This window comes from Lewinella cohaerens DSM 23179 (assembly GCF_000379805.1).
GTDB lineage: Bacteria > Bacteroidota > Bacteroidia > Chitinophagales > Saprospiraceae > Lewinella > Lewinella cohaerens.
Map to the genome: position 1 here is coordinate 249,997 of NZ_KB903554.1, position 57,671 is coordinate 307,667.

The following is a 57,671-nucleotide window of genomic DNA, read 5'->3' on the forward strand; positions in this document are numbered from 1 at the left end:
AACGGCCAGCTAAACATTGGGCTTAGCTAGGTTGGGTAATGGTGTAGAAATATATAGAGGGGAGACTAGTGGATCAACCGGGAAGGAAGATACAAAAAGGGCGCGATACTTAACTGGTTTTGCCTGCTGTAATCGTACAAATACGTAATCGCGCTGGTACGATTAGCGCCTCCAAAGCTGTTGCCATCAAAAAGAAAGAAATTCCTCTGGCATCATCCCATGATAATTATCAACAAACTTCAGGATGTTAGGGAAGTGCGCAAACTCTTCTTCATCATGGGTAGTCGTAACAATAATTGCCTTGGCTCCCGCACGGAAAGCTGCTTCCGCGCCGGTGACACTGTCTTCAAACACCAAGCAATCTTTGGCCTCTAAGCCAATAGACGCCGCTGCTTTATCAAAAATTTCGGGATCAGGCTTGCCTTTGCTTACACTACCTGCGTGGAAAATGCCCTGAAAATAGGGGGCTAAGCCTAAATTGTCTACCAAAAACTGGGCGTTTTCCTCTGGTGCGGCTGTCCCAATAGCCATTGGGATATTCGCTGATTTAGATTGATCAAGAAATGCTTGCAAACCATCAATCAATTTCAGTTGTGGCAAAAATATCTCTCGGTACGCGGCTTCTTTTTCTTTTGAAATACGTTGGCGGTCCGCTTGAGTGAAACGGTCACCAAAAAGGCGTTCCAAGATTTCGTTGTTTACCCCGTGGATTTTTTCTTTGACTTCTTCAATGGTCATTTCCATACCCAACTCTGACAACTTGCGCTGCCAAGCTCGGTGGTGAATCATCATATTGTCGACCATTGTGCCGTCCATATCGAAGAGGAAACCTTTCATTCTTTGTTAGTTTGATGGTTGGATTGTTAGTTGGTTTGATGGTCGCAAAATAATAGAAAAAACAAACACGGGCCTATCTTATGCGCTTAAAACTAAGCTGATTCTCCTTTCTTCGCCGTACCTTTTGGGCTTCAAATTTAGCAAATATGGACGCCCTGAAAATACCAGCTACCGCTCTCGCAGCACTTTCTGAGCAGCTTACCGGCCAACTTCATTTCGACCAACTGCAAAGAGTGCTTTACGCGACAGATGCTTCGGTTTACCGGGCCTTACCCCAAGCGATTGCCCTACCAGTTACGGTAGAAGACCTAGCACTTTTGATCCAATTTGCTAACATCCATAACACTTCCTTGATTCCGCGTGCAGCCGGTACTTCTTTGGCCGGGCAGTGTGTAGGAGAAGGCATTGTGGTAGACATTTCCAAGCACTTTACTAAAATCATAGAACTCAATGTAGAAGAACGCTGGGTACGCGTTCAGCCAGGGGTAGTACGTGATGAACTCAATGCCTTTTTGCAGCCCCACGGCTTGTTTTTCTCGCCCATAACATCTACTGCTAACCGCGCCATGATTGGAGGAATGGTGGGCAATAATTCATCAGGCACCACCTCCATCGAATACGGAACGACCAGGGACAAGGTGATCGAAATGGAGGTACTGCTTGCTGATGGGACAAAAGCTAGTTTCGGGGCACTCTCACCCGATGGGCTGGCCCAAAAGTGTGCGCTCCCTGGTCTTGAAGGTGAGCTCTACCGCCAAGTCACCAAGGCACTGAAAGACAAGGAACAACAAGCCGAAATCAGAGAACAATTCCCCAAGCCAAGTATTCATCGTAGGAACACTGGATATGCCCTCGATGCACTACTGGAAACCTCTGCTTTTACAAATAGTGATACCCCTTTCAACTTTTGCAAACTACTCTGTGGTTCGGAAGGAACCTTGGCTTTTACTACGGAAATCAAGCTACAACTTGATCCTTTGCCTTTGCCCGATCATGTGGTTGTCGCTGCTCATTTTTCGGAACTGGACCAAAGTATGCGTGCTACCCAAATTGCGATGCGCCACCAACCCAGCGCTTGTGAGTTGATGGACAAAATCATCCTCGATTGTACCAAAGAAAACATCGAATACCGTAAGCATCGTTTTTTTATTGAAGGAGACCCTGTAACGGTACTTATGGTAGAATTACGCGCTAGCAGTGCCGAAGCAGCACAGGCCGAAGCTAACCTACTCATTGAGGAATTTAAAGCACAGAGATTGGGCTATGCTTACCCTATCATTCCTGCTGCGCAAACCAAGGCAGTATGGTCATTACGCAGCGCAGGACTGGGATTGTTGGCCAATATACCCGGTGATGCCAAAGCCGTTGCTTGTATTGAAGATACAGCCGTAGACCTGGATGACTTGCCAGCATACATCCGCGAGTTTTCAGAACTCATGGAAGGCTTTGACCAACAGCCCGTTTACTATGCGCATGCAGGAGCGGGAGAATTACATCTCCGGCCCATCCTGGATTTGAAAAAGGAAGTGGATGTCAACAGGTTTTATGATATCAGTCTAGCAACCGCCAAGTTGGTCAAAAAATACCGTGGATCGCTAAGTGGCGAGCATGGCGATGGTAGGGTACGCGCCGCTTTTATTCCGCTGATGGTCGGAGAAAAAAACTACGCCCTCTTTCGGGAGATAAAACAAACCTGGGACCCCAAAGGCATCTTTAATCCAGGAAAAATTGTGGATGCGCCGCCCATGAATAGCTCTCTTCGCTATGCCCCTGAACAAAAGGATCGCTCCTACCCTACTGTTCTGGACTTCTCAGACGTAGGAGGTATCCTTCGCGCTGCTGAAAAATGTAATGGTTCTGGTGATTGCCGAAAGCTGCCGCTTTCAGGAGGGACCATGTGCCCTAGCTACCAAGCTACCCGAAACGAAAAAGATACGACCAGAGCCAGGGCCAATACCTTGCGCGAATTCCTGACAAAAAGCGAGCAAAAAAACGCCTTTGACCATCAGGAAATCAAGGAAGTGATGGACCTGTGCTTGTCTTGTAAAGGCTGCACCTCCGAATGTCCCTCGAATGTTGATATGGCTGGGCTAAAAGCGGAATTCCTGCATCAATATTATCAAAGCAATGGCATTCCACTACGTGCGCGGGCTTTTGCCTATATCAATACTTTTAACCGAATTGGAAGTCTGTGGCCAGGTTTATACAACCTTCTGCTGACTAGTCCGCTTACCGCTGGGTTGAGTAAAAAAGTATTGCAAGTTGCTCCTCAACGGACTTTGCCAGGCATTCACTCCCAATCTTTACGCACCTGGTTTAAAAAGACGTTTCAACCACAAGCAAAGAACTACCACCAAAAGGTCTACTTCTTTTGTGATGAATTCACCAACTACAATGATACGCCCATAGGCCAAAAGGCTATTCTCTTACTGGACCAGCTGGGCTACGAGGTGCTGTTGGTCGATCATCCTGAGAGCGGGCGGGCGGCTATCTCCAAGGGCTTGCTGCCCCGCGCGAAGGGCTTGGCCGAGGCCAATGTGCGCTTGTTTAGCGACCTTATTAGCGAAGATACCCCGCTATTGGGCTTGGAGCCATCGGCCATTCTCAGTTTCCGGGATGAGTACCCACGAATGGTTGGAGAACCGTTGCGCAAAAGCGCAAAATTACTGGCTCCTCATTGCCTATTGATTGATGAGTTTCTGGCCAGTGAAATCCGAGCGGGGCACATCACTTCTGAGGCTTTTGTGCGCGAGGAGAAACATATTCTTTTACATGGTCATTGTCACCAAAAATCACTCAGCAAAGTGGAAGATTCCGTTTGGTTACTTTCCTTACCGGAAAACTACAATGTGGAAGTTATTCCTTCCGGTTGCTGTGGTATGGCCGGAAGCTTTGGCTACGAGGCCGAGCATTACGAGGTGAGTCAGCAGGTGGGGGAGCTGGTGCTTTTTCCTGCTGTGCGAAAAGCTTCTATCGCCACGATCATTGCGGCCACAGGAACCAGTTGCCGCCACCAGATTGCAGATGGTACCCAGCGACAAGCAATGCATCCGGTGGAGGTATTGTATGAGGGGCTGTTATGATTTCAATAGGGCGTTATGCAAAAAAGAATCTAAAAGGAGCTATTAATGCGAAATGCGGAGCATGTAGCTCGGCGGATCCCGATCCATCAGGAGAGCAGGCCCAAGGGATGGGCAGTCGCTCTGCTCCATAGGGTCGGGTTTAAAACCCGACCCTATGGAGCAGAGCGGCAGACAGTAGGTACGAAGGCATGGCCCCAAAACAATACTGCCCATTGGATTAAACATGAAGTACTACCGCTTGACCACTCGCAATTGCTGCAGCTGATTTCCCCATTGAAGCTCCAATACATACCAACCCGAAGGCAAAAATGTAGTGTTGATCAAGGCAGAGGAGCTTTGCAAGTTTTTCCAAGCCAGCACCTCTTGCCCCGCAAGGTTTAGTAATCGGCAACTGGCATTGCTGGCTTCATTAGGAAGCTGAACCGTAAATTGGTTGCTGTGTGGATTAGGGAAGACCTGCACATTTGTTGTCAAGGCACCCTCTGTGCCTGTAAGCGCTGGTTCAACTTCCCATATCCTGGAGCAATTGGTCGCATCAGTGACGGTCAGAGAATAGGTCGTACCTGGTATAAGGTTAAAAACCTCGGGGTTGCTGACGCCATTGCTCCACAGGTATTGGTAAGGAGGAGTGCCGCCCTGCACTTGCGTAAAAGCACTCAGTAGATTGTCCGTCTGCAGATCGAAATAGAAACTAGCGCTGAGCGGTTGCGGCTCATTGATAATAACTGAACGTGCCTGCCCACAACCGGAGGCAGAAAGAACATAGGTATACTCTCCACCTGCAAGGTTATCGACAGCCATTCCATCTGCGCCATTGCTCCACGACAAGGCAAATGGTGGCTGGCCGCCATTGACCTGCAAGCTTACGGCACCATCTTGCGCACCGAAACAACTTACATCAGCTATTGAAGCCGAAATGCTCAAAGGTGGAACGTAATTGATTGTAAAATCTTTGATCGCTTCACAGCCGTCGCTATCGGTGAGGGTAAGTGAATGCATCCCTGCTGACATCCCCAACAAGTAGGGGCTAGCCGTGCCTGTGGACCATTCATAATCAAAAGGCGCCGTGCCATTAATGGGCTGTGTCGCTACCAATACCTGGCCATCGCCACAGCCATAACCGATCTGTAAGTTAGCTAACATGTCAGGGCCATCCGGCAATGTGACGACAGTATCCAACAGACAGTTGTTTTCATCTGAAATGGTAACAGGATAATTACCGGCAGTCGCATTTACCTGAGAGGCCCCGTTGCCTCCTGCAGCCCATTCGTATTGATATTCGCCCACTCCGCCTTCAATTTCGAGTAGGATACTCCCATTGGCAGCGCCGCTGCAAGAGGGAAGTACGGTATTGGTCTGTAAGGCCAATGATGGTGGACCTTCAATTCCCACAACCCCTTTTTGGCTACAGCCTTGTTCGTCTTCTAAAAAAAAGAGGTAATCGCCAGTACAGAGTTCAGAGCGATTCGGGCTCGTGATCGGGCTATCGGCCCAGCTGACCGTCAATTCACCAGTGCCTCCGCCCACTTCCATAAAAATTTGACCATCACAAACTGTCGCACAAGTGAGGTATTCTACTGAAATATCGGTCACCAAAATCGGCGGGGGTGCTATAATGCTCGCCATTTCCGTCACCATTACACCAGCGGCATCTGTTATTTTAAGGACATAATTATTGGCCTCTAGTCCACCTGTGACGGGTCCGAAAGGGCCTTCTTCCAACTGTGACCCTGCTGCAAAAACGAAAGGATTAGAAACCCGCGACCATTCATAACTGTAAGGAGCCTCTCCGCCTGAAACGGTCCAATTTAACTCACCATTGGTTTCACCATAACAATTCAAAAGGAAATCCTCTGTCTGAACAGCAAGGGGCATATCCTGGGCATTGACGATATTCCCAGACAGCATGGCCCAAATGATGCCAATGATGGTAAAAAACGGTATAGTGTTCATGGTCGCTTTCGTTCTTCGACAAAAATAAGGCTTCGCGTCAAATAATTGAGTAAAGACTGATAATTCCCATTTTAGTTGGTGACAAAAATCACCATCACAGGAGATGTTGCGGCTTATTTTTGAAACAAAGAGAAGGTTCAATTTATTTTTGTGCTATCCTCTACTCAATCCTTGTTTATGAAAATCTTGTGCCCTACCGATTTCTCTAATGTTGCGAATTATGCTTTTGATGCCGCTTGCCTATTGGCCAAAGCATTGAAGGCTGAGCTACACTTGTTTCACAACAGTGGTACTACAGCATTTATTCCCAACGAGTTTGATCATGAAACCTACGCCCCTTATCAACATGCCATTTCCTCTGCCGCAGAGGAGCAGCTAGAGACCTTGAAAAAAAATGGCCGCGCCCGCAAAGTAGCTATCGAAACACACCTCAGTTATGGAGACTTTCTGGAAAATATTCAAAATTTAATGGCACAAACCAAGTTTGACTTTGTGGTGATGGGCTCACATGGTGCATCAGGAAAACGGGAATGGCTGATAGGCTCCAATGCCCAAAAGGTCATCCGAAAAATTCATACCAATGTTTTGATCATCAAAGAGCCATTGCCTGAACTGCGTTTGGAAAAAGCGGTCTTTGCTACAGGCTTACTCCCAGAAGACCAAGTAGCATTTCGTCATTTTTTAGACCTCACGTCTATACTCAATATCAAAGAGGTTCATTTATTGAGTATTCACACTTCCGGTATCTTCAATCCGCCGCAGATTGTCATGCAGGAAGCACTCCAGGATTTTGCGGACATCGCCGAAGGTTATGCCTGCCATACGCACTACTATGATGACATTTCGGTGGAAGCAGGTATACGTCACTTTACCCAAGAGCAGCGTATGGACCTTATCGCTATTGCCAACCACCCACGGGGGCCACTGAAACGCATTTTCAGAGGCAACACCGTAGAGATGGTTGTTAATCACGCAGACGTACCCGTTTTGAGTATTGATTTTCCCTAGGAGGAGTACATCTAGGCTAGCTTATTCGTTAATAAGTCCAATGGTGAATTGCTTGACGCGATCTACCTTGTTCAAGTAATCATCAATACCCTGTGTAACATAATGGTCTGGTAAAATTCCGGTTTCATCAGGAAGCGAGGTCGCTGTCGTTACATGCGTGTTGTTGGCTACATAGTATTGCAATTTTGTATTTGAAAGCCTACAGACCGTTTGTCCGGCAGAACAAAATTGATTAGAGCCCAATTCTTCGCCTACGATAACCCCCAGGTTCAAGACCTTGACCATAGACATGAAGTGGCCAGTGGTAGAATTTCCGTTTCCATCGATCAAAAAGTAGCATTGCCCCTTAAAAGCATTTTCAAAGGGAGCCTTCGGTTTTTGTGTCTCACTTAGCTCTTTTTTTCCTTCATATCCAGCAATAGAAGAATAGGTAAAAGGTTGATCGACTAGATATCTGAGCAAATAGATACTAGACTCTTGCGAACCTCCTCCATTAAATCGAACATCGACAATGAGGTTTTCTACTCCTTTTTCCTCGATTTCGATGAAACTATTGTCCATATATTCTTCAAATACGTTGAGGTTGTTCCAAGGGTAAAAATTGAACGACGAAACCGTCAGGATAGCTGTTTTATTGTCCTCCAAAAACTCCAAACATAAAGGTTCCCCACAAGATGCGATAGATGGATCGCGGTATAGGTTTTGGTAGCTTTCTGCTTTATTCAAGACGATAGGAGCTACTTTTCCATTCACGCCGACTTCGTAGGTTTCAGGAAAACCAAGTGCGAAAGGAATCATCCCTGTGGCCCAGGTATTAAACGCATGTTTTTTTGTTGTTTCCACGTACCCCTGAGACGAGATATGTTTATAAATATCACTGATGATTTCGGCGACGGGCAATCCGTTTATACTCAATATTTCATCTTTAACAGCTACATTTTCTTCATTATTTAGAGGATCAATAACAAACAGTTGATCATTGACCCATCGTACTTGAATCGGAAACCTCAGCGAGAGGGGTAGCATTTCATTTTCCTGATTAAAACGCCCCATGGAGGTATGTGAGCAATTGAGGTTGGCAATTATTTCAGTGCAATGCCAGTTGAATTCGGCATAGGTTGTTTGATCTGTAACCAGTGATTTTTTCTCTTCAACAACCTTCCAGAAGTCTTCTTTCGTAATAAACTTCAGTGCGTTTGGATGTACTTCAAGTAGTTTGTTCCCCAGTTGATCCAAATCTTCTCGGTACTTCTTAGCGGTAAAAACCTTGGCAAATTTGTCTGTAGGTTTTTCGAGTGCTTTTTCCGGGTGCTTCATCAGCTCGATCTGATCCTCCGCATTGAAGTTATCAGGGTTGAGCTCCAATGATTTTTCATAATTGGCAATGGCTTGTTCCGTATTTCCTAATACCATATACGCCTCGCCCAAGCTGTCATAAGGATTTGAAGAATCGGGAAATTGCGATACGATTAGTTTAAAAATGGCAAGTGCTTCTTCGTTTTCTCCACTCCAAAGCAAGGAGTAGCCATACATCGTCATTTCATCCTCGTTTTCGAAATTATAAGCATCGGGGCTTTCTTTTCTCAAGCGGAGATAGAGCGCGACTCTTTCTTCCACAGGCAGGTCACCATTTTCCCGAAGCACCTTTGAGATAGACAACTTGGCTGCTTCATTAATGATTTCATTTGAATCATCCCCTTTTTCGCCAACCAAAGCTGGCGATTTCTCCATACGGCAAGCGGTGAAACCAAGTATTAGGGGAGCAAAAAAAGCAAGGAGTATTTTTAACTTCAGCATTGTAAATATTTATAGTCTGGATGAAAGAGATCAAGTACTTTACAAGCATGAAGCTATAGAAAATACGACTACAGGATGCCCCATTGAATCCGTTTAACAGCTATATAACAACTACATTTTACAGCATATCTCCGGCCTAGTAGACCACCCCGTAAATTCTGTTACACCCAAGTCTTGCTTTTTTGCACGTGTGCTTCGTCCCTGAAATCCTCATGTAGCTATGGCTACACTCCGGTTTTAGCTCCTCGCCCAAGCACGAAAAATCGGCGACTTAGCATAACGAAACTTACAGGGTGATCCACTAGCGATGTGCAGTAGTGGCCCTGCAAGGGCCAGCCCCCAGGTTCTACTGGGGGCCGAGCGAACAGCGAGCTACGCAACGTAGCGCCCACGCGAAAGCGTGGGAGGCCCCTCCCGCTTTTGTTCAATCTACCAATTCTCCAAGGTATCCTCTACCCTATTTATCATTTCTTCCGTCACATCCAAATGAAAAGTGAGTCGAATGGTTTGAGGGCCGAAAGCAACACCCAATATTCCTTTTTCTTCCAGCTTTTCCAGAAAATCAGCAGCTGTAGTCTCTCCGGCAAGGTCAAAAATGACAATGTTAGATTGAACGGGTCTGACGGTTTCCACATAGTCTTTGGTTGCCAAAATTGCTCCAATCTTACGAGCGCGCTCATTGTCGATGGCCAGTCGATCCACATTGTTTTTCAGTGCGTAAAGGCCAGCAGCAGCGAGGTAACCCGCCTGGCGCATTCCTCCGCCCATAACTTTGCGCAGACGGCGGGCTTTCTTGATGAAAGCTGCCTCCCCCAATAGCAACGAACCGACGGGAGCGCCCAGGCCCTTGCTTAGGCAAATAGAAACACTATCAAAGGCCGCGCCCCAATCAGAGGGAGACTCCCCAGTTTCTACCAACGCATTAAAAAGGCGGGCGCCATCAAGATGCAGTGCCAATCCCTTTTCAGAACAAAGCGCCCTAATGGGTTGAATTTCTGGCAATTGGTAAATACTGCCGCCGCCCTTGTTGCAAGTGTTTTCGATTACGACTAAGCGAGATACCGGCAACCAATCGTAATCGGGTTTTATGGCAGCAGCTATTTGGTCGGCAGTAATCTTCCCGTTGGTGCCTTGGAGTAGGTTCATGCTTACGCCTGAATGAAAGGCGTAGCCGCCTGTTTCATATTGGTACACGTGGCTGGTATAGTCGCAAATCACCTCGTCCAAGGGTTGGGTATGTGTCTTGATCGCGATCTGGTTGGTCATTGTCCCTGAAGGGCAAAAAAGGGCCTTTTCTTTACCAAAAAGCGCAGCAGTATAGGCTTCCAATTCATTGACAGTGGGGTCTTGACCAAATACATCATCCCCTACTTCGGCCGCCATCATTGCGGCCAGCATGGCCTGGGAGGGCTTGGTGACGGTATCGCTTATTAGGTTTATCATGTTGGATTGTTTTTTTTCTAAAAGCTAAATAAGTTAATATTTACAACATATTGCCACCGCACCCAGAAAGATATTAGGAACGTGTGGTTCATTTTGTGCCTTTTGTTGGGGGAGCTTCATTTAGCCACAAGCTAATCGTACCAATGCAATCATACATTTGATAAAAATCATGCCCTACCCTACAGAAACATCAGCTAACAAACACTCCGAATAGCTGATCTTAATAATCTAACCAAGGTTATCCCGATCATGACTTACCAGAAACATCAGCGATATGTATTTCGCTTTCTCCTTCTTGGGTTAATAGCCCTAACTTTCTCCACTTGTAGTGCCCCCGAGGTTGGAGAATTCCCCATTGATACCAGTGCAACAGCAGTTATTCCTCCTATTGAGAAAAAGCACTATGTGCTGGAACAAAACGTACACCTCAAAGACTATTTCAACTTTTTGGACAAGACCATTCCTGTTCTGGATACCATGGTCCCTTTTCCTTTGGACGAATACCTTTTAGTTCAACATAATTCATGGATCATTGATACGCTTGAGAATACTGACTACTACCGACAAAAAGAAGCTGGAAATGTTGTCCTCGATGCTGGATCAATGACAATTTTAGCGCTTGGAGACACCTTGTTTTTGCCCAATGAAGCCGATTATCAAAAAGCCCTTCCGTTGCGGTCACAAACGATAATTGATGTGAACATTCCTGAGTTTCGGTTACGAATCATGGTGGAAGATAGTATCTACTATACTTTTCCGGTAAGGGTGGGCCAAAATCGAAGTAAGTATTTGGCCATGGCTGGCCGCAAAGTAGATTTACGCACACATGCTGGCGAGGGTACCATTGTGCGTGTTAATCGAAAACCATCCTTTATTAATCCATCCAACAATCACCCTTACACCAGCACTCAGCGGGATGATGGCATTCGAACTGCCCTACCATTGGTGCCCTGGATTGAACCGGCTATTAATGGGCAGCGTTATGGGCAGCTCATCCACCCCACTACTAACCCCGTCACTCTTGGCAAGGCTTATTCAAACGGGTGTATAGGCATGGCAGAAGGACCTATGTGGCGAGTCTATTATTATGCGCCATTAGGTACAAAAGTTCGGTTTCGCTATGACCTAGAAGTTCCCGGCACTGATGGGAATACTATTCAGCTTCCTGATATTTATCCTGGTTATCGCACTAAGCGACCGCTTGCCAAGGCAGACTTATTCCCTTCAAAACAACTGGATGCCCTCTCTATTTGTGATTGTCGGTAAAGGTATTGCCAAAAGAAAGTTTACGGGGCTGAAACGGCCAATTAACAGGTTTATCACGGTAATAATAGCAATGGACTCCCCTCACGAACCAACCCAATTACACAATTGTTATTCTTTAAACCTAAACGCGCTACGACATGAAATCATTTTCTACCCTATTCCTGCTCTCTTTTCTTCTTCTGAAGCTAACCAGCTGTAGCATTGCACAAAAATCTCAACTCAATACGGATAAAGAAAAGCTAAGTATTGCCATTGTCCCCTGTGAAGTTGTAGGGCTAAAGCATCTACCCTTTGACTATTCCTTGTCACAGCAACTTGCAATTCAGACCTCCATTAGTAGTAACTTGCAATCAACAGTTTACCACGAACTAGCTGATCAGCTAGACGCCCACTATCCCACTTCTTTAACATTACAGTCGCTTTCTGAAACAAATGCATTGTTGGATATAAAGGGAATATCTTTGAAAGAAAGCTGGGAACTACCTACTGCTACACTCGCTAACTTACTGAATGTAGATGCCGTTTTGAGAATATCCATACGAGATTCCCCTGCCAACGTTACCAGAACATCAGGAACCAATGACAACCCCGGCGCACCACAAGATGATAACAACATTTGGCAAGACACTGGTGAAACATTTGTTTCCGCTGGCTTATTTGATGGTGATTCAGGTATACCTTTATGGAGTACTGGATCACCTAAACAGCTGGGGCGAAAGCACGAGGTTATTGCGCGTAGGATAGCGCGTAGAATCAATCGTTTCTTCCCTTAGCACCTGACATTAATCATTCCTTCTACTAACAGGGGTCATTTCTCCTTCACAAGGCTATGCTTAATTTTGGTTTGACACCTCTTAGAGAGGTATAAAACCAAAATAAATGAATATCCTTTGTCCTATCGATTTTTCCAATACCTCCGTCAAAGCATGTGGATGGGCTGCACGATTTATGCAACAAACGGGAGGAGGGACGCTACAACTTCTGCATTGTGTGAATGTCGTTAGCCGTTCAGCGATGTTCATCAGAATGGATGACATCTTTAAAGAACAAGCAGAAAACGATTTCAAGGAGCTCTTACCCAAAGTCAGGGCACTCGCTCCGGATGTGGAAGTATCCGCAAAAATTGTTTTCCGTGAACCGAAGACCTTCATCCCTGACTATGCCGGCCACCATAAATTTGACCTCATTGTTAATGGTACCAAAGGCCTGACGGCGCTCAAGGACATCACCATTGGTAGTGTTACCGCCTACCTGATGGACCGTAGCCCGGTGCCTTTACTTACCATACCAGAAGAGGCCGAGTTTCGCCCTGTTCAGAAGATCATTCTGGGGGTTGATTCTGAAGTCACTGAAGCGGCTGCCTTTCAGACGATCATAAACTTGGCTCGTAAAGCAAAAGCTGAATTGATTTTTGTAAATACGAACGAAAAAATCACTTCTGTAGAAGAGACAGAAGCTTTCACATTGCAAATAGAAGGCATCAGTAGCAAAGGCTTCGTCATTCCGCAAGGTGTCTCCATTCCTCAAGCACTGACCGATTTTAGTGTACAACAAGAGGCCGACATCCTGGTGCTGGTCCACCGCAAACGGCAGTGGTACGAAAGACTCTTTAAAACCAGTGTTGCCAAAGAAGAGCTTTTCAAAATCAAAACCCCTTTGTTGATTCTACCGATGGATGCTGAATAACCTTTCCTTCACTTCAACCTTGTTCAGATGACTCGCTTCCTTATCATTGTATTGATCAGTCTGTTTTTCCTCAATCAGGAAGAACATTCCACTATTCCTCCGTTTATTTTTCCCGAACTCGACCAAGCTGCTTCCCTACTTTGGCTAGCCGCAGAAGAGCAATCACCTGAGGCGGTAAAAATAGCCCGTGAAAACTTAGCCCAAGAGTGGCAGCAAAGCAGGGATGAAGTTTTGGATTTCCCTATTACTGCTTACAATCCGTATCTACTTACGGGTACTCTGGATGGCATGATTCAAGAAATGAGCAAGGCGGAAGCCAGGAAAGATTATTCCGAGTTGCTGGAATTAAGCGACCGGTTCCTGTGGGAATTTCAAACCATTCGCGAGTTTCATCGGCAGAATTTTTATCCTCTAGACTTGTGGTGGGAGGTGCAAGCTATTTTCCAAGAAGTACATGCAGCAACCGACGATCCTCAATTAGGATTACTAGAATGGCAAGAGTTAGAATGCCTCTTCGACGAGATGGTCTGCCATCTTGCTGATTATGAAAATCGAGCAGAGAATTACCTGACACAGTTTGCGCCCGAAGTAGATGAAGATGCCCACAAGGCTGCAATGAACCAGGTTTATCAATGTATTGGCGACTACCAAACTGCCTTGGCTAGTGGATACCAAGAACGTCTAACATGGCCTTGTGATCAATTGAACGACGGGTTAAAAGCAGTTTTACGATGCTACCTGCCAACCGATTCTTTACAACTTTAAGATAAAGAAAGCCGTAGTACCTGGGTACTACGGCTTCAAAATTATTCATCATTATAAACTTAATCTTTAGCGCGCTTTTATCGCATTCGTCAGTTAGCAATTGCAGCACCCTGGAAAGCGTAAGTCAGTAAATCATAAGTGGTGACGATTCCTAAAATACGCTGATTCTCATCGACAATTGGAATAGCATGGAAAAGGTTTTCTCGGAAATATCCGGCAGCCATCAACACACTATCGTCAGGATTCAGTACTGCAACTTGCTTGCTCATTACTTCGCTAGCCAATAATGAACGAAACACAGCTTGGTTGATTCGTTCTGCGGCAGCTCGCTTAAAGAGTGTAAACGAATCCTGTAGTTGGTAATAATCCGACTTGCTAATCATTCCAACCACCGTACCGTCTTTTTCAACAACTGGCAAGTGGTGGATATTTTTTTTCTCGAAGATATCACTCACTACATCCATCGTCGTGGTCAGGTGCACAGTGATGACATTGGTAGTCATAATATCTCCTAAACGGCGGTTAGTGTCCATGATTCCTTATTTGGTTAGTATAAAATTATTGGTTTGCCTGCTCCAAAAACCTAATAATCATCACCTAAAGCCATGATTTTGCTCATTCGTCTTTTACACTCCCTGACAAAAATCAATATCAACCCTGACACTCATCAAACCATAACTCATTGTTTTTAAAGAACTTACTCTATAATTTACTTACTAAAAAACAGCTATCATGAAAATCCATGATCTTCTTGCTCTTCTGCTACTTTTGTTAGGCGTTTTCAGCTGTGAACCTCCTGTCGTTTTTACGGAAGCTCAGCCTGATGTTGTCCCTTCCAGCACACATTTTCAGAAAACGTACCAAGGCATTTACCTGTGTACCGGTGATTCCGCAACCGTTAGAATTGGAGAAAAGACCATCATTAAGGAGCGTCACATTCAGTTTGAATCCACGCTAGATGAAATTAAAGAAACAAAGGGCATTTATATTGATGGTGAATACCTTTATATTGAAGAATTGGATCTCCCTGTTCCCATTGAATACCTGGATGGTGAAATCGTTACGGGTTCTTTTTTTATTGCCGACACGCTCTTTCAAATTGGCCCTGAACAGGTACTCAAATATTATAAAGGCCACCAAGTGCTCAATCGAAAACTCGAAAACAAGCACTGGGAAACGAGCATACTCAGTAAAGATAAAGAAGGAAATTTGACCCTCTGGACCACCCAGCTTCCAGAGGATTTGGAGCAACTAAAAGCCATCACCCCTGTCGAGGATGTCTCAACACCAGAACATACCCGCTACCTCATTTCACCCAATATTGCGGAGTTTCGTAAACTCCTGGATAGCAAGCTCATCTTTGAGGTTTGTGATTACTTTGAACGCATGGACCCCTCGATATAGCACTACCTATTCCCTCAACAAGGTGGGCGACAATCCTGGTATTCCTACCTGAACCGTCGCCCAATAACCAGCATATAATTATTTTAATCAATTGCTTCAACAGCAATTATCGTCCTTACTTCACGACTAGCGTGGGGATGTGCTTATTGCCAGCAAGTACGCTTTCCGTAACACTTCCCAAGAGTAACAACTCCACTTTGGAGTGACCACGAGCCCCCATGACGATGAAGTCGACGTCCTGTTCTTTAGCATAATCCATGACGTAGTGAGCAATACCTGGCCGGTCTTTTTCAACCAATTGCTGCTCAACATTTTCTTCCCCTTCAGACAAGTGAGTCGCAATAAACGCATCGAAGGCCGCCATGCGATCTTCCTCTACCATTCTTCGAAATTCCGTTTCGGTTTTGCTCATCATATAAGCAGATACATTAGGCATCTCATATACATTGAGGGCTAAGATCCGTGCTGGTTCTGCCAAGCGCTTATTGATAGCAACTGCAGCCTTTAAAGCACGGGCAGAGTACGCTGAAAAATCAACGGGGACCAGAATAGTACGTAGGCTTCTTCTTGCCTGTTCGGGAACAACCAGTGCATTAGAGGTAACCTTACGGGCCAGATTTTTTGCTAATATGCCGTGGCTATTAGCAAAACGTTTTTGACCAATAACCACCAAATCTGGCGTTAATGCCTCCGCTTCTATCAGTAATTCCTCCAACGGGCTACCTTCGTCTACTTTGTATTTTACGCTCTTGATTCTGCCGTTCGTCAGGAGTCTGCTAATTTCACCTCCCATACGATTGACCAAGGTTTCCTTAAGTATATTCACACCACTTAGTGGCATTACCTCTTTGCGGAACATAGGTGTCAAAAGGTCAAACTCAGGCACTACATGAAGGAAAAAACCAGCATTCACAGGGATGATTTCCGAAAGAAAATCCAAATACTGTAGGAGTGCTTCATCCGCGCCTCCCATTTCAAGGCCCATTAATAACTGCTTGACTTCTAAAGCCGGAATTCCTTCTGTTTCCCAGCCGGTTACTTTTTCTTTTATTGCTTCCATGATTAATATTTTTTTTTAAATAGCCTGTATTGAATGAAGACCTTTCCTATTCTGCACGCCTAATGTCCAATCATCTGTAGATGTTGTCTGGAGCCACAAATCATTGGAACGGCGAAACACCTGAATATGTAGCCCAAAACGTGTCTCCATTTCTTGCTCAAAGTCGGCCACTGGCTTTTCTGCATCCAACTGCATTTCTCCATCTAACAAATTAGGACTGATCTCGCCCAGAGAAAGGTTATCTTTGTATTCCGTCTTTTTAGGCGAACCCTCATGATCCTGATGTTCTTTTTGATAGAACTTTATCTTTAGACCAGGAAATACCACATGGAACTCCCCCTGTAATTCGCCAACGGTTCGGGTAGAATGAATAAGCATAACGTAAGATTTTGATTCTTCGGCAATTCGCTATTGGCCTAAGCCAGCTAATAGCCTTAGAAGAATATTTACGGTAATATCTACGAATTCAATAGGAAGTGTGATGACGTCAGTCAGAAATAGGACTGATCTTTGTCAATCATTGGCTAACAACAAGCGGGTTCTGGCAGGTAGTCTATTTAGTAATTCTCTAGAAATCTGCCCATTAACAAAAGAGGATAAGGGGACGAATTGCCAGCTTAAGCTAAGCGCTTGGGCCTCAAATTGAACCAGCAAGATGGAATCAGGTTGGAAGTTTTTGACGTAATCAGGAGGGTACTCTTTATCCAAGCTATTATTGATTCCCGAACCTACCAAGTGGATACTATCAGGTGTTGTAATGGAATAGCCTTTACTGACCATACCAACATCACCGCTGATGGAAACAACCTGAATCCCTCGTTCTCGAATAGTTTTTAAGCGTGGGTAAATTTCAGCCGTAAAGTCTCCTCCCTCCCGGCAATCTGGCCGAACGGGCATAGCCCTAATATTATCCAACAAGAGCGTATCGCCTTTCTCGTTGACTTTTAACTCATTGAAAAGGCCATGATGATGCAACAGCACCAGATGAGAAGCAGCTTGTACCGTATCCAATACCGACTTTAGCCAGTGCAACTGGGCTTCTTTTTCTTCACAGTCTTCCTGAGCAGGCGCCCAAGGGTGATGCCAAAACAGATTGGTATTCAAAACAATAAGCTGCAAACCATTTTGCCAATAGGTGGTATACGCAGGGCGGCCAGTAGCTTGTAGAAGGAGGTCAGCATCACCTTCCAATAAATCATGATTCCCCCAAGCCCACTGGGTTTTAGGGCTCTTTAGATCAAAAAGGCTATCAAGATAAGTCAGTGTAGTAGGAGACTTGCTGGTACGCGCACATACATCACCTCCTAACCATACCCCCTGATATTGAGAAAAATCCAGTAACTCCAACCGGGGATCAATCCGATTTTCTACCAGCCAATCGTAGGGATGCCCAAGAAAAATAAATTGTTGAGAAGAATCTTCTACTGCCGGAGCTGGGGGTTGACAGGCAGTAATAATACAAAACACTACTAATGCAATAATAGCGCCGAGGCTAATTATTGACCTTTTCGATCTTTTCACGGCGCAAGCATTTTTTCCAACTCTTTCTGCAAATGCAAGACGTCATCCAGTTGTTCACTGTGCTGCATTCGAGTGGATAAATCCTGGATAGTTTCCAGCGAAACAGTCTCGCGTTCTACTTCCCAGCGCAGGTTTTCCATCTTTGCCAACTCGTCGTAGTGCTTTTCCCTGTATTTGTCTAGCTCCGCCTTTTTCTCTTCAAGAGCCGTAAGCAGTTCATGCTGTTTCAATAAGGTGTTTAACTTTTGTAGGCACTGCTCGTAGAAAATGATCTTGGTATTACGCAGTTGCAACTCTTGTTCAAAACCTTGAACCAAATGTTCCGTTTGCGATTTCATGCCCGCGTTTAGTTTTGTAGCGCTTTTTAGTTTTTGCTTTAAGTCGCGGAGGCTTTTCTCGATATTGGCCCGTTCTTCTTTCAAACGCAACAATTGGCCTTCACAATCAGAGATTTTGCCTGCAATTTGCCCTGCTGTTGTGCTTTCATAAGCTTTTTGGGCTTTTTTTTCCTTCAAGGTATTGGTAAGAAAATACACCAATACCATAGCCAGTAATACCACCAAAATGATAATCAGTAAAAACCTGACAACCGGTAATATGCGGATCAGAAAAAGAAGGGATAACAATACCACACCTCCAATTAAAGCCAGTCGAATAACATCTATACTACGCATAAATCAAAGCTAAGATTTTTTCAGCAGCTCCTAAACATTTTCCTCCCCTATCAAGTTAATGTTTTTTGTCCTTAGCATTGCGCAGAAAATAAAGTGCGATTTTTCTAAGTTTTCCAAATAGTTAAAACACTTAAAATGAAGCGCTTATTCAACTATTGTGAAAAACAAAATCGCTTTTTATTTTCGTGCTGTTCCTTATATAGTTTTGAAACATTTTCGGAATCCCCGGATGGCTTTCGTATTTTTGCGCCAAAGCAATCTGCATGCAATTTTTACAAGAGCTTCAGGAACGTTACATCCAGGAATTCAGTAACAATGTTCCACTCAGCGAATTCTTACTCAATATACTGATTGCCAGTATACTTGCTGGAATACTTCGCCTATTCTATATCCATTTCGGCAATGCCATCTCCAACCGGCGGCGGTTTGCCAACAACTTCCTGCCTTTGGCATTGGGTACATTGCTAATCATTATGATTGTCAAATCCTCGATTGCGCTTTCGCTGGGGCTCGTAGGGGCACTTTCTATTGTCCGCTTCCGAGCAGCCATTAAAGACCCTGAAGAACTCGTCTATCTTTTTATGACTATTGGCGTGGGCCTTGCCTGCGGTGCCAACCAACCGATCCTCGCAGGTATTGCTATTGTGGTTATCCTGGCAGTTCTCTGGATCAGCAAGTTGATCAACGGAGAAACAAAAGGTAATGCCGGTCGACTGTTCATCAATATCAGTACTGACCTCGATGACTTGGAAAAAGTCTCTGCGGTACTCATTGCGCACTTACCTTACGTAGAACTTAAACGGCTCGACACCCTCGAAAAAGGCCTGGATCTGTCTTTTGTTGGCCGAGCAGATAACCCCGAACAACTGAACAAGCTGCAAAAGGAAATTCGCAATTTATCCGAGGGCACTCGTCTTTCCCTGCTTGAACAACCAGAACTCATCGTCTGATGCGGCTTACTCCGGCACAAGGTCCTTCCCCCTTGCGGCGAGAACGTCTGCTCTTAGCTGCCGGATTACTACTATCCGGTGCGCTGCTCTTTTGGTTATTGTGGCGACCCTCCCCTCCTTCTGTATCTCAATCGACGCTACTAAGCTGTGGTGCCGAACAACAACAAGGGGAATACTTTGTACATGATGATTATCAGTTTTCAGGTGTATCTTACCGCAACCGTGAACAAGTCCGCAATGGCCGCTACAGTATTTCTTTGCCAGCAGATGGCCAAACCCATTATGGCTTCACCGTCAACTTGCAAAATGTGCAACCCGGTGGAGTTTATGAAGTAAGTGTCTGGAGTTTTGGCAATAGTCAAAAAAGCGGCAAACTAGCCATCCAGGGACGAGAACCGGCTGGTTTTTATGAAGAAACAGCGGCCACTACGACCCAAGACCAAAAAGGTTGGGAACAACACCTTGTCCGTTTCAATATCCCTTTTCAAAATGCTCCTCAAGAACTGAGTATTTACGTTTATACCAATGGCAGCCAGCAAGTTTTTTTTGATGATCTGCAGATTGAAAAAATCACCCAATGGGATGCCAGTACCTTCCAACCCACACAGATACAACTTCGACTGGATGGCAAAGCGCTGGGGCAGCTAGAAGAAAAACGAAACGAAGCACTACGAAAAGGGCTCTTGCAAACTGGTGAAGGAGACTGGGTCGATGCTACCCTCTCCGAAAACGATACTACCCGAGAGGTCAAACTACGCCTCAAAGGCGATTGGCTCGATCACCTGCGCGGTGACAAATGGTCTTTTCGTATAAAACTTAAAGGCCAACAAGCTTGGCGGGGCTTGCGTACTTTTAGCCTTCACACCCCTGCGGCCCGCTACTATCTACACGAATGGCTGCTGCACCAATACTGGCAGGACCGGGGTGTACTTACTACCCGCTATGACTTTATTGAACTCATTGTCAATGGAGAATCCCGCGGTATCTACGCATACGAAGAGCACTTTGAAAAACAACTAATTGAGGCCCAGCAACGGCGTGAAGGCCCTATCGTGAAATTTCAGGAAGATGGCTTCTGGGCGGGCATTTCTCGTCAATTTGCACACCACGGTTTTGTGCGCCCTGGCAGTAACTACAGTGCCGACACCCCCGCCAATGCGCCTATCACTGCCTTCAACGAGGAAGAACTGCGGGCTGATACGACACAAGCTCGCCTTCTACAAGATGCATTATCACTACTGGAACAGTACCGCCAGGGAAACAAAAGCGCCGAAGACATCTTTGATCTACCGCTACTTGCACGCTATTATGCAGGCTGCGACCTTTTCAATGCCTACCACGGCATCGTTTGGCACAACCAGCGGTTTTATTACAACCCTATCACCGCGAAACTCGAACCCATCGGCTTCGACGGCTTTGCGGAAGCACCTTCTCGCCGCTACCACTTTCTCGCCGAAGGCACACTCCATCGAGAAGCTCCCGAAAGCACTAGCTTGCCCGCATTCCTGTTACAGGATTCGGCTTTTATGACCACTTATATTTCCGTTTTAAAAGACCTCACCCTCACCGAAAACTGGGAAACTTTCTTCAGAAAACACGAAGCTGCCTGGACAGCTCGCTTACAGTGGCTACAGCTGGAATTCCCAAACTATCAACCCGAGAAAAAAACCTTTGCGGAAGAGGTTGCCTTTGTGCGTTCTCATCTACTTCCCTTTCGGGAAAACGTGCTGCGCAGCTACCAGACTTCGCCGGAAGAAGTCCTCGTTGAAAATACACATACCTTACCGATTGTACTTAAAGGGTATGGTATTGGCCCTGACTACCAAACAGGAACCTTTCCTGCTCCAATCTGGCTGCCAGCGGGCGCCGTGCGTAGTATGTTTAGCAAACTGCAAACCAACTCGGAAGCATTGCCATTTCGGAGCCTTGATTTTTGGGACAAACAGGCCCTGGCGTTTCAGGACATCCCTTCCATGACGCCAATAAAAATACCGCAACAGGCTAATTTCATCTTCCTTCAGTTACCGGGCTGGGATACGCTCATTTCGGCACCTATCAGGCGCCTTGAACCACCACAAACGGTACAAATTTCGGCGCAAGCCTACCAAACAGGGAGTGAGCCCGAGGACTTTGAACAACTTCATTGGGACACCGAAACACAAGTGGTTACCATTCCGGCAGGTGAACACCGGTTGAACCGCGATCTTATCATCCCCAAAGGCTATGGACTCCGGATTACTGCCGGAGCCAATATCTTTTTAGAAAACACCGCTGCAATTATCAGCTACGGCCCCGTACGCGCGCTGGGCGAAGAAGAAACGCCCATCTATATTCAATCTGAAGATGGAACAGGCCAGGGCCTCCAGGTGATACAAGCTCCTGCCGGATCTATCTTGCGTGGTGTGGTCTTTCGCAAGCTGCGCAACCTACGCAAAGGCAACTGGCAACTTACCGGCGCCGTTACTTTCTACGAGTCGGCCGTCCAAATAGTAGGATGTCGATTTCTGGACAACCAGAGTGAAGATGCTCTAAACATTGTACGATCAACCTTTGAAATGACGCATAGTCTTATTCAAAATACCAGCTCCGATGGCTTTGATGCAGATTTCTGTAAAGGCATCATCAAGGAGAGTGCATTCCGAAAAACAGGAAATGACGGTGTGGATTTCTCAGGAAGTATCATTACCTTAGAGAAGGTCGAAATGCAGGATTGTGGTGACAAAGGGGTCAGTGCTGGTGAAGCCAGCGACATTACCCTCATTGATGCCAATATTTTGGACTGCAACATTGGCTTGGCCAGTAAAGACCAGTCGACACTTTACGTACGCCGAGGCCAACTGCAAAACTGTTTGCAAGGAATGGTTGTTTTCCAAAAGAAGCCCGAATTTGGCCCTGCATACTTGCTTGTTGAGCAGGTAGCATTTGAAAATATAGCACGCTTATACCAAATTGGGCCAGGTAGTCGTTTGCAGATCGACGAAAAGCTTTATTTTGAATGAACTGGTTATTGCGCAAAAAATAAATAGAGCGTTCTCTGTAGTTTTTCTAATAGCTAACACGCTTTAAATGAACCGCTTTGCCAGCTATTAAAAAAACGAACGCTCTATTTATTTTTGTGCTGTTTCTTACTGAACCAAAAACTATTAATTCCATGCGCACAATTCTCCTCACTACACTTATTCTTGTCGGGACTATTTCTATTTCGTCGGCACAAACTTTCCAGTGGAATACACCACAAGATCAGCAGGCCCCTGCCAACAACGATCCACTGATTGATCAAACTGGTTATGCCCTTTTTTATGCCGATTACCTTGAAGGCAACCCAACAGCGTTAGGCGAAATTTATCGCCACGACCTCATGACCGCTGCACATCCGAAGTTACCCTTGGGGACTATCGTTAAAGTTACTCGTCTCGACAACGGCTTATCTACTACGGTACGTATTAATGACCGTGGTGCCTATTGCGACGAATGTATCATCGACCTCAGTAGAGCTGCAGCTCAGCAAATTGATCTCCTTAGGGTCGGTCGCTCCAAAGTCAACCTGACGGTGATGGGCTTTAGCAATAATAACCCTCCCACCCCGGCTAATTACCAAGCCCCTGCGTCGGCCAACCAACTCGCTGCGCGGACGCCAGTAAGTGAATACAACTACACGCCACCGATAGAAAAGCCCCAAGATTTCCAAACCGCCAAGGGCGTAGAAAGCACCTACACAAGAACCTACCGTACAGAAAATTCTTTTGGTCACGATCAAATCATTCGTACTTACCAGGTACAAGACATTCCATCTGGTTATGACGGTACAGGCAACGCCATCAATCCATCGAACCAGAATGATCACCGCCCTGCAGCAGTCACCAAATCAGGAAGTAGCCCCGTTGCAAGCAATAGCCAGGTAGCCGTTCTTACGACAGCCATTAGTCCTTATGCGGTACAGCTTGCTTCTTACGGTGAATTTACCAATGCAGAGCGCCATGTTATGGCATTGCAGGCCAAAGGCTTCAATAGTGTCTTCGTGATGCAACAGCAACGCCAAGATGGTGGCATCATCAACCGGGTGATTGTCGCTCCTTTCAACTCGGCCACAGACGCCCACAACTACCTCGCCGAACTACGCCAGTACCATCAGATGGAAGGATTGGTGGTCTCGATGAAATAAAATATAGTTAGATGGTTGATTGTTGTTGGTTGGATGGTTTTGGGGTACACGTACATCAAAAGGTGCGGAGTGCTAGGTGCGGAAAACAACCAACGCTTACACACTTACACTTTTCCAACGCTTAAACCTTTTGGGTGCGGGGTGCGCTGAGTACTTCCCACTCTTACACGGTTCAAAACAATCCTTACAAGGCTCAATTTCACTTCCCCCTCGTAGGGCTGTGGCGAATTTGATCGCTGGTGAAAGTCTGGCCGGAAGTGGTATTGTCTTGTTCGATCAGTGGTACTCGCCAAGATGGGCAAAATGGGCCTAGATGTTTTCCAAAATCTTCATCATGCCCAAGCTTGATGGCGAGATAGCTGCTATCTCCTTTGGCTAGCTTAAAGTCCTCTATTCTCATCGAATGCATGCCGAGGTAGGCAAATTCCAGGGTATAAGTTAAGCTGTCCTGGATTTGCTTGAACTGATAATAAAAGTGACCATCAAAATCGGTTTCTGTGCCTCCCACCAAACGGTCGTTTTGGTATACAGCTATCGTTCCGAAGAGAACGGGATCATCGGTTTCTAGCTCTGTCACTAAGCCTGATAAAATAACTTGATTAGTATCCGCTGCTGAGGAGATAGTATTTATTTCCTGAACAAGAGAGGTACTAATGGCTTGTTTATCTACTACTCTGGAATAGATTTCGCAACTAGAAAGAAACATCAGGAGTATCAGCCAAAGATAAAGTGGCGTAAGCTTTTGTTGCTGAAAAAAATTAAGCGTGGAATAAGTTCTAAACATAGGTTCGTTTTTCATGCGAAAGGCAAAAGCAACTGATCTACTGGAAAGTTAAGGGTATTGCGTCGTTTGATCTTTAGAAACTGGCTCAGTGCGGCGGACCAATGTGTAAAGCCCGGTAGATACTGTTTAAGTTAAGGCTAGTTCCGTGCGCAGGCCAGCAGGCCGGAGCACGCCGCACGAAGGAGGAGGACGAGGGATAGTAACTGCTACGTAGGGCAGGGTTTCAGACCCTGCATGAAGGAGCAGTGGATAGCCCGGTGCCGAGGCACAAAGGCATGGCCCAAAATGAAATAGCTTATACTTACAACTTGCCGTGCCAACGCCGGGAATACAGGTACCATAAAGACCAAAGGCCGACAATGAGCCAGTAGAAGATTTCTACCGCCCAGGCCCAAGCTAAGCTGGTTTGGAAATACTCGACGAGGATGTAGATGTAGGCGAGGTAGAATACGATGCCGTAGGTTTGGATTTTGAGGGCATAAGCAGAGGCTCCTACACCTGAAACACCGCTAAAGACGACACTCCCCAAGGAAAATACAAATAATGTGCCGGCCAAAACGTAGAAGACCGGTATCGCTTTTTGAATAAGCGGGATTCCTTCCTCACCCAAAAATGGCGTCAGAACGGAGTAGGGAAACATTAGAAAAGGAATCGTTATTGACATGGTAACCATTAGCGAAAATATTCCTGTTTTCCAGACAATAGGAATAACTGCTTGGCGCTTTTTGTGGCCGATAAACCCACCTACCAAAGTGCCCACTCCTGCTGAAAAACCCCAGGTGGGAATGGAGAGCACGAGGTAAACCATTTGTGCCAGGATAGTTATTGCCAAGGCTTCTTCGCCCAGGTTTTCAATGATGGCCATAAATAAAAACCAGCTGCCCAAACCAATAAGTGGTTGAGCGACGAGGGGAATGGATATTTTATATTGTTCCTTGATGAGCGCCCAATCGATCTGCGGCCAGCGGAAGATTTGGTATCTACGATTTTCCTTGTCGTAAATCATATACAAGACAAAGGCCACAAAAGCGGCAACTTCGGCCAAGGTAGAGGCTAGTCCTGCTCCTGCAATACCCATTTTGGGGAAACCCCAATACCCAAAAATCAATACATAATCCAGTACAATATTTACGATAGCCAACAAGATTGTATCGTAAATCAGGAATTTTGGCCGAGCAATACCCGTATAAAGCGAAATAAGCGCTACGCCCGTGTAAGAAAAGAAGACCCCCCACTTGCGGGTATGGACATATTCGAGGCTTTTGGAAAATACCACTTCAGAATCGACAAGAAGATCAAAGAGGTAATAGCAACCGTAAGTCATGAAGAGAAAGAGAAACACCGATAGAAACAACTCGAACATGAAAACCGAGTGAAAGGTGCGTCCTGCTTCTACATCCTGACGGGCACCAGCACTGCGGGCGATCAGGATTTGGCCACCACGACTGAAGCCAAAACCAATGGCAGCGACAATAAGGTAGAAGACACTCACAAAGCCAATACTGGCAAAATCGTCTACCCCCAGGTAGAACAGAAAAATCCTATCCGTCAGGGTTATTATATTCTGAGCAGCACTCCCAATCATGATGGGAGCAGAGATCGTTAATATTTGCTTATATGTAGTCCGGAGGCGCATCGGCGCAAAGGTAACTTTAGGATTTCATAGTGAGGGTTAAAAAAAATCTTTTTTAGATGAGTCTACTAATAAAACCGAGCAATGTGCTGCAAAAAGGTGGAGCTTTGCAGCTTTTCCCCTCTTCTTATGCCAAGTGAGTCATTAAGAGATTAACTTTAGTAAACCTAAAGAAGTCCCCATTATTCAACTTACCATCAAAAAACTATGTTAATGAGATTGATTTTCCTATTTAGCGGCTTAATGCTATTATTAACCGCTTGCCAACCCGAAGCAAAAATGACGGACAACAAAGAATCAGTCATGTATCAAAAGATGGATATTGTAGCCCCTGTAGCTACTAAAATCCCGAAAGAACTGACTATTCATGGTGATACGCGCACCGATGATTACTACTGGCTAAATGAACGAGAGAACCCCGAGGTAATCTCGTTTTTGAATGCAGAAAACACCTACAAGGACGAGATGATGTCTCATACGAAGGACTTTCAGGATAAGCTCTTCGAAGAAATGAAAGGCCGCATCAAGGAAGATGATCAGTCAGTACCTTATAAAGACAATGGTTACTTCTACCTCACCAGCTATAAGGAAGGGCAAGAATACCCCGTTTACTCCCGCAAGAAAGGTACGCTGGAAGCCGAGGAAGAGATCATGCTCAACGTCAATGAGCTGGCCAAGGACTTTAGCTACTTCAACGTGGGCAGCCGCTCGGTAAGCCCTAACAATGAGCTACTCGCCTATGGAGAGGACACCCTCAGTCGACGGATATACACCATCCGCTTCAAGAACCTCAAGACGGGTGAAATGATCGAGGATCGGATACCCAACACCACTGGTGGGGCCGTCTGGGCCAATGACAATCAGCACGTTTTTTATGCGGTGAAGGACGAAACACTTCGCCCGGTGAAAATTTTCCGTCACCGCCTGGGGACTCCTAGTACAGATGATGTACTGATTTATGAAGAGCAGGATGATACCTTCTCGGCTTTTGTGTACAAATCCAAATCCAAGAAATACATCATTATTGGTGCTTACCAAACGCTGAGCCAAGAATACCAGGTGTTGGACGCCGACAATCCTACGGGAGAATTCCGGATGATTCAGCCTCGTGAGCGTGGCCTGGAGTATGGTATCGCTCACTTTGGCGACAAGTTCTACATTCGTACCAATATGGATGCGCTGAATTTCCGCCTGATGTCTACGCCCGAAAATGCGACGACAAAGGACAATTGGGAAGAAGTTATTCCTCACCGTAAAGATGTGTTGCTGGAAGGAATGGATATTTTCCAGGATTACCTGGTGTTGAGTGAGCGTAAAAATGGTATCACTCAGCTACGTATTCGCCCCTGGGAAGGCAAAGAGCATTACATCGACTTTGGAGAGGATGCTTACATGGCTTATACCAGCACAAATCCTGAGTTTGACACCGAGGTACTACGTATTGGCTACCAGTCGATGACAACGCCGGCTACGACCTACGATTACAATATGAAAACCAAAGGTATGGAGCTGCTTAAGCAGCAGGAAGTGCTGGGTGGTTTTAATTCGGCGGATTATGTTTCCGAACGCCTCTACGCCAAAGCTCGCGATGGCGTAACCGTTCCTATTAGCATTGTTTACCACAAAGACTTCAAGAAAGACGGTACCCAACCACTGCTGCTTTATGCGTATGGTTCTTACGGTTACAGTATGGACCCTTCTTTTAGCTCTGCACGTCTGAGTTTATTGAATCGAGGCTTTGCCTTTGCGATTGCTCACATTCGGGGCGGAGAAGAGATGGGTCGCCACTGGTACGAGGACGGTAAATTACTAAACAAGAAAAACACTTTCAACGACTTTATTGATTGTGGTGAATTCCTTGTTGCCGAAAAATATGCCGCCAAAGATCAGCTCTACGCTCAAGGTGGTAGTGCCGGAGGCTTGCTGATGGGTGCCGTGATGAATATGCGCCCTGATCTATGGAAAGGCGTAGTAGCTGCGGTACCTTTTGTAGATGTCATTACCACCATGCTGGATGAAAGTATTCCACTAACAACTGGCGAGTACGACGAGTGGGGCAACCCCAACGAAAAGGAATATTACGACTACATTCTCTCCTATTCTCCCTATGATCAAGTAGAAGCCAAAGATTATCCAGCTACGCTGGTGACTACAGGCCTACATGATTCGCAAGTACAGTACTGGGAACCCGCAAAATGGGTCGCCAAACTACGAGAAATGAAGACAGATAAAAACCCCTTACTCTTGCATACCAATATGGATGCTGGCCACGGTGGTGCTTCTGGGCGTTTTGCTCGTCTTAAAGAAGTAGCTCTGCAATATTCCTTCTTCCTCGATTTGGCAGGGAAGAATGAGGTGAAGGGGTAATAGGGGGCGGGTTTCGTGCGGGGTGCGGGGTGCGAACTTTTACACCTTTACACTTTTCCAACCTTTACATCTTTTGGGTGCGAGGTGCGACTTTTCGTGCGGGGTGCGAGGTGCGAACTTTTACACCTTTACACCTTTACACCTTTTGGGTACTGGGTACTGGGTACTGGGTACTGGGTACTGGGTACAAACCTAAAAATAATCCCCCGTTTGGTAGATTCACCAAATGGGGGATTATTTTTAATACAAAGTACTTAATACCTTCCTAGTTCAATACCAAGCGAATACTCAAGTCAAATTCGTCGTAGATAGTATTGTCGCCAAGGTTATCGAAGAAGCTTCCAGAACCGTAGCGAATATCGAAATCAGAACGGTCGATCTGTACATCGCCAGTAGCTACTTGCTGCCCGCCTTCTTCTCCAATATTTACATTGAAACGAATAGGCTTGGTCGTTTCCTTGATCTTCAAATCGCCTGTGATCTTATAAGCACCAGGCGTACCACGGCTTACTACACTGGTAATATTAAAATTGGCCGTTGGGTATTTGTCTACACCAAAGAAGTCGGCTGACTTCAGGTGGCCTTCTAACTTACCTTTGTACTCTCCTTCCAAATCTGTACAATTAATGGTCTTCATATCAATCGTAAAAGAACCACCCACCAATTGGCCATCCTGCATTTGCAAATCGCCAGTATTAATTTTTATCGTTCCTGTATGGGAGCCCAAGACCTTGTACCCCTTCCAGGTAATAACAGAAGTATTAGTGTCTACTCCTACTGTTTCTACAGGACTAGTAAATGCTAAAGTCAAAGCTGCCAAAGCCAAGAAAAGGATGCTGAAATTTTTCATAATCGTGTTTTTTAAAGTGATTTTGATTACAATTGTTTATACAATAAATGTATGTACACTAATTAAAGTTGAATGCAACTACTCTTTTTTTCAAAAAAAGTCTTTTTTTAACACTTCCCGGGATTAGAACTATCTACCTGCTCACCATATTAGATTACTGTTATTGCTTACCTTTATAACAATTTAAACACCTTCCCTCAGTGCCATATGACACGTGACATCGTCAATATCAATGACTACATAATTCTGGTAGAAGAATCTCATGCTCAACAAACAACCATTGATGCCTGCGTTTTTGATGAACCCTTGATCGCAGTTGCTTTTTATGGAGAAGGTGACGTTGACCTAACGGTTAAGTACGGTGATACTCAAAAAGATTACCAACACACCAAAGGACTAGCACTTTCCTTCTATGCTGATGATCATGTTCAATTTATCCATACTATTTCGGCCCTAAAGTCGCTACAGTGTATTGTCGTTGCGACCTCTATTAGCAATTTGCAGGCCTTACCAAATCATGAAGGAGAGTTGTTTACTCAATTGCTTCACGAACTTGTTCATCCCAGTGACCATTTTGTTGAAGGGCCTAATTTTTTCATGTCGCCTGCTATGTTGGGTATTCTAGATCAGGTTTTTAACAATAGCTACGAAGGAAAAACGAAAATGATGTTCTTTCGTAGTCAAATGACGGCCCTATTAGCTCATTTCTTTGGCCATCTGGCAAGTACAAAAACAAGCACCATTAAAGCTCAGGAGCGAGAGAAACTCTATGAAGCCAAAGAGATATTATCGAATAATTTAGAGGCTCCACCTTCTCTTTCTGAATTATCCAAACAAATTGGCCTCAATAGTTTCAAGCTAAAAAAGAATTTCAAAGCCCTGTTCGGAGTGCCCGTTTTCAAATACCTGCAAAATGAACGCCTTACAAAAGCTCATCACCTTTTGAGTAACGAGGATTTGAGTGTTCAAGAAGTTGCATGGGATGTAGGGTATGATAGTCTTAGCTCTTTCTCTAATGCTTTCGCTAAAAAATTTGGGTATCGACCTAGTGAAATAAGAAAATAGCCTACTTGATAAAATCAATAGCTACTTCTCCTATTTTATCCCTTTCGAACAAATAACTATCCTTTTCGAACTAGTCAAATGAGGCAAGTAACCGCAGCTTTGTAGTATCAATTTACGAATACAGAGCACGATGAAAATCCTCCTTCTCAACGGCCTTAGACTATTGGCTGTTTTTGCTTTTTGCACGGCACTTCCTACTTCCAGTTTACCTAAAGACTCCTCTTTAGACTTGCAGGAAAAAGCCTCCTCAGGTCAAAGCGACCTCAAGCAGGTTGCATTTGAGATTCTCGACATTAAATGTAACCATTGTCATCTCAAACAGAACCCTCGCCGGGTCTTCACACCATATAACATGGAATCGTTTGCATCCAATATCTATCAACAGGTAGTGATAAAAAAGCGAATGCCCAAGGGTAGAAAAACCAAGTTAACGGCCGAAGAATACAACAGCCTTGAAGCATGGCTAATCACTCAAATTTCTAAAAACAATTAATCATGGAGTTATCCTATAAAGGAGTGCTACTATTAGTAACCATCCTGTTAACTGGCTTATCAGCGGGCCTATTTTATGCCTGGCAGGTATCTGTTATACCCGGGACAGAAAAAGTTTCTACCAGAAGCTACTTGGAAGTAATGCAGGCTATCAATCGGGCCATCCTAAACCCAGCCTTCTTTACCATATTTTTTGGCAGCCTGTTACTCCTCCTTCTCAGTAGCTACTACTTGTACCAAGCAAACGCAACTATGGCTTTCTATTTGATGCTGTTTGCTGCGCTTACTTACCTGGCAGGAACTTTTGGCGTGACGGTCTTCGGTAACGTCCCATTGAATGAAGAGCTAGACCTTATCCGCATCTCCATGCTGGATATTACCGCAATGGAAGACATCAGGCACTCCTACGAAACAGCATGGAACCGTTGGCATATCATCAGAACAATATTTGCCGTATTGGCCTTTCTGCTTAGCCTTCTTGCAGGCTTTATTAGCAACCCACTTTAGATTTGGTAGCGAGAAAAACGCCCTGATAACGCACGATATTGAAAAAGTACTGGGCAGACAAGCCAAAGATTTTTCAACTTATGTACAAGAAACTGCTGCCACGGGCGTCTGGTCTTCAATTTCCCAAAACCAGCGTGCTTAAGTGTAAACCTAAAAGAGGCCCTCACAGCAGGTTATTAAATATATTCATTGACCTGTTGAGAACGCCTCTTCTTTTAAAGCAAAAGTGCTTTTTACCCTTTACGCCTTAATGCTTCCCGATACAACTGCTCATACTGGCGGGCACTCTGGAGCCAGCCAAAATCTTGTGCCATTGCTCTTTGGATCATCGCATCAAGATGTGGCTTACGATCATAAAAGGTACTTACTGCCCAACCAATAACATCAACAATTGCGCTAGGCGTATTATCTGTGTATTTGAAACCAGTCCCTTCACCTGTGTGCTCATTGTATTGAACAACGGTATCTGCCAAACCACCGGTAGCCCGAACGATCGGTAGGGTGCCGTATTTAAGTGAATACATTTGGTTAAGGCCACAGGGCTCAAAACGAGAAGGCATAGCAAAAAAGTCGGAGCCTGCCTCTATGAGGTGTGCCTTGGGGTTATCGTAACCAATCAGGGTACCTATCCGGCCAGGATACTGTGCAGGCAGCTGCATATAAGCTGTTTCAAGTTGCTTATCTCCTGAACCTAATACGATGAACTGGACCTTCATACGATTAACGGCTCCGTGGATGGCACCGTACAATAGATCAAGTCCTTTTTGATCAGCGAAGCGGCTCACTACGCCTACCAAGGGGATATCGGGGTTAACTTCTAAGCCAAACATTTCTTGCAAAACACGCTTACACTCCGCTTTACCCGCCATGTCTTCGGGCGAATAATTTGCAGGAAGATGCTTGTCGGTAGCGGGGTTCCAGTCTGCGTAATCAACGCCATTTAGAATGCCCACATAAGCATCACCTTTCGCATTGAGCTGGTTGTTCATCCCCATGCCCAACTCAGAACTTTTGGTTTCGAAAGCATAGGTAGGACTCACCGTATTGACCATATCAGCAAAAGCGATACCACCTTTGAGGTAGTTTATGCGGTCGTGGTCTTCGTATTTATCGGAAGTGAAGTTTTCCCAGCCCAAGCCAATATAAGGCCAACGGGTTTTAGGAAAATTACCTTGGTACTGAATATTATGGATAGTAAATATCCCGGCAGCTTTACTCAGAACAGGTTCATTGCGGAACCAGGTTTTCAAATACCCCGGAGCCAATGCCGTTTGCCAATCATGACTGTGTACAATATCCGTTGGCCACTGCTGGTCGATACACAGTTGCAGGGCTGCTCTTGTAAAGAAAGCGTAACGCTCGGGGTTATCATTGAAGTCGCGATTGTTAGCATCATTGTAGATACCGTCCCGCTCATAAAACTTCCAGTTTTCAATAAAGTAAACAGGAATATCTCCTTCAATATAAGCGACATCTACCGCGCACCATTCCTGCACACCGCCGCCCATCCAGACGCCCATAGATTCCTGAAAGCGCTCCATGCCAAATTTAGCAGCATCAATTTTGCTGTATTTAGGCAAGATAATACGTACCTGATGCCCTAAGTCCTTGAGGGCCTTTGGTAAGGCTCCGACAACGTCCGCTAAACCTCCAGTTTTCACAAACGGAACGCCTTCTGAAGCAAGAAAAACAATATTAAGAGGTGCAGACATGGATAGAAGTTATATAGAATGAATGATAAGTGCCTAAATTTAGTGAAACACAATTGTTTTATTACCAAAAGGCAAAATTTTATGTTCCAGCTGTGCCCTAATCGCCTGAGAGAGCACTCTTTTCTCAATGTCTTTGCCTTTGCGTACCAGCTCCCTAGGGTCGTCGCGGTGGCTGACATGAGTGACATCCTGGGCGATGATTGGGCCTTCATCCAGGTCAGGAGTTACATAATGGCTGGTTGCACCAATGACTTTCACACCACGCTCATAAGCAGAATGATAAGGGCGTGCCCCTTTAAAAGCAGGTAAAAACGAGTGGTGAATATTGATGATCCGATTCGGGAAACTGGCACAAAAATCATCTGACAGAATCTGCATGTAGCGTGCCAATACGATGAAATCAACATTAAGCTCTTTGATCAGCTCTTTTTCCAGCGCCTCCTGCTCTGCTTTATTGGCTTTGTTGATAGGAAAAACCTTGAAGTCAATACCAAATCGCTCTGCGATAGGACCTAGTGCTTCATGGTTGGAGATCACTACCGGTATTTCCACATCCCACTCCCCAGAAGAGTAGCGCTGCAAAATATCATAGAAACAGTGAGAAGCCTTCGATACAAAAATCGCCATCCTGGGCTTGCGGTCCGTAAAATGAAGCTGCCAAGACATACCGAATTTATTACCTACCAGCGTAGCAAAGTAATCTTCAATTTTATCAGTACTAATGCCAAAGCCTGTCAACTCCCATTCAACGCGCATAAAGAAATGCCCTAAATTGGGATCAACATGTTGCTCCAACGATATAACATTGCCATCGTTATTGTGCAAAAAATCAGTTACAGCTGCTACCATTCCTTTTTGGTCTGGACAATGAATCAGCAGTACTGCGGTCGCCTGTATCATATATAATACTTATTTGAGGGCGTAAAAATACAATAGTCTTTACAGGAAATTGCCTTTGTGCCAATCATTTTGTAATTTGAAACTTAGAGCTTGTTTTAACCATTAACCCTACATCATGCGTAAATCGTCTCTCTTTATCCTTGGATTCTTTCTTTTCTTTCTTACCTCTCTTATTGCACTTGTTATAGCCTCTAATCGTTACGATGGCTGGGCACAAGTTAAGGTAAGTTCGTTTTATGTTCCCAATGAAACGGCTATTGCCGAATTAGCCAACCAGGATTGGGGAATCCCTTCATCCGAAGATTTTGCTCCGCTGCCCGATTACTTACAGCAAAGTCTCTCTTGGTTATCAGAAGCCCAAGCTGCTGATGGTGGCTGGGGTGCTGGTTTGCATAGTCGGCAAAATGTTCGTGACCCACAGCAAGTAACGACCGACCCGGCAACGACCGCCCTCGTGGCAATGGCTTTTCTTCGATCAGGCACCACCTTACAGCAAGGTGCTTACCGCCCTACCCTGGCCAATGCTACAGAATATTTGATTTCGGCAACCGAGGCCGCTGATCATCAGGCTTTCAATATTACGGAACGCACAGGTACCCAACCGCAAACGAAACTGGGCGCAAATGTAGATGTAGCCCTGGCAGCACAGTTTTTTGCAAGGCTCACGCCCTACCTTAATCATGATCCGATGACCTACCAGCGAGTAACAGCAGCCCTAGACCGATGTATCGCCATGCTGGAAGCCTCTCAGGAAACTGACGGTAGCTGGAACAACCGAGGCTGGGCCACCGTCCTCAATTCCGCAATGGGCAACAATGCACTGGAACTCGCCGAGCGCGTAGGCAGACCCGTTAACCGCGATGCCATGCAGCGGTCGCAGCAATACCAGCGTAGTAATGTTTTTGCTGACGGAAGCGTGAGTACAGAAAGTTCTGCGGGTATACCTCTTTACGCCTTGTGCAGTACACAAAGAGCTACTGCATCTTCGGCAAACACCACCCGACGGGCACTCAGTGAAATGAATCAAACGACAGACACGCTATCTACCCAACTAGCAATAGAAGCACTACGCCAGCAAGGTATTGACGAAGAAGAAGCGGTAACAATGGCTGCCGATTATGTAGCCAATGTACAGGCTGCCCGTCAAGTCCTACGCGACGATGTACAACGCGGTTTCGGTAACAATGGAGGGGAAGAATTCCTCAGCCACATGCTAACCTCAGAATCCTTAGCCGCAATGGGTGGCGCAGAATGGGAAGCCTGGTATAGCCGGATGAACGAATTGTATAGCAATATTCAAAACGGAAACGCTTCCTGGAGCGGTCATCACTGTATCACCAGCCCGGTGTTTTGCACCGCTGCCGTGGTGATGGCCATGACCGCTGATCGGGAACCAAGGGCCTTGATGGCGTTGGGGAGTTGAGTTTATGCTAAAATCTCATACGACCAGGTAATGTCTACCGACTTTTCCAGCATCATAGAAACGGAGCATAATTTCTCCATGCTGAGACGGCACGCACGCTCAGCCTTTTTCTCATCAAGGTCACCAAAGAGCTTGTAGTGAACGTGGATGGCTTTAAAAACTTTGGGGGTAGTATCCACTCGTTCGCCATTAAGCTCAATCTTGATGTCACGTAGAGGTTGGCGCTGCTTATTGAGTAAGTAGATAATATCGATACTGCTACAGCTACCTAGCGCGGCCAACACCATCTGCATGGGGCGCATCGCAAGGTTATGGCCACCAATTTCAGGAGATCCATCCGTATGTACGGTGAGCCCATCTTCGTTGCTCGCCTGCATATGGTAGGCATCGTCTAATCTTTCTAAGGTAACTTTCATGATTCGTCTGTTTTTAACAAAAACACTGAAACTCTAATGTAGGTTGATTATTGGATTTCCAGGGTTCTAGCAAAAAAAGAATTAATTCCTACTAGATTAGTTGACTTTTACATTCCACTCCTTTACATTTGCATTCTAATCGGATTTCTCCGGATTTCTGATTTTATACCGAAGGGTTGAGAGATCGGGCTCAATGAAACCCTGGCAACCTTGCTTCCCCTGAAGCAAAAGGTGCCAATCCCGCCGCCTCAGCGTATTGCTGAGGGGAAATATAAAATCGGGATACAATGAATCATTTTTCGGCCTCAGCGCCACTTCCAATTTTCTCTTTCCGTTCCATTGTCGAACAGCCTGCTATGATAGCATGCTGCTGTTGTTGCTGTTAATTCCGTCCTGCGTATACAGGAGGGCTTTAGTTGTTTACCCCAAAAGGTAGTTGCTACTATTGTCTTCTCTATGCAGGACAGGCTATTGCTATTAATTACCCACAAAAACAATAAATGATGTCCAATCTTAGATTTGAAACTTTGCAATTACACGCTGGCCAAGAAGAAGTAGAAGGTACTACCCGCTCTAGAGCTGTGCCTATTTACCAAACTACCAGCTACACCTTTAAGGATTCTGAACACGGTGCCAATCTCTTTGCACTCAAGGAGTTTGGTAACATCTACACCCGTATCATGAACCCTACCACCGATGTCTTTGAGAAGCGAGTAGCTGCACTAGAAGGCGGTGTTGCAGCAGTGGCTGTTGGTTCCGGACAAGCGGCACAGTTTATTGCGCTGACCAATATCCTCCAGGCAGGCGACAACTTCGTTTCTTCGGCCAACCTTTATGGCGGTACGTATAATCAATTCAAGGTAGCTTTCAAACGCTTAGGTATAGAAGCACGGTTTACCAAGGGAGAAAACCCTTCTGATTACGAACGCCTGATCGACGAAAATACCAAAGCTATCTATTTCGAAAGCATCAGTAACCCCCGCTTCAGCGTCCCGGATTTCGCAGGTATCATTGAAGTTGCGCAACAGCACGATTTGCCCGTAATCGTTGACAATACCTTTGGTGCAGGAGGCTACCTTTGCCAACCTCTAAGGCATGGTGCCAACGTGGTTGTAGAGTCAGCAACTAAATGGATCGGCGGGCATGGCACCAGTATTGGCGGCATCATTGTCGACGGCGGTAACTACAACTGGGGCAATGGTAAATTTCCACAGTTCAGTGAACCTTCTGAAGGGTACCACGGCTTGGTTTTTTCTGATATCTTTGGTGTAGGCGGGCCTTTTGGCAACATCGCTTTTGCGATTCGTGCCAGAGTAGAAGGGCTTCGTGATTTTGGCCCAGCCCTTAGTCCTTTCAACTCCTTTTTGCTTTTGCAAGGATTGGAAACATTGAGCTTGCGTGTACAACGCACAACTGACAATGCATTAGCCCTGGCAAACTGGCTAGAACAGCATCCTCAAGTAGAGCAGGTCAATTACCCAGGGCTTCCCTCCCACCCCAATCACAAAAACGCGCAAAACTTTTTGCAAAATGGTTTTGGTGGAGTTCTGAGTTTCACGCTCAAGGGCAGTCAGGAGCAATCTACTCAGCTGGTTGATAGCCTTCAACTGGTAAGTCACCTGGCCAATGTCGGGGATGCAAAAACACTGATTATTCAGCCAGCGGCGACTACTCATCAGCAGTTGTCGGCAGAAGCTCAGATACAGGCAGGCGTATTGCCCAACTTGTTGCGTGTAAGTGTAGGTATTGAACACATTGATGATATCAAGGCTGATTTCACGCAGGCTTTTGCCAAAATTGGAACGCCTGCAACAGTATAAGTTCATAGAATGGCATAAGGGACTCAATGACAAAGAGAAAGAAGCTCCCTTTTTTGATCTCCAACTTGGGTTACCTTATGTCTTTCTATCATTCTTGGTTTTCTGATCATTTTCAACTCTTTCCTCTATGCAGTATTTGCATTTCGATCAACCTTTCACCTTGGAATCTGGCGAGCAGCTTCCTCGGATCACGATAACGTACCAAACATTTGGCACGCTCCATCCTGCAAAGGACAATGTGGTATGGGTATGCCATGCACTTACCGGAAATAGCAACCCCTTGGAATGGTGGCCCGGACTGGTTGGCAAAGGGGAAACCATTGACCCTGATCGGCATTTCATCGTTTGTGCCAACATTTTGGGTTCTTGTTACGGCAGCACAGGGCCTGATGATTGGCGCCCTGGAACAACAACATCTTACGGCTTGGATTTCCCTAAAATCACCACCAGGGATTTAGCCAAAGCCCATGAATTGCTCGCCATACATCTGGAGATTAATCAAATACAGCTGGGAATTGGCGGCTCTTTAGGGGGGCAACAGTTGGTAGAATGGGCTGTGTTGTTTCCCCAGCGGTTTCGCCACCTATGCTTACTAGCGACCAATGCCCGCCACTCTCCTTGGGGGATTGCCTTTAATGAAGCGCAAAGAATGGCCATGCAAGCTGATGCCAGCTTTGACGACGGTACCAAGGAAGGCGGGCGCAAAGGCTTGGCTACTGCCCGTGCTATTGCGATGCTTTCTTATCGGCATTATCAAACCTATGACAATAGCCAGGCAGAAACAGATGATAATAAAACAGATAATTTCCGCGCCAGCAGTTACCAGCAATACCAAGGTGAAAAATTCTGGCGCAGGTTCAGTCCTCAATCTTATTGGGTACTCAGTAAAGCCATGGATGCACATAATGTAGGGCGTGGGCGCGGCAATGTCGCTAAAGCCTTAGGAAGTGTCACCGCAAAAACACTTGTTATTGGCATTGATAGCGACCTGCTTTTCCCCGTCGCTGAACAATCAGAATTAGCCGAACACATTCCAGAAGCGCGTTTTGAAGTCATTAACAGTGATTTTGGTCATGATGGCTTTTTGACCGAAACCAAGGCCATCAGTAACTTGTTATATGACTTTATGCAAGGTGCATTAATTGGAAGAACCGCTTCGCCAAGGTTGCGAAAAAACGTCGCCTTCAAACAGAACCTTGTTCTTCCTGGCAGTGAAAGTTTCTAGGCGCTAGATGAAATCGTTTGAAGTTGAATGCTTAAGACGTGGCTTGGACTTCAGTCCGAGCGGGAAGATATTGCGATTGTGACCGGACTGAAGTCCAGCCTACGCTTTACCAACCGAACGATTTCATCTAGCGCCAGTTTCTAAGCATTTTTAATAAAATTTCCTTAAAAAAAACCATAATAAATGTCTTTACGATTAGGGGACAGTGCTCCCAACTTCAAAGCAGCAACCACCCAGGGAGAAATTGATTTCTACGATTGGGCTGGTGACAACTGGGTTGTTTTTTATTCTCACCCAGCAGATTTCACGCCTGTTTGTACAACCGAATTGGGTCGTACAGCAGCACTTAAAGAAGAATTTGCAAAACGAGGTGTAAAACCCATCGCGCTCAGTGTTGATCCTCTTACTGATCACCACGAGTGGATCAAGGATATTGAAGAAACACAGGAAGTGAAGATGAACTTCCCCGTCATCGCAGATCATGACCGTAAAGTTGCAGAACTCTACGATATGATCCACCCAAATGCGACGACCAAGGTGACTGTGCGTTCTGTATTTGTGATTGACCCCAACAAGAAGGTTCGTCTAACCCTGACCTACCCTCCTAGTACTGGCCGTAATTTCCATGAGATCTTACGAGTTATTGATTCCTTACAGTTAACGGATAACTACAGTGTAGCTACCCCTGTTGATTGGGAACACGGACAAGATGTGGTGATCTCACCTAGCATTGCAGATGCTGATATTCCTGCGAAATTCCCCAAAGGACATACCAAGATCAAGCCTTACCTACGGACTACGCCACAACCTAATATTGACTAATTAACGCTAATCTGACCGCCGATGGCAGCATTAAACGGTCATTTTACCGCAAAAGCAATACTTCAAGCCCTCGCTATAGAACAGCGGGGGCTTCTTTTTTTAACACTTATACCTATCTTCGAGCCCGAAAAACAGCAGGCAAACCAACTAATTATTTTCAAGCCTGACCTCTAATTAATATCAATACGATTTTATGCGGTATTACCTATTTCTACTTTTGACCCTAGGGTTGGTCAATTATAGTACGGCTCAACAGAGCGATAAAGCACCGGAGTTTTCATTCAATGAATACGATATCCGGACTCAAATGGAATTTCTTGCGAGTGATGCACTCGAAGGCCGTCGCACCGCTAGCCGTGGAAACGACATGGCAGCAGAATACATTGCGGCCCACTTACGCGCCTATGGCTACGCTCCTCCTGCGGGCATGAGCGACCATTTTCAGCGCATTCCTTTTGCGGCAACCCAACCTCCTGTCTCTTCTTCTATGACAGTAAATGGGACTAGCCTACAGGCTGGAAGTGATTTCATCATTCTTTCAGGGCCAGCTGTAACGGCTAAAGCCAAAGGTATTTTTGCAGGCCACGGCTGGGTAGATGCCGAAACGAGCCACGATGACTATGCTGATTTGGATGTGGAAGGAAAAGTTGTTTTTGTTTTGCCTGGCCCTCCAGGAGCAAAAGATCCTAGCAGTATTGTAGGAGCTATGAGTGCAAAGCGTAAACTAGCGGAAGAACGTGGCGCAATAGCATTGGTAGAACTGTACCAACTGCCTTTTCCTTGGGAAATGTTTGCGGGTTACTTCGGCGGAGAATCGCTGCAAGTAATGGAAGAAGAGGAAGAAGAGAGCACCATCACTTACGCTTGGTTAAACAAGGTTGATGCGCTTTCCTTCACGGATATTCAAACGGCCAAAAAACTGAAGGTTCAGCTAAGCTCAACTGGATTTATTCGTAATAAAGTTCAGTCACAAAATGTCATTGGTGTTTTGGAAGGTACTGACCCTGAACTGAAGGACGAGTATCTTTTGATCACTGCGCACTACGACCACGTTGGTGTAGGTAAGCAAGGTGGGCAATACACCGAAACGGATAGCATCTTTAATGGTGCTCGCGACAATGCTTTTGGCACAATCGCTTTGCTCAACACTGCCCGAGCATTGGCAGAAATGCGGCCCAAGCGTTCCATCATTGTTCTTGCTGTAACTGGTGAAGAAATCGGCCTACTGGGTAGTGCCTATTACGCTGATCATCCGCTCATTCCGTTGGATCAAGTAATCTTCAACTTCAACACCGATGGCGCTGGATACAGTGACACCGGAGCAGTATCTATCTTTGGTTGGAATCGTACAGGAACCAATGAGATGCTCGAAGCCGGAGTAGCGCCTTTCGACTTAAGAATCATTGGAGACCCCGCACCAGAGCAAGGCTTATTCGATCGTTCTGACAATGTATCTTTTGCCCGTAAGGGAATTCCTGCGTTGACATTCAGCCCTGGGTTTTCAGAATTTGATGCATCTATCCTAGAGCACTACCACCAGGTGAGTGACGAGGCATCAAGCATCGACTACGCTTATCTAAAAGTTTATTGCCAAGCATTTGCCCATAGCTGCCGGGTGATCGCCAACAGCTCTAAACTACCCGTTTGGGCAGAAGGTGACAAGTACGAAGAAGCGGGGAAGGAGCTGTACAAGAAATAAGCTGCCCGACCCTACGGAGCGGAGCTGCTGCCATCCCTCCTCCTCTACCGATGAACCGGGCCCCTGTGAGCTACGGCCTGCCGGCCAACGCAATAACAATAATTGCAGGTTAAAACACAAACGCGCTGCCCAGGGCATTCCCTGGACAGCGCGTTTGTGTTAAAATTTCGCTTATTGGCAAATCATCGAAGTGCTATTGTTTATATCGCCACGCTTGACGCCTACTACTGAAACACTTAGTGATTCTGTGAGGCTAGGTATTTCAATAAGGTTATCACACCCTGGCGCATCTGCCTCATCAAAACCCCACGGACTCGAAGGGAAAGTGGTATCAATTTGGAGGATCAGTTTACGAATCAGTACCATATCCAACGTTGTGAGGGTACCAGAACCATTAACATCTCCCGCCCATAGCGCGTAAGTCGTTGGCGGATCGATCCCCAAAACCATTCTGGCAATCAATACCAAGTCGAAAGTGGAAGTACCGTTGAGATAGGGGCCTTCTTTAAAGAATCGTAAGGTATAATCCGTTCCGTCAGGAATATTCGTCAGCTCAAAGGTGCCATCTTCTTCACTAAAATCCTGCCGGAGAACCTGGTCATTCTGGTCGATTAATTCTACCAGCACATTACATATCGGCAAGGCGTTTGGTAATACGATATCGCCGCTAATAGTATTTTGTGCAAAGCCTGCGATTGGAAGAAAAACAGCAAGCAAAAGATATTTATAGTTAGTCATTAGATTAGAAGTTTTTGGATGATTATTCACAGTTATTTGCAGAGTTATTGACATCCCCCTTCTTGACACCAATAAAGTTGAAATCCAATAGGTCAGCAGTGAGGGTAAAAGGGAATTCGGTAGCAGGCAGTGTATTGCCTTCGCTGAAGAAAAACCAGTTCTGGCCAGGAAAATCAGTGCTCTGAGCATAGACTACAGACTGGATGATCATAAGATCTGTGATAGAAATATCTCCAGATTCGTCCACGTCCGCAGCAGCAATACTGTAGGGGTTGCCAAAAGGTTGCACATCCAACATATGCTTAGAGATCAACACCAAGTCGAATGTAGAGACGCCATTTAAGGCTGCACCATCTTCTTTGTCCAGGCGGAGCGAGTAATCGACACCGCTGTCCAAACCAGAAAAAGCATACTGACCATCACAATCCACCAACTGAGAGCTGATTACACTTCCATCAGCGGCCAGCAAATCAATGGTAAGACTACCAATCTCTTCCCCGTTAGAGGCTTCAATGACACCAGCTACGGTGAAGGGTTGAGCAAAACTCACAACCGCAAGCAACAGAGGAACTACAAACAAGATATATCGTAACATGAATTTATTTTTTGTGGAATTAAAGTAAGTTTCAGAGAGCAACAAGTATTGCGCAAAAAACAAATTGGATCTTCTCTGAGGTTTTCCAAACAGCTAACACACATGTGCCATCGGCATCCCTTGAGGGAAATAAAATGTTTAGTTAGCTATTTGAAAAACGAATATCCAATTTATTTTTGTGCTGTCTCTAAACGTAATCTGGAATTAGAACTTAACGACCTTTTCGTAAAGGCTCCCTTCCGGGGTTTGCAATTGGAGGTAGTATACTCCGGCTGGGTAGCTACTCAAATCCAATTCGTTGTTATCTATTTTCTGCGAAAGCAAGAGCTTGCCATTAACATCGGTCAGGCGGATACTTTCAACAATTACTTCTCCGCTTTCAATTTTCAAGGGGCCGGTTGTTGGGTTAGGCAGTACACTTATGTCATTTGCCCAGGCAGGTGTATCTGTATTCGTAACACCTTCTACCAAAGTGACCGTTTGCTTCGGAGCCGTAGGTAATTGTTGCTCACTGAAATTGATCAAGGTTACGTCTTCTATAACGATAGGAACCATCACGTCGACCAAGCCACGGAGGATGACATCTTCCATGATGATGATCAACTCGCCAATCGTGCCTTCACCGCTCATCTCTTGGCCATCTGTGCGAACCATCGCCACTTCTACCCTACCCTGTGCAGGGTAATCGTGATACATCAGTAGTAGGTTGTCATTTTCTATTCCTAGCCAGCCATCAGCATTGATTTGCAAGGAACCAGGCGTAATCATTTCCGCAGGATACCGAATAGAAAACGCTATACCGTAAGCATCATTCACCTGTTCGTCAGGAACACCCAAAATGATGGGTAACCTTGCTGTGGCACCTGCTTGTACGGTATCAGCCTCTACAAAGAAAGGTGCGCCTGTAAAGAAGTCTTCTGGGGTGCCCGGAGCAAAATTTTCCGCTTCCAAGCCCCAGTTCAATGACAATGCTAAGGTATCAAGCCCGTTTACGATGCCATCACCATTGGTATCGGCATGCCGGTAATTGACCTCAGAAGCTGGCGTTTGCGCTGCCCATCCTTCTGCATATTGGGCCAACCACTGTAGCGACGGATTATTACGTACCGCTCCTTCGCTACCAAAGCCTAAACCTATAGGCAGTAAGTCAAGGTTATTGGCTATGCCATCATCGTTCGTATCACCCGGCCATACCAAGCCGTCAGCGCTAATGGTAATTTCTCCATTGACAGCAACAAAAGGCAGCAGCATATTGTCACGAATAAACTCGATAGCGGTAGGCTGTCCAGAGAAAATCACCCCAGCAGGGCCTTCTGTAGCTTGGGCCGTAAAGCACAATTCAAAAAGTGGTGTTCCTTCCGGCAAGCTTACTGATTCGGCTACATTGCCAATCCAGGAGAAACTCAGCGTGCCATTTTCTGCAATAACATTGAAGTTGCTTTCTTGCAACCATGGTAGATTATCCAAGATCACTAGTTCATCAAAAATCAGGCGATTAGCATCCCAATTGATGCTAAACTGCATACCAACGATTTGTGAAAACTCAACCGCTTCTACCGGTACACAAACAGTAGCTCCCGGCTCTACACCAGCACTGGCAATTCGTAGGCTGGCTAGCTCTGGTGCTTCTCCATCAATGATAATCGTACCTGCTTCTGTCTGTATAATCGGGTTTTCGTAATTAGCATCAACGGCTTCCACCGGTAAAACCACCGTAGAAAAATCAATAGGGTAAGTACCTGCTTCGCCAATTGCAGTAAAGCAAACCTCTGCAAGCACAGCCTCGTTGCCAAGGCTAATTCCTGTGACATTTGTGTTGCTCCAGAGCATCCGCAAACGGCCTTGTCCTTGCGCTTCTGCCAAACTTCCAAAGCTCGATACCGTTAAATTGGGGAGATTCAGCGATTGTACACCCGTAAATTGCAGGGCCTCCTCATCCCACGTCAGGGTAAGTTGATGGCCAATTAAGTTTGTAAAATGATTCGCCTTCAATGGAACACAAAATTGATCGCCGATGCTCACATTGGCATCACCAACCAGGAAGCTAAGGTCACCCATGGTAGTAGGATCATTGAGCTGCAATTGTGCGCCCGTCGTCGTAGCAGAAATAACATCGTTACTGGTAGTGATTACCTCCAGTGGTGTAGGTGAATTGGTGAAAACAACGTTCGTTGTAGCACTAGCTGTACTGCTTACCTGTAGACAAAGATCAAAGAGTACACTATTATCCGGAAGGCTCTCGCCATTAATCAAGTCAGAAGACAACCAGGAAACTGTTAGCAAGCCATCCTCTACCAGACCGGTACCGAAATTACTCGTCGTAAGCCCGTTTAGTAATAAATTATCAACACCTGTGTAAGTCAGTAAATTTTCGTCCCAGCTCAGCGTAAATTGCGTGCCGTTGATGGCCGTAAACTGATCGGCACGGACAGAAAGGCAAATATTCTGCCCAACAAACAAGCTACTGGTCGCCGGTGTGAGAAAAAACGCAGGATTATCATCGCTACAATCCACAACTATTCCGTCTATTGTAGAAGTACAGCCAGAAGCGCTCGTGACGGTGACACTATAGCTACCATTATCCGGAACAGTAATCGCAGAAAACTGGTCGCTCACCTGAGTTTCACCAGTGCTCCAATCAAAGGTATAAGGGCCATCAGCATTGTTCCAAATTACAGCAGTGATATCGGCGAAGTAAGTACCATCCACTGAACCACATTCGATGTTATAAGCAAGGAGCATCTCCTCGCTGGTAATGGTGTAGCTTTCGGTCGCCGTACAACCAGAAGCGTTATTCGTGATGGTTACGGAATAGACACCGTCGTCAAGATCATTGATACTATTGGTGATAGCTCCGTTTGACCATAGAAAACTATAGTCATCTTCCGATAGCAATACTTCAATACTACCGATTGATTCTCCGCAGTTGTTTCCTGTCACCGTCGCGTCTACCGTAAAGGGCGTTGCCAGTAGAAAGTTGGTAAAAATAGCAGAACATCCTGCTCCATCTGTAACGGTAACCGTATAAAAACCGGGGTTTAGATTGCTTGCCGTTGCTGTAGTTACACCATTCGACCAAAGGTAGGTAAATGGCCCTGTGCCACTACCCATATCAACATTAATCGTCAGTACACCATCATTGCTATTATCACAAGATGGGGTCACGATGGTGAAGTAGCCTTGAATATTGCTCAATCCTTGCACTGTTGCAGTTCCACTGACACTACAACCCAAGGTGAGGTCTGTCACTGTTAAACTATAAGTACCAGCAAGAAGGTCAGACAAGTTGGCCGCTGTACTTCCATTACTCCATAAGTAACTATACGTACCAGAACCACCACTAAGGCTGCTCGTTACTGCGCCGTCGGGCATACCTCCACATTCGTCCGCATCTACGGCCAGTGTGAGGTCAAGTCCAGCATTGGAAGACACGTAAAAGTCGCCATTGACGGTATTTCCACTGCCATCTGTTAGAGCCAATTGGTAAACACCACTGTTTAGCCCCGTAATTTCGGCGGTATTTGCATTAAACCCTTCCGGGCTGGTCCATTGGATAGAAAATGGTGCCGTTCCTGATGGCGCAATATTTACACTCCCCAGATCAGGGTTATTACAAGCTTGCCCGTATAAGCAAGCACTGGTAAGGCCAGGAAAACTAGTGGTCGAAGCCACCGTAGGGTCAACTACCGCATGGAGAAAATAGTAATTATCTACCAAGACACTTCCCTCTTTGATAATCTCTACAAGGAAATCATCCGGGCTACTAATGCTTAAAGCCGTAGCAGAGGTGGCATCTACCCGCATCCGCAGGCTGTAGAGTACATCATTATCCTGAAGCGTTAAGCCATCAAGGTTTGTCTCGACAAATAAAAAATTGAGTTTTCCCTGGTTCAACTGAGCTGGAGCCAGGTTGAAATTTGCAGGCGTAAAAGGAAGCGCAGGATTGTAAAGAATCTCTACAAAACTCAGTTCCTGAGGGTTCCAGTTTTGTTGATACTGTAGCGCGATTATTTCTTCGAATTGGCGCACCGTTACATCAATAGTGACGGTATCTCCCGTTTCGGCCTCAACGGATGAGAGGACTAGTCCAAAACTACAATTGTCTTCCTGGGCACTTAGTGCCAGAAAACAAAGAGAGTAGGCAAATAGCAATAGAGGTCTTAACATCTTTAATATTTTATGGGATTACTTGTATTTGAAATAAAAAAACAGTGAAATCGAGCTATTCTCAAGTCGATGATACAAATGTAGTCTCAACTAGTATTAAAAAATGCTACATTTATCTTTGATTATAGAATTTAAAAAAGCCCTAAAGCATCATAAACAGCTAATTATCAATTTTTTATTTTAAATAAAAATAGATGAAGAATATACTTCTCATACAAGTACTTCAACAATTCTCACCTGTACAAATAAAATCTTGGTCTGACTATTGTCAATCGTCTTATCATTTGACGAATGTAAACTTACAAAAGCTCAGTCAAGTGCTTCAATCACATATCAACCAACGTGGTAGTACCATACTAGACAAACAAGCCACTTGGCAGCAACTACATCCTGATAGTGCCTATCGGGCAAGCACTATGAACAATTACCTGTCGGATTTACTACAGGCGACTTATGCCTTCTTAGCCCACGATGAACTCCAAAGAAAGGAAGACACTTCGTTTCCTCTTCAGATACAAGCTTTACTCGACCTTGGTCTTCCGCTTGTTGCACAACGCATTCTAAAAAAATGGAAAGGTAAATGGGAAGACCACCCCGAACAAGGAGCTACAGCACTGAATATTCGCTATCAGATTGCCAGTTTCGAGGATACCATAGAGCTGCTGGCCTCTAAACGAAAACACACAACGGCGCTACAAAGAAAGAGCCAACTACTGGATCAGTACTATACGCTTGAACAATTGGTCAACTATTGCAATATGCTTAGTCGCCAACATATTGTTCAGGGGCAGTATGACCTCCCCTACCTGAAGGAAATTTTCAGCAAAGTCGAGACCAGCGATCAATCATTACAGTTCCAATCGGCCATTAATATCTATATGGCACTTGCCCGATTGTTACAATCTGAGAATGATGATGCTTCCTTTCCTTTCTTAGAAGAGCAGTTGGAAAAATATCCGGACGCGCTCCCTCCCGCAGAAAAACGGACGGTCTACAATTTCCTACTCAACTACTGCGTCCAACGCATCAATTTGGGGGAAACCCATTATTACCAAAAGGTACTGGCCATTTATCGTAGTCTTTTGGAAGAACAATTACTGTTGCAGGATCAGCGGATTTCTCAATGGACTTATACCAACATTATCACCTCTGGCAGCCGTCTAAAAGCTTGGGAATGGACAGAGAATTTTCTGGAAACTTATCGTGCCTACCTCCCCGCCCAAGATCAGTACAATGCCTACCATTACAACTTGGCGGCACTGCGTTATGAACAAGCTAATTACGACATAGCGCTACAGGGCCTCCACCAGGTAGAATTTACTGATGCTTTTTATCACTTGGGTGCGAAATCCATTCAGCTGAAAATATATTACCAAAAGGAAGAGACATCCTCCTTTCAGGCTCTGCTTTTCGCCACTCGCCAATTTGTAAGCCGCAATCGCCAATTGAGCAGCCTGAAAAAGAATGCTTACCTCAATTTCCTCAAGCTCATCAAGCAGTTATTTGATTTGCGCTATGAAGCTAGATACTGGAACTTGGAAAAACAACAACACCGTATTCAGAAATTACAAGACCGACTCAGCAATAAGGCATATACTGCCAATTACAAAGATTGGTTAAGCCAGGAGCAAGAGAAACTGTTCGAGAAAAAGGAGTAAGTGAAACCCTATCTAATATCACAAGCTAGTACTTTCTTCGCACCATCTTTTGTCATCAAAAAGCCGCGCAGTTCATCACCTACTACTACTGGGCCAACGCCAGCGGGTGTGCCCGTGTAGATGTAATCCCCCATTTGTAACTTAAAGTACTGTGAAACGAAGCAGATAATATCCTGAAAAGAAAAGAGCATGTCTTTCGAGAAACCATGCTGCACGCGTTCGCCATTTTTCTCCAAATAGAACTCAATATTTGACAGGCCCGGCAAAGTATCTAGGCTTACAAAGTCACCAATGACGGCAGAGCCATCAAACCCCTTGGCTAATTCCCAGGGTTGTCCTTTGGCTTTGAGTTCCGATTGCAGGTCTCGGGCAGTAAAATCTATCCCCAAGCCAACTTCCTGGATATAATCAAGCGCAAACTCAGGTTGAACATGGCGCCCATTCTTCCCTATCTTCAAGACGATTTCTGCCTCGTAGTGCAAATCCTTTGTGAACTCAGGAAAATAAAAAGGTTTGCGGTTGACCAACAGCGCCGAAGCAGGCTTCATAAATACCACAGGCTGTGCTGGCACTGGGTTATTCAATTCTTTAGCATGCGCGGCGTAATTACGGCCGATACAGATTATCTTCATTCTTACAGGAATTTTTTCATACGTAAATGGATAGTAAACCCATCTCCGTTCAAGATGGACAATTCAGCTCCTAATCGTTGAGCTCGCATTCTGAGGTTGGCCAAGCCCTGGCCTTTCTTCCCTTTTTTGGTCGTGTTCTCTCCATCTCCTACTCCATCATCTTTGATGAGTAATTCAAAATGATTACCACGATTCCCCATCCATATATCAACATGCTTGGCTTGAGCATGCTTCGCTACGTTATTGATAGCTTCTTTGTAGATAAAGTAAATATTTTGGCGAATATTAGCAGGAATCGGGCCGTCAGTCTCCATTTGGTGCGTCTCCAGGTGATAACGAATTTCAATGGGTAAAAGCACCTCATCTGCGTGTTCCTCCATCCTGTTGATCAACTCTCTAAGTCGATCTCGGCGAGAGTCAATCGACCAAATAACATCGCTCATTTTTGACATGGCACGCTGGCTGGCTTGTCGGATATTTTGCAGCTTCAAATCCAGTGTTGGCTCGTTGATTTGCGACCTCAGCAATTCTGACTGCAAAGAAATCCCGGCCAATAAGCCGCTAACTTCATCATGAAGGTCGCTGGCCAGCTGTGTTCTTAACCTTTCCATGCGTAGCTTTTCTTCTAGGCGATAGCGTAAAACACCATAAACCAAAGCTGCAAGAAACAATACCAACACCATTAAAAACCAAGTTCTTTTGTAGAAAACTTCTTTCACCGACATATTGAGTACCAGCGATTGATTTCCCCAATTCCCATTAGGGTCTGCGCCTTGTACATAAATCTTATAGTCCCCTGATTTGATATTATTATACCTCAAACTCCGATCACCTTTCAAGTAGATCCACTCCTGATCTGGATCATCACCTATACGGTAACGAAACTGATTATTGGCCGTAGGCGTATAAATCGGCAAAGCAAAATCAAAACTGAAATAAGAAAAATGAGGCTCGATAACAAGCGAAGGGTTCTCCAAAAGATTTGCCGATACAACGATAGTAGAGTCTAGCTTACTATTATAATGAGAAAAACTCGTCAGCAGCACCCGTGGAATATCTCTACTCACCAGCAGCTCATCCTCTTTAAATGCGTTAATCCCATTTACTCCACCAAAATAATAATGTCCATCTTCTGCCTTAAGTGCAGAAAACCGATTAAATTCATTGTGGCTTAAGCCATCGATCTGAAAAAAGCTGCGGGAATCATCTCGTTCAGGTGTAAAATAGGACAATCCGTTATAGGTGCTTACCCATAAAGCCCCCGGACCGCTAGGCAAAATACAGGCTATCGTATTAGAAGCCAAGCCATCTTTTGTCGTATACGACTCCCAATGGCCTGTTGTTTGATCATAAGAAGAAAGACCATTGAGTGTACCTACCCAAAGTGTATTATCCCTGTCTAAAAACAGTGAGAAAATAATATTATCTGCCAGTTTAACAGATAGTGCATCAGGTGCATTGGTATCACTTCCGCGAATAAACCGCTGCCAACTGAGATCGTTTCTATTTACTACAAACAAGCCTTGCTCGGTACCCACCCAAATCGTCTCTGCATCAATCAATATGTACCTAATGTAAGTTGCCGAAAAAGGATTCTTCCCCTGACTATCAACAAAGCGTTTAAAGACCTGCTCTTCCTTATTAAAGAAAACTAAAGCCCCTCGGTTTTCACTTGATCGCGCACCAAGAATAAAGTTGTCGTTATCTAGCTGTGCATAGGCGGTAAAAGCATCAGGATATTCAAAAATGTGGTTATTACAGTTCTCCAAATCATACTGATGCAGGTATCCAATCCGGCGGTCCGTCCCATCACCAGTAACGCCCCACAAGTAACCTGTTGTATCATACCAAATACCCTGACAATTATTGTAATCAAGGAAATTACCGTACTTGTCATGTAAACGTATAGTGTCAATCAGGTCAGTAGAAGTATCTANCTTATACCAAGCTAGCACCTCCCTGGAAAAGTAAATATTGCCATCCTGATCAGTACAGATTCCTCGCATGGAGTACCCCCGTTGATCCTCCCCAATACGCTGACTTATGTAACGCTGTAATCGTGTGGTGGTATTCTGCACCACTTTTAACCCCGTATCTGTACCAATAAAAATAGTCCGAAAAAAGTCCTTGCTATGAAGACTCAGTATATAATTACCCACTTCAAGTAAATGGCTAAAATCAAAAACCACACCCTCTTTACTCAGACAAAAAAGTTGCGTGCTAAAAGGGAAATTACCATTGATGTCGGCTTGCGAAAAGATCAAATTACCACTATTATCCTCCCATATATCACCATAGTCATGTTCTGCGGAAATACCACTGTAAAGTTGCAGGCTATCCGTTTCTCCCTTGAGATTAAACAAACCTGGAATATTTCTGAAAGCCAGCCAGATTTTTTGGTTCTGATCCTCATAGAGAATCGTTAAATCTTTTGCATTTAATGATTGGCCAGCTATTGTTTGATCATTGTACTTTACTTCCTTGGTATCTGGTCGCCAAGTCCGTAAACCATGTTCTTCATCATATAAGACAACCTTTCCACGGCTATCCACGAGAAGGTCTATAAGCGGATATTGTCGATCCCAATGTTCAAATAATCGACAAACCTCTGTGAACGACTGTAAATCATAGTCATAGACCGATACTGCTGTAAAATTATCTGATTTAGAAACGACAAAAACATTGCCTGCTCCGTCAACAAAAAAGTTCCTGGCCTGTCCTTCAATTTGCAGTGTCACTTCCACTTTCTTTACCTCGAAACTCTTAGGGTCGAAAATATCAAATGACGAATAAAGGTCTTCGAAAAAAACAAGTAATCGATTATCCGGAGACTGGGCGATGTCTTTTATATTTGACTGTGAAAGGCGGTTTATCTGTGGTATCTTCTGGCTATTAGAAAAGGTAACAAATTCGTACCCATCAAAACGGTTAAGGCCATTTCCGGTAGCGAGCCATATCAGGCCCAATTCATCGACTTCAATATCACTAACCAAACGATTCGAAAGCCCCTCGCGGATTGCATAAGCATCAAAAATTAAGCCCTGGGCAGAGAGCACCCAGCTGTTGCTCAGGCACAGTAAAAGACACAAAAGGGCCAGCGGTGTGTCCAAAAAATGCATCCTTGATTTTCTAAATATCACCATCGAGTTTCTTCCGTATTACCTCTGCTTTACTGTTCACCTGCAAGGTTCGGTATATTTTTTTGATATGATCTCTTACGGTTTCCACAGAGATAATAAGCTTATCGGCAATCATTTTATAGCTCAACCCATCTGTCAGTAATTCTACAATTTGATGCTGTCGTGGTGTAAGTACGGGGTTAGCCGTAGCACGATCAGGAGGTGCAAAATGCTGAATCACCTTTCGAGCAATTCCTGGCGACATGTAAGATTCACCTCTCGATACCATCGTTACGGCTTCCCGTAAAATAGGTGGGCTCGCTTTCTTTTTTGAGATATAAGCTACCGCTCCAGCACAGAGCGCTTTGAAGATATCATCCGAACTATCTTTATTCGTTAGCATGATAATATCCAAATTTGGTCGGCGCTCTTTGAGGTAACGAATCCCTCGCAAGCCGCTCATTCCTGGCAAATTGATGTCCAGTAATAAGGTCGTCAACTTGATATTGGGCGTTAAATCCTCCAACGCGTCTTCAAGCGTTTGTGCTTCGAGGGTAATATCAATATCCGGATTACCCGAAAATGTTTCGCGAATGCTTTGCAGCATTAATCCTTCGTCTTCGATAATGCCTAAATGAATCATTGTTCAAGGGTTTCAATGGTGATCAATCAAGATAAGATCGCTGTCATTCTAAGCTCGCCTCTACACAAGAAAAGAACTTGAATTTAAACGTTTCTTATCCTGAATCGATATTGTGCCCCAAATTACGGAAAACTTTAACCGTTTTTTGGTAATGAGAGCGCTGGCAACTATGTTTGTATGTCCTGACCCGGCTAACTCACTGTTAGCGTCACCAAATTAGTAAGTATTATGCTAAATGCAAAAATTGCCGGTATCGGCTACCACGTTCCTGACAATATTATTACCAACGACGACCTGGCAAAAGTCATGGACACCAATGATGAATGGATCAGAGAGCGTACCGGTATTGAAGAACGGCGTTATGCTACCAAACACAAAGAAACGACTACAACCCTGGGGGCCAAAGCTGCCGTACAAGCCCTCGCCGACGCAGGTGTAGATAAAGAGGAAGTAGACTTCATTATTTTTGCGACCCTCAGCCCTGACTATTATTTCCCTGGATGTGGGGTTTTGCTACAGCGCGAACTAGGCATCACCAACACCGAAATCGGCGCGCTAGACATACGTAACCAGTGTTCTGGATTTATTTACGGGCTTTCTATTGCTGATCAGTTCATCAAAACCGGCATGTACAAAAACATCCTCCTTGTAGGTGCTGAAATGCATTCTATGGGCTTGGACTTCAGTACTCGTGGACGAAATGTGACTGTTATTTTCGGTGATGGTGCTGGCGCTGTGCTGCTGCAACCTACAGAGGAGAAAAACCAAGGTATTTTAACGACCAAGCTCCATAGCGATGGCACCTACGCAGAGAAGCTCGCCTTCATTAACCCCGGAGCTCACGGCGGCTATCACCATGAACAAGCTGGGGAAGAATACGACTATGGTTACCCTGACACCAATCAATACGGGGAGATGTTCATTACTCCTCGGATGCTTGAAACGGGCCAATACTACCCAAATATGGAAGGCCAGTTTGTATTCAAATTAGCAGTACGAAAGTTCCCCGAAGTTATCCACGAAGCGCTTACGGCTGTAGGCCTGAAGACCGATGACATTGATATGCTGGTGCCTCACCAAGCCAACCTTCGTATTGCTCAATTTGTACAAAGAACGCTCAAATTGCAAGACAATCAAGTTTGGAACAACATCCAGAAATACGGCAACACCACGGCAGCCTCTATTCCTATCGCGCTGGCAGAAGCTGTACAGGCAGGCGCTGTAAAGAGAGGAGACCTCGTTTGTCTGGCTGCTTTCGGTAGCGGTTTCACATGGGGATCAGCATTGATTAGGTGGTAATTTAAAGTCGGAGTTTGGAAGTGGGAAGTGGGAAATATTTAACGCACTTCCCACCCTTAATAAGGTGTAAAGGTTGGAAAAGTATAAGGGTGTAAACGTTGGTTATTTCTCGCACCCCGCACCCCGCACCCCGCACCCCGCACCCCGCACCTAAAATTGCACTCCGTAGCCTGCGCGAGGCAGCTTCAAATACCAAGCCCTCCAGAAATTTCGTTGTTAGCACGAACCAAAATTACCTTGTTCATGCGTATCCTTACTTTGAGCTTATTCTTATTGCTGTCTATTCCCTCTTTTGCTCAGGGAGACCCTGCCGCGACAGAGGAGCAATATGAATCCTCCTACGAGTGGAGGGTACGACAGGAACGACTTTTCGGCGTTTACATTCCCAATGATCTAGGGGAGGTTTTCAATCAGCTCAACCAATTATCAGAAGCATCGGGAAGAGAAAATTTCCAACGACTCAGTGAACAAGGCGCAGCTACCAAGCCTTTTTTCGGACTAGGCCGATGGATGTCTCATAACTGGGGCTTTTACGGAGGTTCAAGGTTGACCGCCTACCTCAATCAACTCAACCTCTACCACCCCGACGATATGACACGTTTTCTATTGGTGATGTACCATCGCCATCTCAACAAAAAGCCCCTTGATCCTCGCCCCGTTGTAGAAGGACTCTTAAACCTACGCCGGGAGCAAGAACAGCAACAAGTACTGGATAGAGGCGAAATTATCTACGAGGAAAGCAGAACACTCGACTCCATCCCTGGTGGGAGGTAAACAGTGTAAGCGTTAGAAAAGTGTAAAGGTTGGTTATTCGGGGTTCAAACATTACGGCCACAACTGTTCTTACTTCGTAATATGCCAATAAAAAGCCCCTTCGAAAGGTATTTCGAAGGGGCTTTTATAATAACTACAACAGCTACTTCATTCCATCGTAAACGTCCATTACGGCTTTTACGTGCTTTGAAGAAGTATTCATCAATTCCTGCTCGTCTTCGTTAAGATCAATTTCCAGGAGTTGCTCGATACCGTTGGCACCCAATTTCACAGGTACGCCCAGGTAAACCTCATTTTGATCGTACTCGCCATTGAGTAAAGTACAACAAGGGAAAATACGCTTTTCGTCACGTACAATAGCTTCTACCATTTGAGCTGCTGCTGCGCCTGGTGCATACCAAGCTGAAGTCCCCATTAACTTAACGAGTTCGCCGCCACCTTTCTTGGTGCGCTCAACAATAGCATCGAGGCTTTCTGCATCGATCAGCTCCGTTACGGGAATACCTGCAACAGTAGTATAACGAGGTAATGGTACCATGGTATCACCGTGGCCACCCAGCAAAAGTGCCTGAATATCTTTAGGCGAAACGTCTAGTGCCGTAGAAAGAAACGCACGGTAACGTGCAGTATCCAGAATACCAGCCATTCCAAAAACCCGGCTGCGATCCAAACCAGAAGCTGTATGAGCTGCATAGGTCATCACATCCAATGGGTTAGAAACGATGATGATAATAGGATTAGGAGAGTATTCCATGATCGACTTGGTCACACTCTGTACAATCTTAGCATTGGTAGCAATAAGATCGTCACGGCTCATGCCTGGCTTACGAGGGATACCCGCAGTAATAACTACGATATCAGAATTAGCAGTATCAGCATAATCATCCGTACCCATTAGGCGGGTACTGTAATAATCAATAGGAGCTTGCTGCCAAGTATCAAGGGCTTTTCCTCTTGCGGTATCGCCAACAATATCCAGGAGAACTACTTCTTTTACAAGATCTTTGTGGGCTAGAACGTTTGCGCAGGTAGCTCCAACATTACCGGCACCAACTACGGTTACTTTACTCATGTTTCACTTATTGGTTTTTTCGGCTTTACTGTTTTTTTCTAAAAAGAGCCGATTGTTTGTTGTTTGCGCGGCAAACATAGCGATTTTTTTGCGCTTTGTTCAGTCAAAGACCAAACATTTGGCGTTACCTTAAATAGAGTCTGCTGGATATTTTCCTATTTTTGCACTCTATTTAGATAAAAAAATATTTACCATATGCGTCTACTTATTATTTTTGTAAGCTTCCTCTTTCTAGGTAGCTCCAGCCTCGCTGCTCAGCAGTTGTGTGGCACCCACCCAAACAGTGAGGGTTTTGACCTTCAGACGAGTCGCCTACTCAACAACTTGAGGGCTGTTAAGGACGGTGTTCCTACACCAAGAGATGTAGCCTTTGTACCTATTCGCTTTCATGTTGGTGCTAAAAATGATGGTAGCGGGCGCATCAGTGTAAGCAAAGTCTTGGATCAACTATGCGAACTAAACGAAGACTTCGCCCCCTATGACATTCAGTTCTTCCTCGCTGGAGGTAGCATCAATTTCATCAATAACACTACCTTTTACGAAAATCATAGCGCCACGCAGAACAGTGTTATGTCCATCCAGAAGGATTCCCGTGCACTGAATGTTTTTATCGTTGAAAGCGCAAATACTGGCAACAACCCAGGCGACGGCGTAACATTAGCCTACTACAACATTCCCCGCGATTGGATTGTAATCACGAAAACGTATATCCGTGACAATGATGCAACCTTGTCTCATGAAATCGGTCACTTCTTCTCTCTTGAACACACCTTTAATGGTTGGGAATGTGGTGCCTATAACACAGAAAATGTTCCCGCGCCTACAAGCCCATCATGTAATTCCCCTGCCACTGAGCGGGCCAATGGCACAAATTGTGAGACTGCCGGAGATTACATTTGCGACACCCCTCCTGACTACAACAACGGCCTCGGCTGGAGCGGATGTGATTTCACCGGCAATGTACTAGATCCTCAAGGTAATGCCATTGATCCCGATGAGCGTAACTACATGAGTTATTTCCTGAGCTGCCCAGATGATGAGTACTACTTCTCTGACCAGCAGAATGCAGCTGTTCAGCAAGATTTGAACTCTTTCTCCAGAAATTACCTGCGCCTTGACCCTGTGCCCACGGTACCTGTAATTACGGAAACGACAACGCTTAACTATCCTGTTGAAGGAGAAACTACCGACGCCTTCAATCACGTCAACTTCCAATGGGATGCAGTGCCTGGTGCAACAGCCTACTTTTTGGAAATCGACCGCACGGCAACATTCTCTATCAGCCCTATTCGCCTGATCGTTTACGGAAATAGCAAAGTAATTACGGAATTGGATGCAGACCGTAACTATTACTGGCGCGTACGTCCTTTCAATGCCATGTCTGGATGTGCACCAACCAGTGACCTTACCTCTTTCAGAACAGGCATCGGTGAGACCAGCACAGAAACACTAGATTTTGTCGAAGCATTCACCGTTTCTCCCAATCCTGTATTTGGACAAAGTGAACTCCAAATTCGACTCAGCAGCGAAGAAGCGTTCAATGGCCAAATCGAAGTACTTGACATTACTGGCCGCCCTACCGGCGTTCAACGCCAATATGATTTCACAACCGGTGACCAGCAATTGAATCTTAACATTGATCGCCTTACC

The 57,671-nt window shown here is 45.3% G+C and carries 46 protein-coding genes and 1 riboswitch (1 of these 47 running past the window's edge); of the genes, 24 read left to right on the forward strand and 22 right to left on the reverse strand.

What is annotated here, in order from left to right; translation table 11 throughout:
* Nucleotides 1-186: 186 nt before the first annotated feature.
* Entirely contained in the window at nucleotides 187-837 is a 651-nt protein-coding gene (locus A3EU_RS0118960; RefSeq protein ID WP_020537776.1) for an HAD family hydrolase, read from the reverse strand.
* A 146-nt stretch (nucleotides 838-983) separates the two neighbouring features.
* Between A3EU_RS0118960 and A3EU_RS0118965 the strand changes: the two genes are divergently transcribed.
* Complete coding sequence (locus tag A3EU_RS0118965; protein ID WP_020537777.1) at nucleotides 984-3,920, forward strand: FAD-binding and (Fe-S)-binding domain-containing protein; 2,937 nt, start codon at nucleotides 984-986, stop codon at nucleotides 3,918-3,920.
* Nucleotides 3,921-4,151: 231 nt separating this feature from the next.
* On the opposite strand, the gene A3EU_RS0118970 is transcribed toward A3EU_RS0118965, so the two are convergent.
* Nucleotides 4,152-5,873: a T9SS type A sorting domain-containing protein gene (locus A3EU_RS0118970; RefSeq protein WP_020537778.1), complete on the reverse strand. Its 1,722-nt coding sequence runs from the start codon at nucleotides 5,871-5,873 to the stop codon at nucleotides 4,152-4,154.
* Nucleotides 5,874-6,050: 177 nt separating this feature from the next.
* Between A3EU_RS0118970 and A3EU_RS0118975 the strand changes: the two genes are divergently transcribed.
* The gene (locus tag A3EU_RS0118975; RefSeq protein WP_020537779.1) at nucleotides 6,051-6,881 is read left to right on the forward strand and encodes a universal stress protein; all 831 of its coding nucleotides are present in this window, start codon (nucleotides 6,051-6,053) and stop codon (nucleotides 6,879-6,881) included.
* 21 nt (nucleotides 6,882-6,902) lie between these two features.
* Here the strand turns inward: A3EU_RS0118975 and A3EU_RS0118980 are convergent, their stop codons facing one another.
* Both A3EU_RS0118980 and A3EU_RS0118985 read right to left on the reverse strand, forming a co-directional pair.
* On the reverse strand, nucleotides 6,903-8,678 hold the full coding sequence (locus A3EU_RS0118980) for a S41 family peptidase (RefSeq protein WP_020537780.1): 1,776 nt from the start codon (nucleotides 8,676-8,678) through the stop codon (nucleotides 6,903-6,905).
* A 429-nt stretch (nucleotides 8,679-9,107) separates the two neighbouring features.
* Nucleotides 9,108-10,121: a threonine aldolase family protein gene (locus A3EU_RS0118985; protein ID WP_020537781.1), complete on the reverse strand. Its 1,014-nt coding sequence runs from the start codon at nucleotides 10,119-10,121 to the stop codon at nucleotides 9,108-9,110.
* Nucleotides 10,122-10,370: 249 nt separating this feature from the next.
* Here A3EU_RS0118985 and A3EU_RS31075 point away from each other — a divergent pair, with 249 nt between their 5' ends.
* The 4 genes from A3EU_RS31075 (at nucleotide 10,371) to A3EU_RS0119005 (ending at nucleotide 13,838) form a co-directional block, all read left to right on the forward strand.
* Nucleotides 10,371-11,387, forward strand: coding sequence for a L,D-transpeptidase (locus tag A3EU_RS31075; protein ID WP_020537782.1), 1,017 nt, complete (start codon nucleotides 10,371-10,373; stop codon nucleotides 11,385-11,387).
* 137 nt (nucleotides 11,388-11,524) lie between these two features.
* Nucleotides 11,525-12,160: a hypothetical protein gene (locus A3EU_RS0118995; protein ID WP_020537783.1), complete on the forward strand. Its 636-nt coding sequence runs from the start codon at nucleotides 11,525-11,527 to the stop codon at nucleotides 12,158-12,160.
* 106 nt (nucleotides 12,161-12,266) lie between these two features.
* The gene (locus A3EU_RS0119000) at nucleotides 12,267-13,073 is read left to right on the forward strand and encodes a universal stress protein (protein WP_020537784.1); all 807 of its coding nucleotides are present in this window, start codon (nucleotides 12,267-12,269) and stop codon (nucleotides 13,071-13,073) included.
* 27 nt (nucleotides 13,074-13,100) lie between these two features.
* Nucleotides 13,101-13,838 carry a hypothetical protein gene (locus A3EU_RS0119005; RefSeq protein WP_020537785.1) on the forward strand — a complete coding sequence of 246 codons (738 nt, stop codon included), beginning with the start codon at nucleotides 13,101-13,103 and terminating at the stop codon, nucleotides 13,836-13,838.
* An 89-nt stretch (nucleotides 13,839-13,927) separates the two neighbouring features.
* Here the strand turns inward: A3EU_RS0119005 and A3EU_RS0119010 are convergent, their stop codons facing one another.
* Nucleotides 13,928-14,371, reverse strand: coding sequence for a CBS domain-containing protein (locus A3EU_RS0119010; RefSeq protein WP_020537786.1), 444 nt, complete (start codon nucleotides 14,369-14,371; stop codon nucleotides 13,928-13,930).
* 199 nt (nucleotides 14,372-14,570) lie between these two features.
* On the opposite strand from A3EU_RS0119010, the gene A3EU_RS0119015 reads away from it, so the two are divergent.
* Nucleotides 14,571-15,242, forward strand: a complete 672-nt coding sequence (locus A3EU_RS0119015; protein ID WP_020537787.1) for a hypothetical protein — start codon at nucleotides 14,571-14,573, stop codon at nucleotides 15,240-15,242.
* 115 nt (nucleotides 15,243-15,357) lie between these two features.
* On the opposite strand, the gene A3EU_RS0119020 is transcribed toward A3EU_RS0119015, so the two are convergent.
* The 4 genes from A3EU_RS0119020 to A3EU_RS0119035 all read right to left on the reverse strand — a co-directional run bounded on the left by A3EU_RS0119020 (nucleotide 15,358) and on the right by A3EU_RS0119035 (nucleotide 18,497).
* Nucleotides 15,358-16,302: a universal stress protein gene (locus A3EU_RS0119020; protein WP_020537788.1), complete on the reverse strand. Its 945-nt coding sequence runs from the start codon at nucleotides 16,300-16,302 to the stop codon at nucleotides 15,358-15,360.
* A gap of 15 nt (nucleotides 16,303-16,317) precedes the next feature.
* Nucleotides 16,318-16,680 (reverse strand): hypothetical protein, encoded by a 363-nt coding sequence (locus A3EU_RS0119025; RefSeq protein ID WP_020537789.1) that lies wholly within the window; start codon nucleotides 16,678-16,680, stop codon nucleotides 16,318-16,320.
* Between the two features lie 135 nt (nucleotides 16,681-16,815).
* The gene (locus A3EU_RS0119030; protein ID WP_156825825.1) at nucleotides 16,816-17,823 is read right to left on the reverse strand and encodes a hypothetical protein; all 1,008 of its coding nucleotides are present in this window, start codon (nucleotides 17,821-17,823) and stop codon (nucleotides 16,816-16,818) included.
* Nucleotides 17,820-18,497 carry a hypothetical protein gene (locus tag A3EU_RS0119035; RefSeq protein ID WP_020537791.1) on the reverse strand — a complete coding sequence of 226 codons (678 nt, stop codon included), beginning with the start codon at nucleotides 18,495-18,497 and terminating at the stop codon, nucleotides 17,820-17,822. Before A3EU_RS0119035 ends, A3EU_RS0119030 begins: the two co-directional genes overlap by 4 nt.
* A gap of 263 nt (nucleotides 18,498-18,760) precedes the next feature.
* On the opposite strand from A3EU_RS0119035, the gene A3EU_RS0119045 reads away from it, so the two are divergent.
* The 3 genes from A3EU_RS0119045 (at nucleotide 18,761) to A3EU_RS33075 (ending at nucleotide 23,609) form a co-directional block, all read left to right on the forward strand.
* Entirely contained in the window at nucleotides 18,761-19,447 is a 687-nt protein-coding gene (locus tag A3EU_RS0119045; RefSeq protein ID WP_020537793.1) for a DUF4956 domain-containing protein, read from the forward strand.
* A complete protein-coding gene (locus A3EU_RS0119050) occupies nucleotides 19,447-22,446 on the forward strand; it encodes a CotH kinase family protein (protein WP_020537794.1) in 3,000 nt (999 codons plus the stop codon). Before A3EU_RS0119045 ends, A3EU_RS0119050 begins: the two co-directional genes overlap by 1 nt.
* A 152-nt stretch (nucleotides 22,447-22,598) precedes the next feature.
* A complete protein-coding gene (locus A3EU_RS33075; RefSeq protein WP_020537795.1) occupies nucleotides 22,599-23,609 on the forward strand; it encodes a septal ring lytic transglycosylase RlpA family protein in 1,011 nt (336 codons plus the stop codon).
* 199 nt (nucleotides 23,610-23,808) lie between these two features.
* Here the strand turns inward: A3EU_RS33075 and A3EU_RS0119060 are convergent, their stop codons facing one another.
* Complete coding sequence (locus A3EU_RS0119060; RefSeq protein ID WP_020537796.1) at nucleotides 23,809-24,393, reverse strand: peptidase associated/transthyretin-like domain-containing protein; 585 nt, start codon at nucleotides 24,391-24,393, stop codon at nucleotides 23,809-23,811.
* A gap of 301 nt (nucleotides 24,394-24,694) precedes the next feature.
* A complete protein-coding gene (locus A3EU_RS0119065) occupies nucleotides 24,695-26,029 on the reverse strand; it encodes an MATE family efflux transporter (protein WP_156825826.1) in 1,335 nt (444 codons plus the stop codon).
* Nucleotides 26,030-26,239: 210 nt separating this feature from the next.
* On the opposite strand from A3EU_RS0119065, the gene A3EU_RS0119070 reads away from it, so the two are divergent.
* Nucleotides 26,240-28,393 carry a S9 family peptidase gene (locus A3EU_RS0119070; protein WP_020537798.1) on the forward strand — a complete coding sequence of 718 codons (2,154 nt, stop codon included), beginning with the start codon at nucleotides 26,240-26,242 and terminating at the stop codon, nucleotides 28,391-28,393.
* Between the two features lie 265 nt (nucleotides 28,394-28,658).
* Here the strand turns inward: A3EU_RS0119070 and A3EU_RS0119075 are convergent, their stop codons facing one another.
* Complete coding sequence (locus A3EU_RS0119075; RefSeq protein WP_020537799.1) at nucleotides 28,659-29,243, reverse strand: YceI family protein; 585 nt, start codon at nucleotides 29,241-29,243, stop codon at nucleotides 28,659-28,661.
* Between the two features lie 207 nt (nucleotides 29,244-29,450).
* Here A3EU_RS0119075 and A3EU_RS0119080 point away from each other — a divergent pair, with 207 nt between their 5' ends.
* From A3EU_RS0119080 to A3EU_RS0119090, 3 genes are all read left to right on the forward strand, one after another.
* Nucleotides 29,451-30,308, forward strand: coding sequence for a helix-turn-helix domain-containing protein (locus tag A3EU_RS0119080; protein ID WP_020537800.1), 858 nt, complete (start codon nucleotides 29,451-29,453; stop codon nucleotides 30,306-30,308).
* A 130-nt stretch (nucleotides 30,309-30,438) separates the two neighbouring features.
* Complete coding sequence (locus A3EU_RS0119085; protein ID WP_020537801.1) at nucleotides 30,439-30,801, forward strand: hypothetical protein; 363 nt, start codon at nucleotides 30,439-30,441, stop codon at nucleotides 30,799-30,801.
* A gap of 2 nt (nucleotides 30,802-30,803) precedes the next feature.
* Complete coding sequence (locus tag A3EU_RS0119090; protein ID WP_020537802.1) at nucleotides 30,804-31,307, forward strand: anthrone oxygenase family protein; 504 nt, start codon at nucleotides 30,804-30,806, stop codon at nucleotides 31,305-31,307.
* A gap of 233 nt (nucleotides 31,308-31,540) precedes the next feature.
* Here the strand turns inward: A3EU_RS0119090 and glgA are convergent, their stop codons facing one another.
* Complete coding sequence (gene glgA, locus A3EU_RS0119095) at nucleotides 31,541-33,019, reverse strand: glycogen synthase GlgA (protein ID WP_020537803.1); 1,479 nt, start codon at nucleotides 33,017-33,019, stop codon at nucleotides 31,541-31,543.
* Nucleotides 33,020-33,058: 39 nt separating this feature from the next.
* Nucleotides 33,059-33,916 (reverse strand): formyltetrahydrofolate deformylase, encoded by an 858-nt coding sequence (gene purU, locus A3EU_RS0119100; RefSeq protein WP_156825831.1) that lies wholly within the window; start codon nucleotides 33,914-33,916, stop codon nucleotides 33,059-33,061.
* A gap of 118 nt (nucleotides 33,917-34,034) precedes the next feature.
* Between purU and A3EU_RS0119105 the strand changes: the two genes are divergently transcribed.
* The gene (locus tag A3EU_RS0119105; protein ID WP_020537805.1) at nucleotides 34,035-35,342 is read left to right on the forward strand and encodes a prenyltransferase/squalene oxidase repeat-containing protein; all 1,308 of its coding nucleotides are present in this window, start codon (nucleotides 34,035-34,037) and stop codon (nucleotides 35,340-35,342) included.
* A 2-nt stretch (nucleotides 35,343-35,344) separates the two neighbouring features.
* On the opposite strand, the gene A3EU_RS0119110 is transcribed toward A3EU_RS0119105, so the two are convergent.
* Entirely contained in the window at nucleotides 35,345-35,758 is a 414-nt protein-coding gene (locus A3EU_RS0119110; protein WP_020537806.1) for an OsmC family protein, read from the reverse strand.
* A gap of 160 nt (nucleotides 35,759-35,918) precedes the next feature.
* A riboswitch (SAM riboswitch) is annotated at nucleotides 35,919-36,036 on the forward strand.
* A 222-nt stretch (nucleotides 36,037-36,258) separates the two neighbouring features.
* On the opposite strand from A3EU_RS0119110, the gene A3EU_RS0119115 reads away from it, so the two are divergent.
* The 5 genes from A3EU_RS0119115 (at nucleotide 36,259) to A3EU_RS0119135 (ending at nucleotide 41,324) form a co-directional block, all read left to right on the forward strand.
* The gene (locus A3EU_RS0119115; protein WP_245569375.1) at nucleotides 36,259-37,578 is read left to right on the forward strand and encodes an O-acetylhomoserine aminocarboxypropyltransferase/cysteine synthase family protein; all 1,320 of its coding nucleotides are present in this window, start codon (nucleotides 36,259-36,261) and stop codon (nucleotides 37,576-37,578) included.
* A 127-nt stretch (nucleotides 37,579-37,705) separates the two neighbouring features.
* Nucleotides 37,706-38,803, forward strand: a complete 1,098-nt coding sequence (metX, locus tag A3EU_RS31085; protein ID WP_020537808.1) for a homoserine O-acetyltransferase MetX — start codon at nucleotides 37,706-37,708, stop codon at nucleotides 38,801-38,803.
* A gap of 183 nt (nucleotides 38,804-38,986) precedes the next feature.
* Entirely contained in the window at nucleotides 38,987-39,625 is a 639-nt protein-coding gene (locus A3EU_RS0119125; RefSeq protein ID WP_020537809.1) for a peroxiredoxin, read from the forward strand.
* A 21-nt stretch (nucleotides 39,626-39,646) separates the two neighbouring features.
* A complete protein-coding gene (locus A3EU_RS34330; RefSeq protein WP_020537810.1) occupies nucleotides 39,647-39,799 on the forward strand; it encodes a hypothetical protein in 153 nt (50 codons plus the stop codon).
* Nucleotides 39,800-39,818: 19 nt separating this feature from the next.
* Complete coding sequence (locus A3EU_RS0119135; protein WP_020537811.1) at nucleotides 39,819-41,324, forward strand: M28 family peptidase; 1,506 nt, start codon at nucleotides 39,819-39,821, stop codon at nucleotides 41,322-41,324.
* Nucleotides 41,325-41,495: 171 nt separating this feature from the next.
* Here the strand turns inward: A3EU_RS0119135 and A3EU_RS0119140 are convergent, their stop codons facing one another.
* From A3EU_RS0119140 to A3EU_RS0119150, 3 genes are all read right to left on the reverse strand, one after another.
* Nucleotides 41,496-42,062: a hypothetical protein gene (locus tag A3EU_RS0119140; RefSeq protein WP_026211474.1), complete on the reverse strand. Its 567-nt coding sequence runs from the start codon at nucleotides 42,060-42,062 to the stop codon at nucleotides 41,496-41,498.
* A gap of 22 nt (nucleotides 42,063-42,084) precedes the next feature.
* Nucleotides 42,085-42,657, reverse strand: coding sequence for a dockerin type I domain-containing protein (locus A3EU_RS0119145; protein ID WP_026211475.1), 573 nt, complete (start codon nucleotides 42,655-42,657; stop codon nucleotides 42,085-42,087).
* Nucleotides 42,658-42,861: 204 nt separating this feature from the next.
* Complete coding sequence (locus A3EU_RS0119150; RefSeq protein ID WP_020537812.1) at nucleotides 42,862-46,824, reverse strand: cohesin domain-containing protein; 3,963 nt, start codon at nucleotides 46,822-46,824, stop codon at nucleotides 42,862-42,864.
* 194 nt (nucleotides 46,825-47,018) lie between these two features.
* On the opposite strand from A3EU_RS0119150, the gene A3EU_RS0119155 reads away from it, so the two are divergent.
* Complete coding sequence (locus A3EU_RS0119155) at nucleotides 47,019-48,482, forward strand: hypothetical protein (protein WP_020537813.1); 1,464 nt, start codon at nucleotides 47,019-47,021, stop codon at nucleotides 48,480-48,482.
* A gap of 8 nt (nucleotides 48,483-48,490) precedes the next feature.
* Here the strand turns inward: A3EU_RS0119155 and A3EU_RS0119160 are convergent, their stop codons facing one another.
* From A3EU_RS0119160 to A3EU_RS0119170, 3 genes are all read right to left on the reverse strand, one after another.
* Nucleotides 48,491-49,114 (reverse strand): fumarylacetoacetate hydrolase family protein, encoded by a 624-nt coding sequence (locus A3EU_RS0119160; RefSeq protein WP_020537814.1) that lies wholly within the window; start codon nucleotides 49,112-49,114, stop codon nucleotides 48,491-48,493.
* A 2-nt stretch (nucleotides 49,115-49,116) separates the two neighbouring features.
* Nucleotides 49,117-52,257, reverse strand: a complete 3,141-nt coding sequence (locus tag A3EU_RS0119165) for a sensor histidine kinase (protein ID WP_083937488.1) — start codon at nucleotides 52,255-52,257, stop codon at nucleotides 49,117-49,119.
* Nucleotides 52,244-52,876, reverse strand: coding sequence for a response regulator (locus A3EU_RS0119170; protein WP_020537816.1), 633 nt, complete (start codon nucleotides 52,874-52,876; stop codon nucleotides 52,244-52,246). The genes A3EU_RS0119165 and A3EU_RS0119170 overlap by 14 nt, the downstream gene beginning before the upstream one ends.
* 228 nt (nucleotides 52,877-53,104) lie before the next feature.
* Here A3EU_RS0119170 and A3EU_RS0119175 point away from each other — a divergent pair, with 228 nt between their 5' ends.
* Both A3EU_RS0119175 and A3EU_RS0119180 read left to right on the forward strand, forming a co-directional pair.
* A complete protein-coding gene (locus A3EU_RS0119175) occupies nucleotides 53,105-54,175 on the forward strand; it encodes a 3-oxoacyl-ACP synthase III family protein (RefSeq protein ID WP_020537817.1) in 1,071 nt (356 codons plus the stop codon).
* A 243-nt stretch (nucleotides 54,176-54,418) separates the two neighbouring features.
* Complete coding sequence (locus tag A3EU_RS0119180) at nucleotides 54,419-54,949, forward strand: DUF6794 domain-containing protein (RefSeq protein WP_020537818.1); 531 nt, start codon at nucleotides 54,419-54,421, stop codon at nucleotides 54,947-54,949.
* A 142-nt stretch (nucleotides 54,950-55,091) separates the two neighbouring features.
* On the opposite strand, the gene mdh is transcribed toward A3EU_RS0119180, so the two are convergent.
* Complete coding sequence (gene mdh / locus A3EU_RS0119185) at nucleotides 55,092-56,021, reverse strand: malate dehydrogenase (RefSeq protein ID WP_020537819.1); 930 nt, start codon at nucleotides 56,019-56,021, stop codon at nucleotides 55,092-55,094.
* A 195-nt stretch (nucleotides 56,022-56,216) separates the two neighbouring features.
* On the opposite strand from mdh, the gene A3EU_RS0119190 reads away from it, so the two are divergent.
* On the forward strand, nucleotides 56,217-57,671 hold the 5' portion of the coding sequence (locus A3EU_RS0119190) for a zinc-dependent metalloprotease (RefSeq protein WP_020537820.1). It continues 72 nt past the right edge of the window; only the first 1,455 of its 1,527 coding nucleotides appear in the window; it begins with the start codon at nucleotides 56,217-56,219; the stop codon falls past the right edge of the window.

Coding starts and splice junctions, on each gene's coding strand:
- A3EU_RS0118960 (WP_020537776.1), bottom strand. CDS start 837: ATGAAAGGTTTCCTCTTCGATATGGACGGCACAATGGTCGACAATATG.
- A3EU_RS0118965 (WP_020537777.1), top strand. CDS start 984: ATGGACGCCCTGAAAATACCAGCTACCGCTCTCGCAGCACTTTCTGAG.
- A3EU_RS0118970 (WP_020537778.1), bottom strand. CDS start 5,873: ATGAACACTATACCGTTTTTTACCATCATTGGCATCATTTGGGCCATG.
- A3EU_RS0118975 (WP_020537779.1), top strand. CDS start 6,051: ATGAAAATCTTGTGCCCTACCGATTTCTCTAATGTTGCGAATTATGCT.
- A3EU_RS0118980 (WP_020537780.1), bottom strand. CDS start 8,678: ATGCTGAAGTTAAAAATACTCCTTGCTTTTTTTGCTCCCCTAATACTT.
- A3EU_RS0118985 (WP_020537781.1), bottom strand. CDS start 10,121: ATGATAAACCTAATAAGCGATACCGTCACCAAGCCCTCCCAGGCCATG.
- A3EU_RS31075 (WP_020537782.1), top strand. CDS start 10,371: ATGACTTACCAGAAACATCAGCGATATGTATTTCGCTTTCTCCTTCTT.
- A3EU_RS0118995 (WP_020537783.1), top strand. CDS start 11,525: ATGAAATCATTTTCTACCCTATTCCTGCTCTCTTTTCTTCTTCTGAAG.
- A3EU_RS0119000 (WP_020537784.1), top strand. CDS start 12,267: ATGAATATCCTTTGTCCTATCGATTTTTCCAATACCTCCGTCAAAGCA.
- A3EU_RS0119005 (WP_020537785.1), top strand. CDS start 13,101: ATGACTCGCTTCCTTATCATTGTATTGATCAGTCTGTTTTTCCTCAAT.
- A3EU_RS0119010 (WP_020537786.1), bottom strand. CDS start 14,371: ATGGACACTAACCGCCGTTTAGGAGATATTATGACTACCAATGTCATC.
- A3EU_RS0119015 (WP_020537787.1), top strand. CDS start 14,571: ATGAAAATCCATGATCTTCTTGCTCTTCTGCTACTTTTGTTAGGCGTT.
- A3EU_RS0119020 (WP_020537788.1), bottom strand. CDS start 16,302: ATGGAAGCAATAAAAGAAAAAGTAACCGGCTGGGAAACAGAAGGAATT.
- A3EU_RS0119025 (WP_020537789.1), bottom strand. CDS start 16,680: ATGCTTATTCATTCTACCCGAACCGTTGGCGAATTACAGGGGGAGTTC.
- A3EU_RS0119035 (WP_020537791.1), bottom strand. CDS start 18,497: ATGCGTAGTATAGATGTTATTCGACTGGCTTTAATTGGAGGTGTGGTA.
- A3EU_RS0119045 (WP_020537793.1), top strand. CDS start 18,761: ATGCAATTTTTACAAGAGCTTCAGGAACGTTACATCCAGGAATTCAGT.
- A3EU_RS0119050 (WP_020537794.1), top strand. CDS start 19,447: ATGCGGCTTACTCCGGCACAAGGTCCTTCCCCCTTGCGGCGAGAACGT.
- A3EU_RS33075 (WP_020537795.1), top strand. CDS start 22,599: ATGCGCACAATTCTCCTCACTACACTTATTCTTGTCGGGACTATTTCT.
- A3EU_RS0119060 (WP_020537796.1), bottom strand. CDS start 24,393: ATGTTTAGAACTTATTCCACGCTTAATTTTTTTCAGCAACAAAAGCTT.
- A3EU_RS0119065 (WP_156825826.1), bottom strand. CDS start 26,029: ATGCGCCTCCGGACTACATATAAGCAAATATTAACGATCTCTGCTCCC.
- A3EU_RS0119070 (WP_020537798.1), top strand. CDS start 26,240: ATGAGATTGATTTTCCTATTTAGCGGCTTAATGCTATTATTAACCGCT.
- A3EU_RS0119075 (WP_020537799.1), bottom strand. CDS start 29,243: ATGAAAAATTTCAGCATCCTTTTCTTGGCTTTGGCAGCTTTGACTTTA.
- A3EU_RS0119080 (WP_020537800.1), top strand. CDS start 29,451: ATGACACGTGACATCGTCAATATCAATGACTACATAATTCTGGTAGAA.
- A3EU_RS0119085 (WP_020537801.1), top strand. CDS start 30,439: ATGAAAATCCTCCTTCTCAACGGCCTTAGACTATTGGCTGTTTTTGCT.
- A3EU_RS0119090 (WP_020537802.1), top strand. CDS start 30,804: ATGGAGTTATCCTATAAAGGAGTGCTACTATTAGTAACCATCCTGTTA.
- glgA (WP_020537803.1), bottom strand. CDS start 33,019: ATGTCTGCACCTCTTAATATTGTTTTTCTTGCTTCAGAAGGCGTTCCG.
- A3EU_RS0119105 (WP_020537805.1), top strand. CDS start 34,035: ATGCGTAAATCGTCTCTCTTTATCCTTGGATTCTTTCTTTTCTTTCTT.
- A3EU_RS0119110 (WP_020537806.1), bottom strand. CDS start 35,758: ATGAAAGTTACCTTAGAAAGATTAGACGATGCCTACCATATGCAGGCG.
- A3EU_RS0119115 (WP_245569375.1), top strand. CDS start 36,259: ATGATGTCCAATCTTAGATTTGAAACTTTGCAATTACACGCTGGCCAA.
- metX (WP_020537808.1), top strand. CDS start 37,706: ATGCAGTATTTGCATTTCGATCAACCTTTCACCTTGGAATCTGGCGAG.
- A3EU_RS0119125 (WP_020537809.1), top strand. CDS start 38,987: ATGTCTTTACGATTAGGGGACAGTGCTCCCAACTTCAAAGCAGCAACC.
- A3EU_RS34330 (WP_020537810.1), top strand. CDS start 39,647: ATGGCAGCATTAAACGGTCATTTTACCGCAAAAGCAATACTTCAAGCC.
- A3EU_RS0119135 (WP_020537811.1), top strand. CDS start 39,819: ATGCGGTATTACCTATTTCTACTTTTGACCCTAGGGTTGGTCAATTAT.
- A3EU_RS0119140 (WP_026211474.1), bottom strand. CDS start 42,062: ATGACTAACTATAAATATCTTTTGCTTGCTGTTTTTCTTCCAATCGCA.
- A3EU_RS0119145 (WP_026211475.1), bottom strand. CDS start 42,657: ATGTTACGATATATCTTGTTTGTAGTTCCTCTGTTGCTTGCGGTTGTG.
- A3EU_RS0119150 (WP_020537812.1), bottom strand. CDS start 46,824: ATGTTAAGACCTCTATTGCTATTTGCCTACTCTCTTTGTTTTCTGGCA.
- A3EU_RS0119155 (WP_020537813.1), top strand. CDS start 47,019: ATGAAGAATATACTTCTCATACAAGTACTTCAACAATTCTCACCTGTA.
- A3EU_RS0119160 (WP_020537814.1), bottom strand. CDS start 49,114: ATGAAGATAATCTGTATCGGCCGTAATTACGCCGCGCATGCTAAAGAA.
- A3EU_RS0119170 (WP_020537816.1), bottom strand. CDS start 52,876: ATGATTCATTTAGGCATTATCGAAGACGAAGGATTAATGCTGCAAAGC.
- A3EU_RS0119175 (WP_020537817.1), top strand. CDS start 53,105: ATGCTAAATGCAAAAATTGCCGGTATCGGCTACCACGTTCCTGACAAT.
- A3EU_RS0119180 (WP_020537818.1), top strand. CDS start 54,419: ATGCGTATCCTTACTTTGAGCTTATTCTTATTGCTGTCTATTCCCTCT.
- mdh (WP_020537819.1), bottom strand. CDS start 56,021: ATGAGTAAAGTAACCGTAGTTGGTGCCGGTAATGTTGGAGCTACCTGC.